General features: G+C 32.2%; 57 protein-coding genes and 1 pseudogene (2 of these 58 only partly in view). 36 read left to right on the forward strand and 22 right to left on the reverse strand.

The features are described from left to right. The 3 genes from CCORG_RS02170 to mqnF form a co-directional block, all read right to left on the reverse strand. A protein-coding gene (locus CCORG_RS02170; protein WP_025803069.1) for an NAD(P)/FAD-dependent oxidoreductase crosses the window boundary here: on the reverse strand, positions 1-1249 show its 5' portion. The gene continues 107 nt to the left of window position 1, outside the view; 1249 of the gene's 1356 nt are visible here — the first part of the coding sequence; the start codon lies at positions 1247-1249; the stop codon falls past the left edge of the window. Positions 1250-1371: 122 nt separating this feature from the next. After that, positions 1372-2238, reverse strand: coding sequence for a signal peptide peptidase SppA (sppA, locus tag CCORG_RS02175; RefSeq protein ID WP_025803068.1), 867 nt, complete (start codon positions 2236-2238; stop codon positions 1372-1374). Further along, positions 2226-3440: an aminofutalosine deaminase family hydrolase gene (gene mqnF / locus CCORG_RS02180; protein ID WP_025803067.1), complete on the reverse strand. Its 1215-nt coding sequence runs from the start codon at positions 3438-3440 to the stop codon at positions 2226-2228. Before mqnF ends, sppA begins: the two co-directional genes overlap by 13 nt. A gap of 84 nt (positions 3441-3524) precedes the next feature. On the opposite strand from mqnF, the gene aroQ reads away from it, so the two are divergent. From aroQ to CCORG_RS02215, 7 genes are read left to right on the forward strand one after another with little or no spacing between them, the layout of a single operon-like run. Then, positions 3525-3977 (forward strand): type II 3-dehydroquinate dehydratase, encoded by a 453-nt coding sequence (aroQ, locus tag CCORG_RS02185; RefSeq protein ID WP_034971457.1) that lies wholly within the window; start codon positions 3525-3527, stop codon positions 3975-3977. 7 nt (positions 3978-3984) lie between these two features. Further along, a complete protein-coding gene (locus CCORG_RS02190; RefSeq protein ID WP_025803066.1) occupies positions 3985-5007 on the forward strand; it encodes a M24 family metallopeptidase in 1023 nt (340 codons plus the stop codon). After that, entirely contained in the window at positions 4994-5476 is a 483-nt protein-coding gene (gene folK / locus CCORG_RS02195; RefSeq protein WP_025803065.1) for a 2-amino-4-hydroxy-6-hydroxymethyldihydropteridine diphosphokinase, read from the forward strand. The genes CCORG_RS02190 and folK overlap by 14 nt, the downstream gene beginning before the upstream one ends. A gap of 10 nt (positions 5477-5486) precedes the next feature. Next, entirely contained in the window at positions 5487-6281 is a 795-nt protein-coding gene (locus CCORG_RS02200) for an AAA family ATPase (RefSeq protein ID WP_025803064.1), read from the forward strand. Positions 6282-6289: 8 nt separating this feature from the next. Then, on the forward strand, positions 6290-6880 hold the full coding sequence (locus CCORG_RS02205) for an LOG family protein (RefSeq protein ID WP_025803063.1): 591 nt from the start codon (positions 6290-6292) through the stop codon (positions 6878-6880). Then, positions 6877-7911, forward strand: coding sequence for a tRNA 2-thiouridine(34) synthase MnmA (mnmA, locus tag CCORG_RS02210; protein ID WP_025803062.1), 1035 nt, complete (start codon positions 6877-6879; stop codon positions 7909-7911). The genes CCORG_RS02205 and mnmA overlap by 4 nt, the downstream gene beginning before the upstream one ends. A 50-nt stretch (positions 7912-7961) precedes the next feature. Continuing rightward, positions 7962-8897: a ribose-phosphate pyrophosphokinase gene (locus CCORG_RS02215; protein WP_025803061.1), complete on the forward strand. Its 936-nt coding sequence runs from the start codon at positions 7962-7964 to the stop codon at positions 8895-8897. Here CCORG_RS02215 and CCORG_RS02220 read toward each other — a convergent pair. From CCORG_RS02220 to CCORG_RS02240, 5 genes are all read right to left on the reverse strand, one after another. After that, complete coding sequence (locus CCORG_RS02220) at positions 8890-13647, reverse strand: RecQ family ATP-dependent DNA helicase (RefSeq protein ID WP_025803060.1); 4758 nt, start codon at positions 13645-13647, stop codon at positions 8890-8892. The genes CCORG_RS02215 and CCORG_RS02220 overlap by 8 nt on opposite strands. A 148-nt stretch (positions 13648-13795) precedes the next feature. After that, the gene (locus CCORG_RS02225; protein WP_025803059.1) at positions 13796-14854 is read right to left on the reverse strand and encodes an ABC transporter permease; all 1059 of its coding nucleotides are present in this window, start codon (positions 14852-14854) and stop codon (positions 13796-13798) included. Next, positions 14851-15918 (reverse strand): ABC transporter permease, encoded by a 1068-nt coding sequence (locus CCORG_RS02230; RefSeq protein ID WP_025803058.1) that lies wholly within the window; start codon positions 15916-15918, stop codon positions 14851-14853. The genes CCORG_RS02225 and CCORG_RS02230 overlap by 4 nt, the downstream gene beginning before the upstream one ends. Further along, a complete protein-coding gene (locus CCORG_RS02235) occupies positions 15911-17524 on the reverse strand; it encodes an ATP-binding cassette domain-containing protein (protein ID WP_025803057.1) in 1614 nt (537 codons plus the stop codon). The genes CCORG_RS02230 and CCORG_RS02235 overlap by 8 nt, the downstream gene beginning before the upstream one ends. After that, positions 17521-18480, reverse strand: coding sequence for an HlyD family secretion protein (locus CCORG_RS02240; RefSeq protein ID WP_025803056.1), 960 nt, complete (start codon positions 18478-18480; stop codon positions 17521-17523). Before CCORG_RS02240 ends, CCORG_RS02235 begins: the two co-directional genes overlap by 4 nt. Before the next feature lie 142 nt (positions 18481-18622). On the opposite strand from CCORG_RS02240, the gene lepA reads away from it, so the two are divergent. Then, entirely contained in the window at positions 18623-20413 is a 1791-nt protein-coding gene (gene lepA / locus CCORG_RS02245) for a translation elongation factor 4 (RefSeq protein ID WP_025803055.1), read from the forward strand. Between the two features lie 276 nt (positions 20414-20689). Here the strand turns inward: lepA and CCORG_RS02250 are convergent, their stop codons facing one another. Beyond that, positions 20690-20887, reverse strand: coding sequence for a hypothetical protein (locus CCORG_RS02250; protein ID WP_025803054.1), 198 nt, complete (start codon positions 20885-20887; stop codon positions 20690-20692). A 136-nt stretch (positions 20888-21023) separates the two neighbouring features. Here CCORG_RS02250 and CCORG_RS02255 point away from each other — a divergent pair, with 136 nt between their 5' ends. The 6 genes from CCORG_RS02255 (at position 21024) to CCORG_RS02280 (ending at position 24129) form a co-directional block, all read left to right on the forward strand. Then, a complete protein-coding gene (locus CCORG_RS02255) occupies positions 21024-21347 on the forward strand; it encodes a TM2 domain-containing protein (RefSeq protein ID WP_025803053.1) in 324 nt (107 codons plus the stop codon). A gap of 7 nt (positions 21348-21354) precedes the next feature. Then, positions 21355-21963 (forward strand): hypothetical protein, encoded by a 609-nt coding sequence (locus CCORG_RS02260; RefSeq protein WP_025803052.1) that lies wholly within the window; start codon positions 21355-21357, stop codon positions 21961-21963. Positions 21964-21971: 8 nt separating this feature from the next. Further along, the gene (locus CCORG_RS02265; RefSeq protein ID WP_025803051.1) at positions 21972-22655 is read left to right on the forward strand and encodes a hypothetical protein; all 684 of its coding nucleotides are present in this window, start codon (positions 21972-21974) and stop codon (positions 22653-22655) included. Positions 22656-22798: 143 nt separating this feature from the next. Continuing rightward, entirely contained in the window at positions 22799-22945 is a 147-nt protein-coding gene (locus CCORG_RS02270; RefSeq protein WP_172658539.1) for a hypothetical protein, read from the forward strand. A 22-nt stretch (positions 22946-22967) separates the two neighbouring features. After that, positions 22968-23525 carry a YajG family lipoprotein gene (locus CCORG_RS02275; RefSeq protein ID WP_025803050.1) on the forward strand — a complete coding sequence of 186 codons (558 nt, stop codon included), beginning with the start codon at positions 22968-22970 and terminating at the stop codon, positions 23523-23525. Between the two features lie 34 nt (positions 23526-23559). Continuing rightward, positions 23560-24129: a ComF family protein gene (locus CCORG_RS02280; protein ID WP_025803049.1), complete on the forward strand. Its 570-nt coding sequence runs from the start codon at positions 23560-23562 to the stop codon at positions 24127-24129. On the opposite strand, the pseudogene CCORG_RS09115 reads toward CCORG_RS02280, so the two are convergent. The 4 genes and pseudogenes from CCORG_RS09115 to CCORG_RS02305 all read right to left on the reverse strand — a co-directional run bounded on the left by CCORG_RS09115 (position 24072) and on the right by CCORG_RS02305 (position 26723). After that, a pseudogene (locus CCORG_RS09115) lies at positions 24072-24720 on the reverse strand (DUF3137 domain-containing protein). The gene CCORG_RS02280 and the pseudogene CCORG_RS09115 sit on opposite strands and share 58 nt — an antisense overlap. Next, positions 24632-25066 (reverse strand): hypothetical protein, encoded by a 435-nt coding sequence (locus tag CCORG_RS02295; RefSeq protein WP_025803047.1) that lies wholly within the window; start codon positions 25064-25066, stop codon positions 24632-24634. The pseudogene CCORG_RS09115 and the gene CCORG_RS02295 overlap by 89 nt, the downstream one beginning before the upstream one ends. Beyond that, positions 25066-25632 (reverse strand): hypothetical protein, encoded by a 567-nt coding sequence (locus tag CCORG_RS02300; RefSeq protein ID WP_025803046.1) that lies wholly within the window; start codon positions 25630-25632, stop codon positions 25066-25068. Before CCORG_RS02300 ends, CCORG_RS02295 begins: the two co-directional genes overlap by 1 nt. Continuing rightward, positions 25629-26723 (reverse strand): CinA family protein, encoded by a 1095-nt coding sequence (locus tag CCORG_RS02305; protein ID WP_025803045.1) that lies wholly within the window; start codon positions 26721-26723, stop codon positions 25629-25631. Before CCORG_RS02305 ends, CCORG_RS02300 begins: the two co-directional genes overlap by 4 nt. Positions 26724-26840: 117 nt before the next feature. Here CCORG_RS02305 and ileS point away from each other — a divergent pair, with 117 nt between their 5' ends. The 7 genes from ileS to CCORG_RS02340 all read left to right on the forward strand — a co-directional run bounded on the left by ileS (position 26841) and on the right by CCORG_RS02340 (position 35326). Beyond that, the gene (gene ileS / locus CCORG_RS02310; RefSeq protein ID WP_025803044.1) at positions 26841-29591 is read left to right on the forward strand and encodes an isoleucine--tRNA ligase; all 2751 of its coding nucleotides are present in this window, start codon (positions 26841-26843) and stop codon (positions 29589-29591) included. Positions 29592-29690: 99 nt separating this feature from the next. Then, positions 29691-31049 carry an Asp-tRNA(Asn)/Glu-tRNA(Gln) amidotransferase subunit GatA gene (gene gatA, locus CCORG_RS02315; protein ID WP_025803043.1) on the forward strand — a complete coding sequence of 453 codons (1359 nt, stop codon included), beginning with the start codon at positions 29691-29693 and terminating at the stop codon, positions 31047-31049. Further along, the gene (gene guaB / locus CCORG_RS02320) at positions 31050-32492 is read left to right on the forward strand and encodes an IMP dehydrogenase (protein WP_025803042.1); all 1443 of its coding nucleotides are present in this window, start codon (positions 31050-31052) and stop codon (positions 32490-32492) included. An 85-nt stretch (positions 32493-32577) separates the two neighbouring features. After that, positions 32578-33684 carry a homoserine O-acetyltransferase MetX gene (gene metX, locus CCORG_RS02325; protein WP_025803041.1) on the forward strand — a complete coding sequence of 369 codons (1107 nt, stop codon included), beginning with the start codon at positions 32578-32580 and terminating at the stop codon, positions 33682-33684. After that, on the forward strand, positions 33669-33875 hold the full coding sequence (xseB, locus tag CCORG_RS02330; protein WP_025803040.1) for an exodeoxyribonuclease VII small subunit: 207 nt from the start codon (positions 33669-33671) through the stop codon (positions 33873-33875). Before metX ends, xseB begins: the two co-directional genes overlap by 16 nt. Further along, positions 33868-34665, forward strand: a complete 798-nt coding sequence (locus CCORG_RS02335; protein WP_025803039.1) for a carbon-nitrogen hydrolase family protein — start codon at positions 33868-33870, stop codon at positions 34663-34665. Before xseB ends, CCORG_RS02335 begins: the two co-directional genes overlap by 8 nt. Then, on the forward strand, positions 34658-35326 hold the full coding sequence (locus CCORG_RS02340; RefSeq protein ID WP_025803038.1) for a HesA/MoeB/ThiF family protein: 669 nt from the start codon (positions 34658-34660) through the stop codon (positions 35324-35326). Before CCORG_RS02335 ends, CCORG_RS02340 begins: the two co-directional genes overlap by 8 nt. 18 nt (positions 35327-35344) lie before the next feature. Here CCORG_RS02340 and CCORG_RS02345 read toward each other — a convergent pair whose 3' ends face one another. After that, positions 35345-36538, reverse strand: coding sequence for a multiheme c-type cytochrome (locus CCORG_RS02345; RefSeq protein WP_025803037.1), 1194 nt, complete (start codon positions 36536-36538; stop codon positions 35345-35347). Between the two features lie 150 nt (positions 36539-36688). Between CCORG_RS02345 and murC the strand changes: the two genes are divergently transcribed. The 6 genes from murC to CCORG_RS02375 are packed head-to-tail and all read left to right on the forward strand — an operon-like array spanning position 36689 to position 42373. Continuing rightward, positions 36689-37996 carry a UDP-N-acetylmuramate--L-alanine ligase gene (murC, locus tag CCORG_RS02350; RefSeq protein WP_025803036.1) on the forward strand — a complete coding sequence of 436 codons (1308 nt, stop codon included), beginning with the start codon at positions 36689-36691 and terminating at the stop codon, positions 37994-37996. Then, positions 37993-38334, forward strand: a complete 342-nt coding sequence (locus CCORG_RS02355; RefSeq protein ID WP_025803035.1) for a hypothetical protein — start codon at positions 37993-37995, stop codon at positions 38332-38334. Before murC ends, CCORG_RS02355 begins: the two co-directional genes overlap by 4 nt. Then, positions 38331-40532, forward strand: a complete 2202-nt coding sequence (locus CCORG_RS02360; protein WP_025803034.1) for an endonuclease MutS2 — start codon at positions 38331-38333, stop codon at positions 40530-40532. Before CCORG_RS02355 ends, CCORG_RS02360 begins: the two co-directional genes overlap by 4 nt. Then, positions 40529-41134, forward strand: coding sequence for a LysE family translocator (locus tag CCORG_RS02365; protein ID WP_051487259.1), 606 nt, complete (start codon positions 40529-40531; stop codon positions 41132-41134). The genes CCORG_RS02360 and CCORG_RS02365 overlap by 4 nt, the downstream gene beginning before the upstream one ends. A 13-nt stretch (positions 41135-41147) precedes the next feature. After that, positions 41148-41519, forward strand: a complete 372-nt coding sequence (locus tag CCORG_RS02370; RefSeq protein ID WP_025803032.1) for a RidA family protein — start codon at positions 41148-41150, stop codon at positions 41517-41519. An 11-nt stretch (positions 41520-41530) separates the two neighbouring features. Next, the gene (locus CCORG_RS02375; RefSeq protein ID WP_025803031.1) at positions 41531-42373 is read left to right on the forward strand and encodes a DUF817 domain-containing protein; all 843 of its coding nucleotides are present in this window, start codon (positions 41531-41533) and stop codon (positions 42371-42373) included. On the opposite strand, the gene CCORG_RS02380 is transcribed toward CCORG_RS02375, so the two are convergent. Both CCORG_RS02380 and CCORG_RS02385 read right to left on the reverse strand, forming a co-directional pair. After that, complete coding sequence (locus CCORG_RS02380) at positions 42370-42753, reverse strand: diacylglycerol kinase (protein WP_025803030.1); 384 nt, start codon at positions 42751-42753, stop codon at positions 42370-42372. The two genes, CCORG_RS02375 and CCORG_RS02380, sit on opposite strands and share 4 nt — an antisense overlap. After that, positions 42754-43434 carry a TenA family protein gene (locus CCORG_RS02385; protein ID WP_025803029.1) on the reverse strand — a complete coding sequence of 227 codons (681 nt, stop codon included), beginning with the start codon at positions 43432-43434 and terminating at the stop codon, positions 42754-42756. A 110-nt stretch (positions 43435-43544) separates the two neighbouring features. On the opposite strand from CCORG_RS02385, the gene CCORG_RS02390 reads away from it, so the two are divergent. The 5 genes from CCORG_RS02390 to CCORG_RS02410 are packed head-to-tail and all read left to right on the forward strand — an operon-like array spanning position 43545 to position 47548. Further along, on the forward strand, positions 43545-44525 hold the full coding sequence (locus CCORG_RS02390; RefSeq protein ID WP_025803028.1) for a nitrous oxide reductase accessory protein NosL: 981 nt from the start codon (positions 43545-43547) through the stop codon (positions 44523-44525). After that, entirely contained in the window at positions 44512-44793 is a 282-nt protein-coding gene (locus tag CCORG_RS02395; protein ID WP_025803027.1) for a hypothetical protein, read from the forward strand. Before CCORG_RS02390 ends, CCORG_RS02395 begins: the two co-directional genes overlap by 14 nt. After that, positions 44794-45957 carry an ABC transporter permease gene (locus tag CCORG_RS02400; protein WP_025803026.1) on the forward strand — a complete coding sequence of 388 codons (1164 nt, stop codon included), beginning with the start codon at positions 44794-44796 and terminating at the stop codon, positions 45955-45957. Continuing rightward, positions 45954-46604, forward strand: coding sequence for an ABC transporter ATP-binding protein (locus CCORG_RS02405; RefSeq protein ID WP_025803025.1), 651 nt, complete (start codon positions 45954-45956; stop codon positions 46602-46604). The genes CCORG_RS02400 and CCORG_RS02405 overlap by 4 nt, the downstream gene beginning before the upstream one ends. Beyond that, positions 46601-47548, forward strand: a complete 948-nt coding sequence (locus CCORG_RS02410) for a hypothetical protein (protein WP_025803024.1) — start codon at positions 46601-46603, stop codon at positions 47546-47548. Before CCORG_RS02405 ends, CCORG_RS02410 begins: the two co-directional genes overlap by 4 nt. Positions 47549-47589: 41 nt before the next feature. Here CCORG_RS02410 and CCORG_RS02415 read toward each other — a convergent pair whose 3' ends face one another. After that, positions 47590-49362, reverse strand: coding sequence for a biotin/lipoyl-containing protein (locus CCORG_RS02415; protein WP_025803023.1), 1773 nt, complete (start codon positions 49360-49362; stop codon positions 47590-47592). A 143-nt stretch (positions 49363-49505) separates the two neighbouring features. Here CCORG_RS02415 and CCORG_RS02420 point away from each other — a divergent pair, with 143 nt between their 5' ends. From CCORG_RS02420 to pyk, 3 genes are read left to right on the forward strand one after another with little or no spacing between them, the layout of a single operon-like run. After that, complete coding sequence (locus CCORG_RS02420; RefSeq protein WP_025803022.1) at positions 49506-50849, forward strand: FAD-dependent oxidoreductase; 1344 nt, start codon at positions 49506-49508, stop codon at positions 50847-50849. Further along, positions 50849-51535: a class I SAM-dependent DNA methyltransferase gene (locus CCORG_RS02425; protein WP_025803021.1), complete on the forward strand. Its 687-nt coding sequence runs from the start codon at positions 50849-50851 to the stop codon at positions 51533-51535. The genes CCORG_RS02420 and CCORG_RS02425 overlap by 1 nt, the downstream gene beginning before the upstream one ends. A gap of 39 nt (positions 51536-51574) precedes the next feature. Next, positions 51575-53041: a pyruvate kinase gene (pyk, locus tag CCORG_RS02430; protein WP_025803020.1), complete on the forward strand. Its 1467-nt coding sequence runs from the start codon at positions 51575-51577 to the stop codon at positions 53039-53041. 110 nt (positions 53042-53151) lie between these two features. Here the strand turns inward: pyk and CCORG_RS02435 are convergent, their stop codons facing one another. From CCORG_RS02435 to CCORG_RS02450, 4 genes are all read right to left on the reverse strand, one after another. Beyond that, on the reverse strand, positions 53152-53430 hold the full coding sequence (locus tag CCORG_RS02435) for a hypothetical protein (protein WP_152534257.1): 279 nt from the start codon (positions 53428-53430) through the stop codon (positions 53152-53154). A 165-nt stretch (positions 53431-53595) separates the two neighbouring features. Then, positions 53596-54159 (reverse strand): recombination mediator RecR, encoded by a 564-nt coding sequence (gene recR, locus CCORG_RS02440; protein WP_025803018.1) that lies wholly within the window; start codon positions 54157-54159, stop codon positions 53596-53598. Further along, complete coding sequence (locus tag CCORG_RS02445) at positions 54159-55442, reverse strand: ArsS family sensor histidine kinase (protein WP_025803017.1); 1284 nt, start codon at positions 55440-55442, stop codon at positions 54159-54161. Before CCORG_RS02445 ends, recR begins: the two co-directional genes overlap by 1 nt. Then, positions 55439-56110 carry a response regulator transcription factor gene (locus CCORG_RS02450; RefSeq protein WP_172658540.1) on the reverse strand — a complete coding sequence of 224 codons (672 nt, stop codon included), beginning with the start codon at positions 56108-56110 and terminating at the stop codon, positions 55439-55441. The genes CCORG_RS02445 and CCORG_RS02450 overlap by 4 nt, the downstream gene beginning before the upstream one ends. A gap of 116 nt (positions 56111-56226) precedes the next feature. On the opposite strand from CCORG_RS02450, the gene dnaJ reads away from it, so the two are divergent. After that, complete coding sequence (gene dnaJ, locus CCORG_RS02455) at positions 56227-57336, forward strand: molecular chaperone DnaJ (protein ID WP_371827743.1); 1110 nt, start codon at positions 56227-56229, stop codon at positions 57334-57336. A gap of 32 nt (positions 57337-57368) precedes the next feature. Here dnaJ and CCORG_RS02460 read toward each other — a convergent pair whose 3' ends face one another. After that, a protein-coding gene (locus tag CCORG_RS02460) for a response regulator (protein ID WP_025803014.1) crosses the window boundary here: on the reverse strand, positions 57369-57671 show its 3' portion. It continues 60 nt past the right edge of the window; only the last 303 of its 363 coding nucleotides appear in the window; its start codon lies beyond the right edge, outside the window; it ends in the stop codon at positions 57369-57371.

Below are 57671 nucleotides of genomic sequence, written 5' to 3' on the forward strand. Positions count from 1 at the left end.
AAGGGGCTGGTTCGTTTTGGTAGTTAAACTCAGCCATCATAACTCTACCTATATCAGTGATTAGTGGGCAAGCTGTATAACCATCATACTTAGCTTTTAGCTCTTTTCCATCTATTCTAGAGATTAAATTTTCTCCAAGAACTTTATATTGCTCTCTAATAGCAGCTCCTGTTTTTGAAGTAGGCAGACTTGAGTTATCCCCTATGGCAAAAATATTATCATATTTTTTATGAATAGTGCTAAATTTATCCACATCTACCCAGCCTTTTTCATTTGCTAAATCGCTATTTTCTCTTACAGCTTTAACTGTTCTCATCGGCGGAACGATATGGATAAAATCATAGTTAATTTTGTTTAATCCTTCGTTTTCATCCTTAAATGTAGCTGTTTTAGAGCCCACATCAACTGATACCAGAGTTGATTTAAAATTAAAATAAATATTTCTATCGTTCATATATTTTATGGTAGAGTCGTTATAGACTTTGGTTCCAAAGAAATTTCCTTTATTTGTTCTAAAATTTAGAGTTGCTTGTTTTTTTGCTTCTCTTAGTCTAGCTGAGGTTAGAAATGCTATTTTTTTAGGAGCTCCACCGCACTTTATAGATCCTGCTGGTTCGCTAAATAGTGCTACTTTGTCAGGAGTGGCAGAATTTACGAACTTTGATATCTCACCCCAAGTTTTTTCAGCTCCACTAAAAAGATATATAGAACCAACGCCATTTGTGCCAATGATATCTTTACTAATGCCTTCAATGCCCTCAAAATTTAGTTCAAGTCCAGTTGCACAAATCAAGAAATCATAGCTGAGTTTACCACTATTTTTCGTTTTTACAAGGTTGTTATCAGGATTAAATTCCACAACTATATCTTTTATCCACTTTGCATCTTTTGGCAAGAAATCTTTTGTATCTTTTAAGATATCTTCACTCTTCCAAAGTCCGCCACCTATCATGGTTTGACCAGGTTGGTATTTGATGCTATTTTCATCTGGTTCTATGATGGTTATGGTAGCATTTGGTATGTTTTTAGATATAAAATTTGCTACTGTGCATCCAGCGGCTCCACCACCTACTATAAGGATATTTGCTGAAGCACTGCTTTGGCTTTTTGCACTAACAACGCTTGGTGTAGCACTTAGCATAAATGGCACTAAGCCCAAAAGCTTTAGAGCATCTCTTCTTGAAAGACCAGAATTTGTAAGTTCATTTACTAGATCTGTTTTTAAATCTAAAATTTGATCTTGATTCATTTTAAATCCTTTAAAAATAATGATTAAATTATAACTATTTTATTATTATTAAGCGATAAATTAAAATTTTAAGGATTTATTTTAAGCTTATTTTAATTAAAGGGCTAAATTTAGCCCTGTTTTTATCTAACTTTTAGACTAAATTCAGCCATTATAAGACTTGCTATTTTAGTTGACATAGAATCAACAAATTTATCATATTTGCTCTTTTGTTTCCAGATTTGTTCGCTAACTTTTGCCGCTTTTGCTACTTCATCTTTTACTTTTGAGTAAGTTGAAATTCCATCGATTAGCCCAACATTTACAGCATCACTTGCGATAAAAACTCTAGCATTTGCCCAGTTTTTGTGATTGTTTATATCCAACTTTCTAGCACTTGCTACTTCATTTGTAAAAAGAGCGTAACTTTGATCTGTTAAAAACTGAAGGCTTTGTTTTTCTTCAGGCGTCCACTCTCTTGTCATTGTTCCAGCTTCTTTATACTCACCAGCTTTTATTGTTTGAGTTGAAATTCCTATTTTTTTATTAAGTTCAGCAATGTTCATTCCTTGCATTATAACTCCGATTGATCCTATAAAAGCCCCCTTATTTGCGTAAATTTTAGTAGCCCAAACGCCACTTAGATAACTTCCACTTGCCATTGTCCCGCTTGCATAAGCAATGACAGGTTTTTTAAAATTTAGCTCTTTTATCGCTTCTGATATCTCAACACTTGGACTTAATGCCCCGCCTGGGCTATCTATATTTAAAAGCACGCCTTTTATGTTTTGGTTGTTAGCTATATTTTCTATCTCTTTTAAAATTTCAAGTTCATCCATTATCGCCCCCTCTAGCTTTATCTCAGCTAAATTTGGGCTTTTTGTGGTTGTAAGTTCACCAACACTAAAGGCTGATATAAAAATAGCTATCATAAAAAGAACTATAAATACCTTTATTGTAAAGCTTAAAATTTTTAGAAAAAACTCCCCAATGCCTTTTAGAAATTCCATCTTTTCCCCTTTATAAACATCTCTTTTACTTTGTTTGTTTGAAGTATTAATTGAAGTGCTACTTCATCTTTACTTTCAACTTCAAAACCTTCAAAAACAGCTATATCAGCTATTTTACCATTTTTTATTTCACCTAAATTTAACCCCAAAGCATCTCCATTTGTAGCTGCTAAGAGCAAAGTTTTAGCTAAATTTTGTAAATTTAAATCACTATGAACTAAAAGATTTGTTCTTAATTCATCAAAGAAATTTAGACTTATATTTGAACTAAGACCATCTGTTCCTAAGCTTAAATTTACGCCACTTTTTATAGCTTTTTTAAGGTTTAGCTTCTTTTTACTAAGAAGTCTATTTGAAAAAGCACAAGTTGTAATAGAGTGTAAATTTCTATCTAAAAGTTCAAACTCTTTTAGGTAAACACAGTGCGTAAAAAGCGTTTTTATGCCTTTGAAATTTGATATAAAGCTTTCTACGTTATACATCGGTTTTGGGTTTGGATTAAAGGCTTTTAGCCAGTTTTTAAACTCACCTTTACCATCTCTTATCCAGCGATTTTCATAATCGCTTTCTAAAAAGTGAGTAGAGACTGTTAAAGAGTTAAGCCTAGCAAATTCACAAGCTTTTTTAGTTAAATTTGGGTGAGTTGAGTAGGGTGAGTGGATAGAAACAGCTGGTATAAATTTATCACTTTTTAGCTCATCACTTCTTTTAAATCTATCTTTAAATTTCTCCCAGTTTTGAGTAACTACATCTTTACTAGCTCCAAGAATTTCATTAAAAAATACAACTCTTAAAGGCGAGTTTGCACACACTTCCATCTCGCCACCAAAGCTTGAAATTTCACCTATTGTAGAAATTCCACTTCTCATCATCTCATAAATTTTGTTTTTTATTAGACTTTCATTTGCCTCTTTGCTTAAGTTATCTCGGCTTTTTACGATACTATTTACCCATTTTATGAAGTCTCCATAAACAAGTGTGGTTTTGTTTGAGCTAAATTCAAGGTGAACATGAGGATTTATAAAACAAGGCATAGCTATATCGCTACCATAGTCTAAAATTTCAGCTTCTTGAAATTTTGCACTAAGTTTATCAAACTCGCCAACTTCTTTAATCTCTTCATCAAACGCAATAGCGCAATTTTCTAAAATAGTAAAATCTTTATCACAAAGTAAAATAAATTTAGCTTTTAAAATTTTCATTTTTGCTCCTAGTTTCGCAATTGTATCTAAATTTCAGTTACTTTTTGATATAATCAGGCTTTAAATTTTAACAAAAGGATAAAAATGAAAATCGTCGTAATACAAGGACCAAATATCAATATGCTAGGCACTAGAGAGAGAAATATCTATGGTGTGATGAGTATGGAAGATATTCACGCTCAAATGAAAGCAGTAGCTGAACAAAACAGCGTTGAGATTGAGTTTTTTCAAAGCAATCTAGAAGGCGAAATAGTTGATAGAATTCAAGAGTGCTTAGGCGATGCTGATGGAATTATCATAAACCCAGCAGCTTATAGTCATTCATCAATTGCCATAAGAGATGCTATAGCAGCTGTTAACCTGCCAGCAATTGAAGTTCATATATCAAATATCGCGCGCCGTGAAGAATTTCGCCAAAAAAGCGTGATATCAGCCGTAACAGCAGGACAAATCATAGGCTTTGGACCTGTTGGATATCATCTTGCGATGGTTGGAATGCTTCAAATTTTTAGCCAAATAGAAGCGTTTAAAAAATAAAGAGAAAATGACGAATAACTTTATTTTAAAAAATGAAAATGCCGTATTTTACGAGTGCGGATATAGTTGTGATAATTTAGTTTTTCTAAATTTAAAGGGCGAGAAATTTTTAATAACTGACTCAAGATATGCTATAGAGGCAAAACAGAGCGTAAAAGAGTGTGAAGTTATTGAAAGTAGTGAACTTTTTAAAGAAGCTAGAAAGCTTATTAGAAAATTTAGCGTAAAAGATATCATCTATGACCCTAATGATTTTAGCGTTTATGAGTTTGGAAATTTAGCTAAATTTGGTTATATAAACTATAAAAAAAGGCTAAATTTTTCTAAAAAAAAGCGAATGATAAAAAGTAGCGATGAGCTTGAAATTTTAAGAAGTGCTGCTAAATTTGGAGCTTTAGGGTTTGAAAAGTTTTCTAAATTTATAAGTGAAAATGGACTAGATTTAGATGAAAAAGAGCTCTTTTTTGAAGCTGAAAATATTCTAAAAGATAGAGGGAATTTGGGGCTATCTTTTGAGCCGATTGTAGCTATAAATGAAAATGGCGCAAAAGCACACGCTTTGCCTAGTGATAAAAAGCTTAAAAATGGCGATTTATTGCTCTTTGATGCTGGGGTTAAATTTAAAAGGCATTGTTCTGATAGGACAAGAACAGCTATTTTTGATAATGGACTAAATTTCACAAAAGATCAAAATTTCACGGGCAAAAAAGCTGAAATTTATGAAATCGTAAAAGAGGCACAAAATTTAGCCATAAAAGTAGTAAAACCTGGCGTTATGGCGTGTGAAATAGATGCTGTAGCAAGGGATTTTATAAAAAAAGCTGGGTATGAAAAGGAGTTTTTCCACTCAACTGGGCATGGCGTAGGTCTTGATATCCACGAACTGCCAAATATCAACCAAAGAGATAAAACCATACTTGAAAAAGGGATGGTTTTTAGCATAGAACCTGGCATTTATATAGAAGGTGAGTTTGGCGTTAGAATAGAAGATGTGGTAGCTGTAAGTGAAAACGGGTGTGAAATTTTATAGATTTGAGGATGCTTTATCTATAAAAAAGAGCAGGTTTTATCCATATAAAGCCAGCAAAAGAGTAGGCTTTAAGCATGAGTTTTATCTAGGTGTTGGGGGAAATTTAGGCGATACAAGGCTGATATTTGATAGGTTTTTTAAAAAATTTAGAAGTGATAAAAGATTTCATATCGTAAAATCATCGCCGCTTCTTTTAAATAAAGCTTTTGGCTTTAAAGACCAGCCTGATTTTTTAAACGCTGTGATTTTGGCTCAAACATCGCTTAGTCCTAAAGCAACGCTTAAAGTTACTGCGCATTTTGAGAGAATTTTTAAACGCAAAAGAAGTTTTAAAAATGCTCCAAGAACGCTTGATTTAGATATTTTGTGGCATAGTGCTAAAACCCTGCCAAGAGATAAAAGACTTATTTTGCCTCATCCTGGCGTGATGAGTAGAGTTAGTGTGATAGTGCCATTTGGGCTTATGTAAGGAGGTATTTGTGAGAGTTGTTTCAGTAGTTAGCGGTAAAGGTGGCGTTGGAAAAAGCATAATAGCCATAAATTTAGCTGAGATTTTATCACAAAATGGCTATAAAGTTTTGCTTGTAGATGCTGATTTGGGGCTTGGAAATTTAGATATTTTGCTGAATTTAAAGCCTAAATTTACTCTTTTTGACTTTTTTAAAGGCGGGGTGAGTTTAAATGAAGTTGTAGCAGATATTAAGCCAAATTTAAGCCTTTTGCCTGGTTTTAGCGGAGAGGAAATTTTAGAGTTTTATAGTAATGAAATGATGGCTAGGCTTAGCTTTGAGCTTAGAACGCTTAAAAGCTTTGATTTTGTCATCATTGATACCATGAGTTCGCTTCATAAGCCAACAAAAGATATTATAAATTTAAGTGATAAAACCATCATATTAGCAACTCCTGAGCCAACTTCTATCATAGATACTTATGCGATGATGAAGGTTGTTTTAAAATTTAAAAACGAGATTTTACTATCTATAAATTTAAGCCAAAACTCAAATATTGCTGAAAATCTAGAAAAAATATTGCGTGATAATATAAAAAGTGAGTTTAGTTTTAAGCTTTTAGGAGAGATTAGAAAAGATAGTGCTTTTATAAATTGCTCAAGGCTAAGAGCTTTTGTAAGTGATGAGTATCCATACTCTTTGGGGCTTTATGATGTTAGAGTGATTGCTTCAAATTTGCTTTTAAATTTTGGATTAGAGCCTTTAGAAATAGAGAATTTAAATGGAATAAACGGACTTATTAGAAGAGTTTTAAATTTAATATAGGGGAAATTTTGTACGAGAGTTTACTAAGTGATGCTTTAATAACAAAAAATTTGATGTTTCCAGAAAACTGCGTGACATTTTTTGGTTCTGCTAGGTTTGATGATGATAATTTTTACTCCAAACAAGCATATGAACTCGCTAAAATGTTAGCAAATGATGATTTTACTATCATCACAGGTGGTGGTGGTGGGATAATGAAAGCTGCTAATAAAGGCGCATATGACGCTAAAAAAGAGAGCTATGCTATAAATGTCGTCCTTCCAAATGAGCAAAAGGTTAATGAGTTTGCAACTTATAAAAGTGAGTTTTCAAATTTAGCCCTTAGAAAAATCGCTCTTATTAAAAATTCTCAAAATTTTGTGATTTTTCCTGGTGGATATGGGACTATGGATGAGCTTTTTGAAATTTTAGTGTTGGTGCAAAATGGAATAAAAGATGCTCATATTTATCTATATGGTGTTGAGTTTTGGACGCCGTTAATTGAGTTTTTACATAGTTCTTTAGTAAGAGAAAAAGCAATCTCTAAGGTTGATACAGCTATATTTTCGCTTCACGACCAAGTGAAAGAAATTTATAAAAGTATCAAGGAAAATAGATGAAAATAATGGTTGCGATGAGTGGCGGTGTGGATAGTTCATATGTAGCAAAAACCCTAAAAGAAGCTGGTCATGAAGTAATAGGTTGTTACATGGTACTTCACGATAAGGCTGGATATCACGAAAAAAACATACAAAATGTTAGATCAGTAGGTGAGTTTTTAGGTATAAAAACAGAAATTTTAGATCTAAGAGATGAGTTTAAAAAAGAGGTTTATGACCCTTTTGTTGAAATTTATAAAAGTGGCAAAACTCCAAATCCATGTGCGATGTGTAATCGTGAGATAAAGCTTGGAAAAATGCTTGAATTTGCTCTAAATTTAGGCTGTGATAAGCTTGCTACTGGGCATTATGTAAGAGTAGAAGATGGTCTGCTTAAAGTCTCTCTTGATGAGAGTAAAGACCAGAGTTATTTTTTAGCTAATATAAAGCCAGAGTCCTTAAAATACATGCTATTTTTGCTTGGAGATAGACTAAAAAGCGACATAAAAGCTGAAATTTCAAAATTTAGTGAAATTTCAAATATAGCAAAACAAAAAGAAAGCAGTGAAATTTGCTTTGTTGATAAAAGCTATATTGATATTTTAAATCAACACATTAACACTAAAATTCCAGGAAATGTAGTAGATAAAGATGGAAAAATTATCGGAAAACACGATGGATATATGCACTATACTATTGGCAAAAGACGGGGTTTTACTGTAGATGGTGCTCATGATCCACACTTTGTAACATCTATAAATCCAGAAAAAAACGAAATAACAGTTGGGTTAAAATATGATCTAAAAAGCACAAAATTTAGTACTGAAAATTTAAATGATTTTATAAATTTGGGTAGTGAGTTTGAAGCTAGTGTTAAGATAAGATATAGAAGTCCAAAAGTAGGGGCTAAGGCTAAGGTTTTGAAAAATGAAAATGGCGATAAATTTCTAGAAGTAAATTTAAAAGATAGTGTTTATGGCATTGCTTCAGGACAGCTAGCGGTATTTTATGATGAACAAAATAGAGTAATAGCAAGTGGTTTTATTAACTAAAAAGATAAATTTTGATAAAATAAGCCAAAATTAAATTTATAAGGTATATTATGCGTGGTTATAAGATCTTTTCAGGTACTGCAAATGTTGATTTTTCTAAAAAAATCTCTAAATATCTCTCTTTGCCATTAAGTGAAGCAAGTATTAAGCGTTTTAGCGATGGTGAAATTTCTGTTCAAATAGGCGAGAGTGTTCGTGGTAAAGATGTTTTTGTTATCCAGCCAACTTGTGCTCCAGCTAATACTAACTTAATGGAACTGCTCATACTAACTGACGCGCTCAAAAGAAGCTCAGCTAATTCTATAACGGCTATTGTTCCTTATTTTGGATATGCAAGGCAAGATAGAAAAGCTGCTCCAAGGGTGCCAATTACTGCAAAACTTGTGGCAAATATGATGCAAACTGCAGGCATAAACCGCGTTGTTACGATGGATCTTCACGCAGGACAAATTCAGGGATTTTTTGATGTGCCTGTGGATAATTTATATGGCTCTATTGTTTTTAATGATTATGTAAAAAGTAAAAATCTCAAAAGCCCAATTGTCGCAAGTCCTGATGTAGGCGGTGTGGCAAGAGCTAGAAGCTTAGCTAAAAAGCTAGGTCTTGATATGGTTATCGTCGATAAAAGAAGAGAAGAGGCAAATAAAAGTGAAGTTATGAATGTCATCGGTGATGTAAATGGTAAAGATGTGATATTAGTTGATGATATGATAGATACTGGTGGAACTCTTATAAAAGCTGCTGAAGCGTTTAAAGAAAGAGGTGCAACGAGCGTGATGGCGTTTTGTACCCATGCGGTTTTAAGTGGTAAAGCGTATGAAAATCTTGAAAATGGTGCATTAGACGAGCTTGTCGTAACTGATACGATACCACTAAATAGCGAAAAAAATCACGATAAAATCAAAGTCATAAGCGTAGCACCGCTTTTTGGCGAAGTTATAAGAAGAGTTTATCACGATGAGAGCGTGAATAGTTTGTTTAGTTAAGTTTACTCATTGATATTAAGCAGAGTGGATTTAGATAGTAAGAGTTATCTTCGCTATATCTTCTAACTATAAATTCCACTTGTGCTTCTTCATCTAAACTATATCCAAGGAGTTGAAATTTTTCTATTTTATCACTTACTCTGTTACCATTTTTGCTTGCTAGAAGTCCAACTAAATTTCGGTCTTTAAAAAGCAAGATTTTATTATTTTTTTTAACAACTTTTACATAATCGCCAGCTTTTAAATTTGATTTTATAATGTTTTTAGTAGCAGCACTATTTTCTATAAAAATATCACTTAAACCCATCATAAAAACCAATTTTTTGCTTTCATTGTCAAAGTTTGTAGTTTCATACTTAGCGGTATAAAATTCTTTATATTTATCAAAAATTTCTAAATTTGAAATTATATGAAGAGCTGATTTTGCTCTAGTTATACCAACATATAAAAGTCTTTTTTCATACTCATCTTTTGGTTTAAAATTTGCTACTATATATACAGAGTCAAATTCCTTGCCTTTTGATTTATGTATAGTTGTAACAACAACTTTTTGAGTTGTTTTTTCAAATTCTTCAAACTCAATACTGTGTAAATACTCCCCAAATTTAGCTCTTATATACTCTAGATTTTCCCAATACTCTTCATTATCATTTTTGAATTTATCTATAACTAAGGAGACAAGGGCGAGATTTTTAGAGTTTTTAAATTTTTGCCATAATTTTTGATATGCTTTTTCAAAGCTTAATACCAAAAATTCATCATAAAAAAATCTAAGTTCATCCAAATTACCAAGCCTAAATCCATCTTTTGAAGTTATATAATCAGCCTTTATGCCAGCTTCTTTAAGATTTGAGTAAATTGATATAACCTCATCGTTTGTTCTAGCTAAGATAGCTATGGATCTATTTTTATCTTGCTTTATAAGATTACTCAAATTTGGAATATTTTTACTAAATTTTGTTAGTGTTATATCTGCATTGCCATTTTGATGAGATATAAGATCTTTGGCTTTAAGTTTGTGTTTAAACTCATTTCTAAAAGAATTTGCAAATTTCACTAAATTTGCCATGCTTCTGTAGTTTGTAATAAGCGAGTAGGAGTTAAAAATTTCATTTTTATCATCTAACAACTCACTAAAATCATCCTTAAATTTTGCTATAAATTCTATATTTGCTGCATCATTACCAAAGTTTTTGATGCATTGATCATCATCTCCAACTGCTATTATTCGTCTATCTTTACTCATTTTTTTATAAATTTCTTTTATAAATTCATAGCTTTCTTTTCCTACATCTTGATACTCATCAATAACCATCATTTCAAGATATGGAAAATTTATTTTATTATCCTTTAAAAGCTTAGTAGCATCTTTTATGCAGTTTTTTAGTTCCTCGCTACTTTTAACGCCCTTATCTAAAAGATCAAGAGCAAAAGCGTGAAATGTAACTATTTTAATGCCACTCATTATCTCAGCTCCCACCAAATCTTTAAGTCTTTGTCTAAATTCATTAACTGCAACTCTTGAGTGGGCTAACATTAAAAAGTACTCTGGGTTTGCTCCTTCTGCTGTGATAAGAGATGCTATTTTATGAACTAAAGTTTTTGTTTTGCCACTTCCAGGACCTGCTAAAACCATGATTGCTGAACTATTTTTATCATCAAATACTGCTTTTTGTTCGCTATTTAAGTCAAATAAAATCTCTTCATATTTATCTTTTGTAAGTGGTAGTTTTATAAGTTTTTCATCAAACTTATACTTCTTCTTGAAAAAAGAGTAATCAAGACTGAAGTAGTCTTTTATAAAGTTATTAGCTAGTTCATTATCCTTGTTTTTTACAATGTCCAAAAATCTAAGCTGTATATGAAGGGCTTCTACTTTTCTTGCATAGTAGTTTTTAAGTGTTGTATAGTGCTCTTTATCTTTATAAATAACACCACTACCATTTAAAAGTGGTTCAAGCTTTTCTATGCAAAACGCTTTATAATAAATCAGCCTTCCACGCCTTAACTCAAAGCTATCAAGTATATCATTAAGATAAACTATAGTATGATGAATGCCATCTATAGTAAATTTAAACTCTCCTGTTATATCATTTAGTGCAACTTCTATCTCTGCTTCTTTTTGGTTTCCAAGCTCAACTCTAAGCATTTCTACTATATGCTCACATAAATTAATTCTACAATTAACTATTTTTTTTAAAGTTTTTTTATCTGAAATTTCAAAAGTGCAAATGTTTTCTTTAAAACTAGCATTAAAACAGTTTGTTTTAAGTTTTGAAAGGTGAGTCCAACTTTGAATTACTTCTTTTGCAACTTTTCCATAAATATCTTTAACATTAAAACTTTTTTGATACTCTGGCAAACTTAGAATAAAGTTTAAAATTTCTCTCTCTTTTAAGAAATGCTCATTTAACTCAGCTTTGATTTTGTTTTTGATATTTATAGAAATTTGATCATCAAAGGCTATTAAATTTTCACTTTGTAAAGCGTTTAAAGACTCAAAAACTTCACCTTTTTTAAAGCCTAAAATTTCAGCTAAATCATAAATTTCAATAGGCTCTTTTTTACTTCTTTGAATGATATTTTGCATTATAAGAATCATTTTTTCTTTAAGTTCTTTAAGGGTTTTATATTTTGCTTCTATTGTACTTGAAATTTCATCCATATTAGAGCTTACTGAAGTTGCAAAAATTTGCGTTTTATCTCTAAGACGCCTTATAATACCAGCTTTTTCAAGCTCTAAAATAGCTGTTTTTATAATTATTTCATGCTCATCTAGGTTAAGACCTATACCTTTTGCTATCTCCTTTGAAGATACTCTTACTATGGTTTGCTTTCTTTTTTTAAGGAAATTTACAACAGCTTGAATTTGTGCTCTTCTTACTTTATTTCTATTTAAGTGATTAAAAGAGCGGTTAAATTCATCTGATGTATAGATTATGATGCACATTGCTCTTATGTTCTTATCTCTTGCTCCTCGTCCACTTTCTTGAAGATAACTTTCAAGCGAATCAGATTGCTCATAGTGAATAACTGCTCCTATGTTTGGTTTATCTATGCCCATACCAAAGGCAGTTGTTGCTACAACAATATTAATCTCATCTTTAATAAAGCCATCTAAAATTTCATTTTTATTTCTTCCTGTTCTGCTACCATTTTCTATGTCATTATCGAGGTTAGAATAAAACGGCTCTATGACTAAATTTAGCTCACTTAGCCTTTCGTCATCATTTAGTTTTTGGCTTAGTGTTTTGCATCCAAGTGCATTTTGTGGTAGGTATATAATAGTTGGAATTTTACCAATTTTTAAAATTTCTTTAACTAATGTATCAAATTTTTCCTCTTTTTTGTCTAGTTTGATTGCTGTGTAATCAAGATTTGAGCGAATAGCTGAAGCGATAAACTCACAAAAGTTTAAGTTTAAAAAATCTTTAAAGTAATTTTTTATATCATCTATAACTTCAGGTTTTGCAGTTGCTGTAAAGCATGATACTGGAATTTTGTGTTGAAATTCATTGATGCTTTCTAGTTCTTTGATGGTTGGAGCTATGAAATAGTAATCATGTCTAAAATCATGCCCCCAAGCTGAAAAACAGTGAGCTTCATCTATTATAAATCTATCTATTATACGCCTTTTTATAGCATTAAATACACTATTTGATCTAAGGGCTTCTGGAGCGATGTATAAAACATCAACTGTGCCATTTGCAACTTCTGTAAGTATATTTGAACGCTCAACTGGGCTTAGATATCCACTTAGTGCTTTTACAGAGAAATTATTATTTTTTTCTTTAAAGCTATCGCAGTGATTTTTCATAAGTGCTTGCAGAGGAGATATAACTATAGTTAGTGCTTTATAGATACTAGCTTTAATAAGAGCTGGAAGCAAAAAGACAAAAGTTTTACCTCCACCAGTAGGTAAAACTGCTAACAAACTCTCATCTTTAAGTGCTGAGTTGATAATGTCAGCTTGTGAAATTTTAGCATTAAAAAGAGTTGGATCATTTGGTTCAAATTCCTTAAATGTATCAAACCCAAACTCATTTTTACTAAATTTATAAATATCTGGCTGTTTGTAGGTTAAAATTTTTAGCATTTTAGCTATAAGTGGATATTTTTGCAGTAGGGCGTATGAAAAAGATGCTTTTTTATCGGTATATAAAAAAGCTATACAAAAGGCTAGCTCTAAAGGATTTGTAAGCTCTAAAATTTCAAATTCATCACTTTTGCAATGAACTAAGTTTTTAATATTTTCAAAGATATTGATATTAGTAAAATTTATACTTTTATAAAGAAAATATCCACTAAAATACTCATTTTTGCTTAGAAGTTTAGCATAAATTTGTTTTAAATTTTCTGGTAAAGAGCTGAATTTATCATCTAAAAAGCTAAAAAGAGCATGTGTTTCTTTAACATCACCAAGTGGTTGATTTTCTATATTTATCTCTGTTTTGTATGGTTTAGAAAGTTTATGGGTTTTCTTGCAAGGAAAAAGCAGCATTGATAAATAAAGAGTATCAATGATCGGGATTTTAAGGTGCGGATTAAATTTGGTGTTTGATAAAAAAATCTTATCAAAATTTATAAAGTTATGTCCACAAATAAACTCAGGCTTAACTCTATCAAAAAAAGTACACAGCTCATCTATTGAGGTTGTAGTTATTTCATGAAAGTCAAATTTAGCACCAATTTTATAAATACGCTTTGAGATAACTCCAACTTCTAGATCTACAAATGCAATTGTTTCCAAATTTAGCCTTTTATTAGTTGTTTCGATTATATCATAATTTAGGCTATATTTAAGATTTTTAAGCTTATAAATTTATTAAAATTATATAAATCTAATATACTAAAAATTTAGTGCAGATAAATTAGCAAAATAAAAATTTACCTAAATCTTACGAAGTTTGCTTTTTAAAAAGTAGCCACGCCATAACAAATGAAAGCCCTCCAAGTCCAATCATCGGTAAAATATACTCTAAGCTTTGAAAAAATGATATATCTTTTAGAAAAATACCTTTAGTAAATGATAGATAAAATTTAAGTGATATAAAATCTGTAAATGGTATAAGCCAAGATGGCATATTATCCACCGCTGTGGCAAAACCTGAAAGTAAAAATGACGGAATTAAAAATATAAAAGCATAAAGCGTGGCTTGTTGCTGTGAAAATGATATCGTTGAGATAAAAAGTCCGATGCTACATATGCTAAATAAAAACGCCATCACACCAAGATATAAAAGCCAAAGAGGTCCAAGAAGTGGGACTTTAAATCCAAAAAATACAATTCCTAGCATAAGCGTTGATATTATCATGCTTATTAAAAATGGCGGAATTAGCTTTCCAATGAGAATTTCTAAAGATGAAAGTGGCGATACTAAAATCTGCTCAAAAGTGCCTATCTCACGCTCTCTTGCTATACTCATGGCTGTAAGCATTATAGATGATGTTAGCGTTATGGCACCAAAGATATTTGGAAGTATCCACCAGTAGTTATTTAAGTTTGGGTTGTATAAATTTCTAATTATCAGCTTTGAGTTTTCTTCTTTATTAAGCGTATTTTGTATGATGCTATTTAGGTAGTTTAGCGTGATCCCAGCGTTGTTTGAACGCCTTCCATCAAGAAAAATCCCAACCCCATCATTTTCTAAATTTTCTCCAAAAACAACTACTCCAATCACCTCTTTTTTATCTATTAAATGCTTTGCTTCGTCCATGCTTTTTACTGTTTTTATAGTTCTTACATAGTTTGAGCCTTTGAAATTTCTTAAAATTTCTAAACTAGTATCGCTTCCGCTGTGGTTTAAAACAGCAATATCAATGTTTTTAACATCCAAATTTATAGCAAAAGCAAAGATAAAAAGCTGTATAAAAGGTGTAACAAATATCAAAAAAAGGCTTTTTTTATCATTTTTAATAGCTAAAAATTCCTTTATAATAAGTGCAGCTAATCTCAATCCAAACTCCTTTTTAATCTCCTTGAAACAAGGAAAATAAACACCATTCCAATGCCTATCATCCCAGCTACTTCATAAAGTAAAATTTCATATAAATCCCCAACTAAAAATATAGTTTGAAGTGAGCTTACAAAGTATCTTGCATGTATTGCGTATGATAGATACTGAAGTGCCTTTGGCATAGCATCTATCTCAAAAACAGCCCCTGATATAAGAAACGCTGGTAAAAACCCAACTATAAGTGATGCCATTGAGGCGATGAATTGATTTTTAGCGATGGTGGAAATAAGTAATCCAATGCTTAAAGCTGGAAATAGATAAAAAACGCTTATTAAAATAAGCATCCCAATACTTCCGCGAAACGGCACTTCATACCAAAAATACGCCACTACAAAGCATATAAACATTGATATTAGTGATAAAAAAAAGTAAGGTATGGTTTTACCAATTAGTATCTCACTAAGTCTAACAGGCGTTGAAAGAAGTGCTTCCATAGTTCCTCTTTCCCACTCTCTAGCTATTACCAAAGCAGTTAGAAGAGTGCCTATTAAAGTCATAATAACAGCAATGGATCCTGGTATTAAAAAATAGCTACTATTTGCTGTTTCGTTAAACCAAATTCTTGATTTAATCTCCAAATTTGGCGTATTTTCAAAACTTTTGCTAAAAATATCAGCTGTGTATTTAGCTATATAACCTGCTGTGTTTGGCTCAGTTCCATCTACTAAAAGCAAGGCTTTGTAGTTTGTGCTAAATTTTGGATCTAATATAAGCACAGCTTGTAAGGATCCGCTATCAAGCTTTTTTAACATTTCGTTTTTATCTCTACCAGTTTCTAAGTCAAAGTATTTTGAGCCTAAAAAATTTGAAATAATGCTTTTTTCTATTTTTGAGTTTTCGTAGCTAACAACGGCGTAATTTATCTTTTTAGGATCAAGCGAGACAGCATAACCCATCAAAAAAAGTAAAATCATCGGCATTACAAATGCGATTAGTATAGAACTAACATCTCTAAAAACTCCAATAGTTTCTTTTATAGCAACTGCTTTTATTCTTCTAATCATAACTTTTAATAAGCTCTATAAAAGCTTCCTCCATTGTATCTTTAGCGCTGATTTCTTTAAGCTTTGCTGATGAGTTTGTGGCTATTGCTTTGCCTTTATAAATAATCATTATATTATCACAAAACTCAGCTTCGTCCATTAAATGAGTTGTTACCATTATGCTAACTCCAGCTTTTGCGTAACTTGTGATAAAGCCCCAAAACTCCCTTCTAGTAGCTGTATCAACTCCGCTTGTTGGCTCATCTAAAAAAAGCACTTTTGGATTATGAAGTGTAGCGCAAGCTAGACTTAAGCGTTGTTTTGTGCCTAGGGATAGATCATTGACTCTTTGATTTAGGTATTTTTCAAACTCAAAATTTTTAATGGCACTTTGGATTGCACCTTTTTTAGCTAGATAAACTCCTGCGAAAAATTTAAGATTTTCAATCACACTCAACTCACCATAAAGTGAAAATTTTTGTGCCATATATCCAATATTTTGCTTTACATTATAGATATTTTGCCCTAAAACTAAGGCTTTTCCATTAGTTGGGCGGATAAGCCCACAAAGCATCTTAAAAGTTGTTGATTTTCCAGCTCCATTTGGTCCTAAAAGTCCAAAAATTTCACCACTTTTTACTTCAAAGCTTATGTTATCAGCTGCTGTAAATGAGCCAAATTTTTTGGTTAAATTAATAGCTTGTATTCTTATTTCGTTACTATTTTGATCACTATTTTTTAAATTTAAATTTATCTTTTTACTAGGACCAGCAAGATCTAAAAAAACATCTTCAAAATTTGGATTTGCTAACTTATGATCTTTTGGCAGAGTAAAATTTGAGCCTTTTTTTAAAGTTAGTTTTATATCATCGCCGATCACACTGGCATTTAAAATTTCACTATCATTCATAAATTTTAAAAGATCAGCTTTTTTATCACTACTTTTTATTAAAAAAACCCTTCCTTTTAGTCTATTTATAGCATCTTGTGGCTTTGAGTGAAGTAAAATTTCTCCCTCATTTAGCATAATAACTTCATCACACAAACTAGCCTCGTCTTGATAAGATGTCGCCCAAATGATAGTAGTTCCCCCAGTTTGAAGTTTTTTAGCGATACCAAAAAGCTCTTTTCTAGCTATTGGATCAACTCCAACTCCTGGTTCATCAAGAAGTAAAAGCTTTGGTTTTTTAAGCAGCGTTGCGCTAATTGCAAGTTTTTGCTTCATTCCGCCACTTAAATTTCTAGCAAGTCTATCTTTAAACTGATATAAATTTACAAAATTTAAAAGTTCATCTATTCTCTCTTTTGGATTATTAATAAGCTTTAAATCCGCATAAAGACGCAAATTTTCATAACAACTCAGCTCCCCATAAAGTCCAAAAGTCTGAGGCATGTAGCCGATGTTTGATAAAAACTTTTCGCTATGATTTGGCATGGAAAATCCAAGAACTTCTAACTCTCCACTACTTTTACTCATAAGTCCTGCACAAAGCCTAAGAAGCGTGGTTTTACCAGCACCATCTGGTCCTACAAGACCTATGAATTTACCACTACTTACGCTAAAGCTTATATTTTTTAAAGCTTGTATATTTTTAAAAGATTTTGATAAATTTAAAGCTTTTATCATTTTATTTTTAAATGCACGGGAATGCCTTGCTTTAGCCTGTCATCGCCGTTTTTTATATCAACTTTAAAGCGGTATACTAAACTACTTCTTAGTTCAATCGTCTCTACATTTTTAGGTGTAAATTCAGCCACGCTTGCTATAAAACTAACCTCGCCCTCATAAGGCTCATTTCTTAAATCAGTATAAATTAGCATTTTTGTTCCAACTGAAATTTCGCTAAGATAGCTCTCATCTGCGTAAGCTCTAACCCAAAAATCCCCACTTTTAGCTATCTCATAAATTCTTTCATTTGGTGATGCTATCTCTCCAACCTCTTTTAGTTTTTTAAGAACTACTCCATCAAGTGGCGAAGTAAGAGTGCTGTTTTTGATGTCTAAATTTATCTTTTCAAGTGAAACTTTAAGCGAGTTGATAAGTTCTTTTTGAGCTTTTATATCAGCATCTTCGTAGCCATTTTTTACCATTTCATAGTTTGCGTTTGCGTATTCTAGGTTTGATTTAGCACTTTCAAAGGCCGCTTTTGCTCTATCGTAAATCTCTTTTGATGTGGATTTTGATGGTAAAAGTTTTGCTTGCCTATCAAAACTTTGCTTTGCATCTACTAAATTTGCCTCGGCTACTTTTACATTAGCTTGAGCTTTTAAAATTTCTTCGTTTCTATATCCGCCTACAAGTTTTTCTAGCTTTATTTCGTTTATTTTTATCTCTGAATTTAGGCGTTTTAGTTCGTTTTGTAAATACTCATCGTTTAGTTTGGCTACGACTTCGCCTTTTTTAACACTTTCACCTTCTTCTTTTAAAAGCGAGTCAATCTCTCCTAAAAAACGAAACGAAAGCATAGTGGTATCTGTGTCGATATTTCCATAAAATATCAGCTCGTTTTCTTTCGGCTTTGTTTTGTAAAAAGCAAACACAGCTATGGCTACTATAACGGCTACAAATATGAGTTTTTTCAAAATAATTCCTTTGGTTTTTGTAATTATAGCATTAAATGTTAATAGTTAAGCAGTTAGCAACCTTGCTTAAATTTAGCAGCTATTAAATTTAAGAATTTTTTGCTAGAATAAAAGATTATTTTAGAAATTTTATAGGGATTATATGAAAAATATACGAAATTTTAGCATCATCGCTCACATTGACCATGGAAAAAGCACTTTGGCTGATCGCATAATTCAGGAGTGTCAGGGCGTAAGTGATAGACAGATGAGTGCTCAAGTTATGGATAATATGGACATTGAAAAAGAGCGTGGAATTACCATAAAGGCTCAAAGTGTCCGTCTTAACTACGAACTTGACGATCAAAAATACATTATAAATTTAATCGACACCCCAGGACATGTGGATTTTAGCTATGAAGTTAGTAGGAGTTTGGCTAGTTGTGAAGGGGCTTTACTAGTAGTTGATGCTGCTCAAGGAGTTCAAGCTCAAACCATCGCAAATGTCTATATCGCACTTGAAAATAACCTTGAAATAATTCCAGTTTTAAACAAAATTGACCTTCCAGCAGCAGAACCAGAGCGAGTTAAAGATGAGATTGAGCATATTATAGGTCTTGATTGCAGTGATGCAATAGAAGTTAGTGCAAAAACTGGAATAGGCATAAAAGAGCTAATGAAAGCTATCATTACTAGAATTCCAGCACCTAAAACTGATGATGAAAAGCCTTTAAAGGCGTTAATTTACGATAGTTGGTTTGATAATTATTTAGGGGCTTTAGCGTTAGTTAGAGTTTATGATGGGGTTATAAAAAAAAGCGATGAGGTTTTAGTAATGGGAACAAATGGCAGACATGAAGTTCTTGATTTATTATATCCAAATCCAGTTGCACCGATTAAGACAAAAGAGATAGCAAGTGGTGAGGTTGGAATCGTGGTTTTAGGGCTTAAAACAGTTAGCGATGTGCAAGTTGGAGATACTATAACTAACTACCGAAAAAAAGCAAATGAGCCAATAGGTGGGTTTGAGCCAGCAAAATCATTTGTTTTTGCAGGAATTTATCCAATAGAAACGGATAAATTTGAAGATTTAAGAGATGCACTTGATAAGCTAAAATTAAATGATAGCTCACTAAGTTATGAGCCTGAAACATCGGCAGCTTTGGGTTTTGGCTTTAGAGTTGGGTTTTTAGGACTACTTCATATGGAAGTTATCAAAGAAAGGCTTGAGAGAGAATTTGGGCTTGATCTAATAGCAACAGCACCAACGGTAACATATGAGGTTTATAAAACAGATGGCGAAAAACTAGAAATTCAAAATCCAAGCGAACTACCGCCTGTAAATGAGATAGAAATGGTAAAAGAACCATATGTAAAATCAACCATAATAACTCCAAGTGAGTATTTAGGTAACATTATGACTCTTGTAAATAACCGCCGTGCAATTCAAACAAAAATGGACTATATCACGCCTGAGAGGGTGCTTTTGGAGTATGATATACCGATGAATGAGATAATTATGGATTTTTATGATAGATTAAAATCTTGCTCAAAAGGTTACGCTAGTTTTGACTATGAGCCATGTGGATATAGACAGGGCGATCTTATAAAGCTTGATATAAAAGTCGCTGGAGAAAATGTGGACGCTTTATCTATCATAGTACCAAGAGAAAAGGCGTTATCAAAGGGTAGGGCGTTAGTTGAAGCTATGAAAGAGATCGTTCCAAGACAGCTTTTTGAAGTGGCTATCCAAGCAAGTATAGGAAATAAAATAATAGCGCGTGAAACGGTTAAATCAATGGGTAAAAATGTAACAGCAAAATGTTATGGTGGTGATATTTCTAGAAAAAGAAAGCTTTTAGAAAAGCAAAAAGAGGGTAAAAAAAGAATGAAATCAATCGGCAAGGTAAATTTACCAAGTGAGGCGTTTTTGAGTGTGTTAAAGATTGATTAAGAAGGAGTGATTATATCATTTGTTAAAATTTGCGTTACAAAAGAGCAATAGGTTTTAATCTATCAAAATTTAGCAAAATTAAACTTAAAAATTTTGCTAAATTTTTAAGTTTAATTAAAAATTACAGCAATTTATAGTATAAATTTAAACACTTTTATATTGATTTTAAAAATAACTAAATTTGTTAGTTTGTTTTCTAAAATCAAATACTTATAAAGAATACCCGATTAAGCTCTATTTAATTTTTAAAAGCTTTTGTAACGATATTATTTTGAACTAACTATTTGGTGGAATTGCCTCTTTTATGATCTCTTTTATCTTTTTATTTGCCTCTTCATCTTCTTGTATGGCTTCTCTAAGCATAAAACTAGCCTCGATAATAGCCGATAACTCCGGTTTTGTTATTTTCCATCTTTGCAAAGTTCTAGTTGTAACTCTTAAAATTCTTGCTTTATCTCTTTGAGTGTATTTCATAAATTTACCCTTTTTTACGGTAAATTTATCTTTTAGGTCATAAAATATTAACAGCGATAATAAGTCGTAAATTTATTTTAAATTTAGACTTTATTTCGTATAATACAAAAATATATTTTAAATAAAAGGATAAAAAATGGAAAGTTCTCTTTTTTTACAACTTAAAGATAAAGTTCCTACTGGTTTACAACTTGCTCTTAAAAAGAAACTTGAAAATACAAGTAACGATAAAATAGAAGCGATATCTATGCTTCAATTAAAAGATCCTATAATTGGTCTTATTTTATCTATTCTGCTTGGTGGACTTGGTATAGATAGATTTTATCAAGGTAAAATTTTACTTGGAATTTTAAAGTTAATTACGTTTGGTGGACTTGGAATTTGGGCGATAATCGATTGGTTTTTGATAATGCCTAGCATCAAAAAAGATAATTTTGAGAAAATAGAGCATTTTTTATAGGAAAAATATGAAAAATTTATCAAAAATTATACTTTTAATTATAGTTTTATTTTTTAGTGGTTGTGGTGGAAATATAGACCTTGTTAAAAATGGAGTTTTGATGCTAAATGACAGTATCACAGTTGGAAACGCCATAGAAAAATGGAAAGTTTGCGATAGTGTAAAATGGAGTGAATTTGTAAGTGATAATGGAAGAGATATCGTAGAGGCAAATTGTAAAATTAAAAAACAATATCAAAACGATATCATAAAATACTACTCAAAAAATGCAAGACATATAACAAAACAAAAGATTGATGTAAATAAAATTGGCTCTATTTTTATGGATTTTCAGTTTTCAATTAGCGTAAATTCTAGTGATTTTAACCTTGAATATGTTGGCTTAAATTTAGATAATCTAGATAGTTTAAATCTTGATATGCTAGGAACTTTTGAATACATCTATCAAAATAGTGGAAATCTTAATGAAATACTAAATAATACCTTTGAGGGCGATGTATTTGTTGGCAAGATGGATGATGAACTAGATGCATTAGATAAAGAATTTGAAAAAGATATGAAAGATTTTGATAGAGAAATGCAAGAACTTGACAATATGTTTAACGATTTATTTTAGGGATAAAGATGAAATTTGAAAAGAAAGTTATAATTGGGTCAATTACTAGTTTTATAATCACAGCAGTTGGAATTGTGGCTGTGTTTTTTCCTGATTTGTTTAATTTGCAAAAAGAAAAAGTCATTAGCTTAACAATGGATATAAACACGCAAGAAGATGTTAGTAAATTTCAAGATTTTTTACTACAAAGAGCAAAGGATGGAAAAATATTTAAACTTGATGTTTGTATGCCAGATTTTTTATGGACTGGTAATGGATGGTCTAAAACCTATGTTGGAGATAAAAAACCAGCAAAAAATCAACCAAAAAATATATCGCATGACTTCTTAAAGTGGTATTCTTTAGAATATTCGTTAGAAAATCAAGGTCTAGAAAATGATGATTACAGAATTTGTATAGGTTTACCAAATACTCCAGAAGATCATTATGGTCAAGGTTGGTGTGGTGAATTGCCGGGATACTATAAAGATGATAAAGGAAATATAGTTGGACATGCTGCTTTTAATTTTGCTGGAGAAGATTTTTTAATAGGTCCTGATGCTAATGGGGTTATTAGAAGCAAATTAAATAGTGACGAAAGCTGTTTAGTGCAAATGTATGGATTTTTTTATAAAGTACCATCAAATATAGATGAAAACTGGTATGACTTTGAAGCAATAGATAAAAAAGAATTTTTAATGAAAAACTACTAAGCTTAGGATTTCTCCTAAGCTGTTAGAATACCACTTATACTTTAAATAAAATCGTCATCTATAAATTATCATCTTTTAAGACTGATAACCAAAATATAACATTTTTCAGTTATAATTAAACCATATCATTAAAAGGAGAAAAGATGAAAGGTTTAGGAATTGGCGGTTTTTCTTTAGGAACTGTTGTAGCAGTAGCTCTTTCTTGGTCAGCAAATAAAAGCATTTTATGGGCTATAATTCACGGATTTTTGAGCTGGTTTTATGTTATATATTACTTTTTATTCAGATAAGGCAAAAAGGATAGGGCAGAATATGAAAAGATCTCTTTTACCACTTATTTTAGTTCTATTTTTTGTAGGATGTCAGTCAAAAAATAATGTAATAAATTTATATAGTTACAACGCTATGCCAAAAGTTTCAACTAGCTTAAAAAGCGTCTATATTGAAGGCGTTAAAGATAGCAGAACTAATGATAATTTAGTAGGAGTTATTAAGGCAAATGATGGCAGCATAAAGGAGTATGTAGTTCTTGAAAACGATCTTTCCTTATGGCTAAAAGATGCTATTACTAAAGAGCTAAACTCAATTGGTATAAGCGTTAAAGCAGACCCGTCAGTTGATGCTAGTGTTTTGCTTGATATCAAAGAATTTAGTGCAGTGCTTGAAGGTTTTGATAAAGACAATCTAAAAGCTAGTGCAAATGTTGAGGTTATTGTTACTAAAGGTAACACAATTATCAAAAATCAAGTATCTCAAAAGCAAAGTGAGTTTGTAGTTATGAAAAAAGGTAGCGCGTTTAGCCCATTTATGCAAAATTTGCTTAATGATATAGTTAAAAAATCAGCCCAGCAGATAAAAAATTCTATATAAATTTAAAAGAATTTGAACCAAATTTAGGCTAGTTATGAGATGCCAAAGTTGTGGATGCTTTGCTTTAAGGACATTTTGTTCAGACTGTACGCGAATTTTAAGCCAGCATAGTCTTGGCTTTAGAGATGATGCTGGGTTTAAGGTTTATTACTTTTATAAATACTCAGATATCAAGCATATCATCCACACTAAACACCATCTGCATGGGCTTTTCACACTAAAAGCTTTGGCAAATCTTAGTTTTTCTAAATTTGCTAAGGAGTTTAAATTTGGCGAAAAAATCCTAGCCATACCGCTTGATGATAGCATAAATAGTGGATATTCTCACACGGCAATACTTGCAAATTCTCTTAAATCCAAAGAGATAAAACCAAGCTTTAACACGATAAAAGCTATGTCAAATATTAAATACAGCGGACAAAGCCTTAGTTACAGAAAGAAACACAAACGAAATTTCAAGCTTTTTAAAAAGGTGGATAAACCAGTCATCTTAGTTGATGATCTAATCACAACAGGACTAACGATGAAAGAAGCTTTTGAAGTGTGTCAAAAAGCAGGAATTAGCGTACTTTTTGGACTAACTTTGGCTGATGCTAAGCCATAAATTCTAGGACTGTTGAGTTTAAGTTCATCTATTAAACTCAAAATTTCTAAAATTTCATCACGGAAATTTTTAGCATCATCTAAATTTGGCTCTACACTGTATATTGGTAAAAATTTATTCTTAAATCCATTTAAGAAAATGTAACATTTGTTATCCATAAAAGATATGCTTATATTTCTAGAGTGTTTGAAATTTAAGATTTTTTCCATAAAATTTGGACTTAAAATATACCTTGTCTGCATCATCGCTATAAACTCTGAAATTTTTATTGAATAAAGTGTTATCTAAAACATCATAGTTTGACCTAAATTTCACACTTTTATCATTTTTATTGGCTATAATTGTGTGAGAATTGAAATTTTTATAAAATTGACAAATAAAGGCATAACCGCTAAATTTAACATCTTCTTCGTGTGCAAAAACCAGTAAAAATAGTACAAAATTTAGGATTGTGCTTTGAGAATTTGCATCATCTTCTTTTTTGGTTGTTACAAATGATAGCTTAAAATGAGTGCCATCTTTTACGCCAGTTATCAAATTTCCCACTAGAAAGAAATTCTCTTTTAAGCTGGGTGTTTTTGTTAAATTCATCTTGACTTATCCCTTCAAATGGGTCATATTTAAACGAGTTATCAATGTATAAAATTATCGCTTTTATAAAATTTTCTTTGAAAAAAAGCGAGTATTCTTCGTATTTGTCTCCCCAGATAAACATAGCTGGCATGAAAATGATTATTAAAAATATAACAAATGTAGCTATGCTGATATAAAACAGCTCTAAGCTTCCTTTTAAAAAGGCTATTAGTGGAAAATAAACAAAGATAAAAATCAAAAAATACCCCGAATAAATAAAAAATTTATAAAATTTAATATATTTTTTAAATTTTTGCTTTGTTAATTTTAGTGGTTCATCTATAGCTTTTTCAAATTCACTCATTAGTATAGTCCGCTAAATTTCACAAAATCATTAAAAACATAAACTCTTACTTTTTCTTTAGAAGCGTGAGTAGAGCGGATGATATCAGCTGTTTTTTTAGCTAAATCATTAAAACTCTCTTTTGAGATCGGCTCATTTGTATAGATATCAACCTCAAAAATATCGCCATTTTTACTAATTTCAGCAAAATTTATCAAATTTGGAGCCAAATTTATGATGGCTTTTATATCATCTTTTTTAGGGCTAAATTTGCTCATACCGTTTGTATTTAAGGTGTTTAAATTTGAACTATTAATTTGCGAGTTCATGGCACTTATAAGCCCAAAAGCTAAAATTCCAAGCTCATCACCTATAGCATTAAAGCTTGAGTTTAAATCGCTCAAGCTTTTTGTTAAATTTGCCTCAAGTTCTTTCATTTTTGGCTCGTTATTTTTCAAAAAACTATCCACAACTCCAATCATAACTTTGCTTTTATAAGATAGCTCATCTACGCTTTGGTTTGCATCTTTAAAATTTAAACCAAAAGCAAAAACAGCACTTGCTAAAAATAGTATAAACCTTTTCACTCTATCTCCTTAAAAAATTCTCCTACCTCAAAAAGCAGGCTAAAAGCTACATTTGTGCTTTCTTCTCTTATATAATTTCTATCTCCACTAAATAAAAATCTTTTTACTATTACATTTTTATCTCTTCTCATAGCTCCTATAAAGACCGTTCCTACAGGCTTTTCATCACTTCCGCCAGTTGGACCAGCTACCCCGCTAACTGCTAAAGCATAATCAGCCCCGCTCATTTTCAAAGCCCCTTCTAGCATCTTTAAAACGCACTCTTTGCTAACTGCACCGTTTTCTTGTAAAATTTCATCACTAACTCCAAGCCATGAGTTTTTGATATGGTTTGCATAAGTGACAACTGAGCCATCAAATACATCACTTGCCCCTGAAATTTCACCTATTTTAGATGCTATCAGCCCAGCAGTACAACTCTCAGCAAAACTTATCTTTTGAGCTTTTTGTTTTAGTATGGTTACTACAAATTCTGCTAAATTTTTATTAAAGATGATTTTGTTTTTAAAAAGAGTTTTACACTCATCTAAAAAGCTACTCATATCGCCAAATTTACGCTCTTTAACCTTAACAAAAGCTATAAATTTTGAGTAATTTGTAATATCTATATCCATATCAAATTTGCTGCTTAACTCTTCAAAGGTCTCTTTTATGCTCTCATACTCAAAACCATATATATAAAATTTTGTATAATCATCAGATTTATCTAAAAGTAGCTTTGGAAGTTTATCAAGCGGGTTTGCTTCTACTAAATTTATAAGAGCTTTATTTAGAGTTATGACAAAACTTTTTTGGGATGTTTTTTTAGCTAAAGTTGGAGTTAGAAAACCATCTTTTATCTCAAGCATATCGTTTGTTAAACTTGCGATAATCTTAGCTATCAAAGGAAAATTCTCACTACTTGCATAAGCGGTGATTTTATCATACTCAAGGCTTAAATTCTCTAAAATTTTAAAAATTTCAGCCCCTGTTTCTATAAATTTTATATCAGCTAAAGAGCCAAAATTTTCCACATAATCTTTTAAAATATAGTTAAAAAAAGGTCCATTTATCTTGATATCTGAGCCAATTATCAATATAAGTTCTTGCATGCCTTACTCCATAAATTTTAAAGATTATACAAGTTTTATGTAAATTTATCTAAAGTTTTACCCAAATTTCAGAACTATTTAGGTAAAATCAACGAATTTTTATTACAAGAGGCACATATGGATTATAAAGATACACTTTTTTTACCAAAAACAGAATTTGCGATGCGTGGAAATTTGCCAGAAAATGAGCCAAAAAGGTTTAATAGCTGGTATAATGAGCGTAAAATTTATGAGAAAATGAAGCGTGAAAATGTTGATTTTACACTTCATGATGGACCACCTTATGCAAACGGACACCTTCACATCGGACATGCACTAAATAAAATTTTAAAAGATATTATTCTAAAAACCCACTACTTTTTTGGAGAAGGCATAAGATACACTCCAGGCTGGGATTGTCATGGTTTGCCTATAGAGCAACAAGTTGAAGTAAGTCTTGGCGGAAAAAAAGATAGCGTATCAAAAGGTAAACTCAGAGAACTTTGTAGAGATCACGCTACTAAATTTATAGATATACAAAGAGATGAGTTTAAAACTCTTGGAGTTATTGCGGATTGGGATAATCCTTATATGACTATGAAATTTAAATTTGAGGCTGAAATTTATAGAACGCTTTGTAAGATAGCTAAAAAGGGGCTTTTGGTTGAAAGAAGTAAGCCTGTGTTTTGGAGCTGGGCGGCAAAGTCAGCTTTGGCTGAAGCTGAAGTTGAGTATAAAGATAAGGAAGATTACTCACTTTATGTGGCATTTGATTTAAGTAAAGAGGCAAATGAAAAACTTGGCGTAAATGACGCAAAAGCAGTTATCTGGACCACAACTCCATGGACACTTTTAGCTAATCAAGCCATAGCTTTAAATCCAAATGAAAAATATGTCGTTGTGGCTGAAAAATTTATCTTTGCTAAGCCACTTTTGGAAGTTATGGTAGAAAAAGGCTTTACAAATGGTGAAATTTTAAAGGAATTTAGCTCTTGTGAATTAGAAAATTTAAACGCGATAAACCCACTAAATGGCAGAAATTCAACTTTTATCTTAGGCGAACATGTTTTGATGGATGGAGGAACTGGTCTTGTTCATACCGCACCAGGACATGGTGAGGATGATTATTTTGCAGCTCTTAAATACGGCATAGAAGTTATCATGCCAGTATCAGAAGATGGCACATATGATGAGACTTTAAGAACTAAAGCTCTTATAAAAGAGGAATTTTTAGATGAGTTTATAGGGCTTCATATCTTTAAAGCTAATGAGAAGATCATTGAAATTTTAGGTGATAGCGTGGTAGGAGTTAGTAAATTTACCCACTCATATCCATTTTGTTGGAGAACTAAAAAACCAGTGATTTATAGAGCTACAAAGCAGTGGTTTATCGCTATGGATGAGCCAAAACTTAGTGATGGTAAGACTTTAAGGCAGTTGGCACTAAGCGAGATAAAAAATATAAAATTCTATCCTGAAAGCGGAGTAAACCGCCTAACTACAATGATAGAAAATAGACCTGATTGGTGTATATCAAGGCAAAGAGATTGGGGCGTTCCGATTGCGTTTTTTAGAGATAAGGCTACCAAAGAGCCGATTTTTGATACAGAAATTTTAGATCATATTGGTAATATCTTTGAAGAAAAAGGTTGTGATGCTTGGTGGGAGTATGAGATAAAAGATCTTCTGCCACAAGGCTCAAACTATGATCCAGAAAATTTAGAAAAAGTTATGGATATTTTAGATGTTTGGTTTGATAGCGGTTCTACTTGGAGTGCGGTTTTAGCAAGTGGGGATTATGATGCTGGAAATTATCCAGCTGATATGTATCTAGAAGGAAGCGATCAGCACCGTGGCTGGTTTCAAAGCTCACTTTTAGTAAGTTGTGCAGCAAATGAAAAAGCTCCATATAAAACAATCCTAACTCATGGTTTTACCGTTGATGATAAGGGTCAAAAGATGAGTAAATCCATAGGAAATGTCATCTCTCCTGATGAAGTTGCTAAAAAATATGGCGTTGAAATTTTAAGGCTTTGGGTTGGACTTAGTGATTATTCAAGCGATCTTAAAATAAGTGATTCTATCTTAAAACAAGTAAGTGAGCAATACCGCAAAATACGAAATACAATAAGATTTTTACTAGCAAATGTTAGCGATTTAAAAGAGGTAGAAAGCCAAAATTTCACCATGCTTGATAAGTGGATACTTACTAGAGCAACTAAGGCTTTTAAAGAGACAAGTTTGGCATTTAGAAATTATGATTTTTCAAAAGGCTTTAATACGCTTTTAAATTTCTTAAGTGCCGATTTAAGTGGCGTGTATCTTGATATATGTAAGGATAGGTTGTATTGTGATGACTTAAATGAAGCTCGCAGAATTTCAGCTCAAAGCACGATGGTAATCATTGCTAGAGAGCTTTTAGCACTTATCGCTCCAACGCTAACTTATACAGTTGATGAGGTTATGGAGTACGCGCCTGATGTTATAAAAGATGGTAAAAAAGATGCTTTTGATTTGGTATATAAAGGTTTGGAATTTGAATTTGACAGTGAGCTGAATGATGAAATTTTTATAGATGCTAGAGAGAAATTTTTTGAAGTTATTGATTCTTTAAAGAAAGATAAAACTATCAAATCAACTCTAGAGTTGGTTTTGCAAACAAGCTCAACTGAGATAATGTCTGCTGATATGAGTGAGATAGTAGATTGGTTTATGGTAAGTAAGGTAGAAGGTATAAGTGATGGCGATAGTTTGGCTGAGTTTAGGGTAGATGGAGAGCTATTTAGACTAGTAATTTCACCTAAATTTAAATGCCCAAGATGCTGGAAATTTGATGCAGATGCAGAAGGTAGCGTCTGTCCAAGATGTGCGAAGGTTTTAAATGTTTAATGAGCCTTTGCCGTTTATTGTAGTTTTTATAACAGTTTTTGTTCTAGCTATTTTTATAGCTTTAGGAGTATTTTTTGTAAATAAATTTAAGGAGAGAGTGTGATAAGCTTAAAAGAGGCACTAAATTTAAGCAGTAGCGATATAGCTGAGCTTAGAAAAGAACTTAAAGAGCGTATTATAAAACAAAAAGTTTTAGGTGCTTATGTGGAGCAGTTAACGGGTGAAGAGATAAATGAAAGCGGTGATGGAATTCCACTAGCTATAAAAGACAATATCCAAGTAAAAAACTGGAGCGTTACTTCAGCTTCTAAAATTTTACAAGGATACATCGCTCCTTATGATGCAACAGTTATAACAAAGCTAAGAGCAGCTGGAATTTCACCATTTGGTAGAACGAATATGGATGAATTTGCTATGGGATCAACAACTGAAACATCATTTTATGGCAAAACTCTAAACCCTACAAACCACAACCATGTACCAGGTGGAAGTAGCGGTGGAAGTGCAGCGGCTGTGGCTGGTGGGATCGCTATAGCAGCTTTAGGAAGTGATACTGGTGGAAGTATTAGGCAACCAGCGGCATTTTGTGGATGTGTGGGATTTAAACCAACATATGGAAATGTAAGCAGATACGGTCTTGGAGCTTACTCAAGTAGCTTAGATCAAATCGGACCTATTACTCAAACAGTAGAAGATGCTGCTATTATTTATGAGATAATAAAAGGTCATGATGATATAGATAGCACAAGTTTTAACGGCGAACTTCAAAGCGTTTCAAATTTAGATAAAAATAGAAAATTTACAATCGCAGTTATACAAAACTATATAAATGATGCAAGTTCTGAAGTAAAAGAAGCGCTTTTAAAAGGTGTAGAAAAGCTAAAAGCTGATGGTCATAAGGTAGTTTTTAAAACTCTTTCAAACGCTAAAATAGATATAGCAACTTATTATATCATCGCAAATGCTGAAGCAAGTGCGAATTTAAGTAGATTTGATGGCGTAAGATATGGCAGAAGAGCAAGTACTAAAGATTTAAATGAGATGTATGTTAAAACTCGCTCAGAAGGCTTTGGTACTGAAGTAAAAAGACGCTTGCTTTTAGGGACTTTTGTGCTAAGTAGTGGGTATTATGATGCTTACTATGTAAAGGCTCAAAAGGCTAGAAATTTTATAAAACAAGAGTATGAAGAGATTTTTAAAGATGCTGATGTTATATATAGCCCAGTTGCACCAACAACGGCTTACAAATTTGGTGAGATTAAAGACCCACTAAGTGTGTATTTGGGTGATCTTTACTCTGTAGGAGTAAATTTAGCAGGACTTCCAGCTATAACAGTTCCGATTGCAAAAGATAGTAATGGATTAAATATATCAGCTCAGATAATTGGTAAAGCAAGAGATGATAAAAGTGTCCTAGAAGCAGGACTGGTGTTAGAAAAAATTGCAAAGGAAAAATAGATGAAAATAGTAAAAAGAGCTTTAACTTTTGAAGATGTACTTTTAGTTCCTCAATACTCAGAAATAGTGCCAAAAGATGTAAATTTAAAGACAAAATTTACCAAAAATTTAAGCCTTAATATACCAATAGTAAGTGCAGCTATGGATACGGTTACTGAGTATAGAGCTGCTATTATGATGGCAAGGCTTGGTGGAATTGGTGTAATTCACAAAAATATGGACATACAAACTCAAGTTAGAATGGTAAAAAGAGTTAAAAAAAGTGAAAGTGGCGTTATAATAGATCCTATTTATGTTCACCCTGATGCTACTGTGCAAGATGCGTTAAATTTAATGGCTGAGTATAGAATTTCAGGCGTTCCTGTGGTTGATGAAAACAGAAAACTCCTAGGAATTTTAACTAACCGAGATCTTAGATTTGAGACTGAATTTAATGCAAAAGTCAGTGATAAGATGACAAAAATGCCACTTATTACAGCTCCAAAAGGCTGCACACTTGATGATGCGGAGAAGATTTTTAGAAACAGCAAAGTTGAAAAACTTCCAATCGTTGATGAAAATGACCGTTTAGAAGGTCTTATTACTATAAAAGATCTTAAAAAAAGAGTAGAGTATCCAGACTCAAATAAGGATAAATATGGAAGACTTGTTGTAGCAGCAGCCATTGGTGTAGGGCACTTTGATAGAGCTGAAGCTTTGGTAAAAGCTGGAGTTGATGCACTAGTTATGGACTCAGCCCATGGACACTCTAAAAATATAATATCAACTTTAAAAGAGCTAAAAAAAGCTTTTGATGTTGATATTGTGGTTGGAAATGTGGCAAATCCAGCAAGTATTAAAGATTTAGTGGATGCAGATGCTATAAAAGTAGGAATTGGACCAGGAAGTATATGTACTACTAGAATAGTAGCAGGAGTTGGTGTGCCACAAATCACTGCTATAAGTGATTGTGCGACTGAAGCTAAAAAATATGGTATTCCAGTTATTGCTGATGGTGGTATAAAATACTCAGGTGATATCGCAAAAGCTTTGGCAGCTGGAGCTAGTTCTATAATGGCAGGAAGTATTTTAGCAGGGTGTGATGAGAGTCCTGGAGATATGGTAACTTATCAAGGAAGACAGTATAAGGTTTACCGCGGCATGGGTTCACTTGGAGCTATGACAAGAGGAAGTGCTGATAGGTATTTTCAAGAAGGAACAGCAGCTGAAAAGCTAGTACCTGAAGGAATTGAAGGACGCGTTCCATACGCAGGAACACTTAAAAATGTGGTATTCCAGCTAGTTGGCGGCTTAAGAAGCTCTATGGGGTATTGTGGAAGTAAAGATATACCTACTTTTCAAGAAAAAGCTCAGTTTGTTGAGATTACTTCAGCTGGTCTTAAAGAGAGCCATGTTCACGATGTTATCATCACAAAAGAAGCACCAAACTATAGAGTTCACTAGGTTTTATAAAAACATTTGCTTTTATGCTTGAGTCAAAATAGCAAATGCTTTAAATAGCTTTAGCAAAGAAAATATATAGGAATTTATGGTTACTAAAACTGAGTATTTTAACGAACCACTTCATTTAGAGAGTGGACGAATTTTAAATAGCTTTAAGCTTAAGTACGAAAGCTATGGCAAACTAAACGCGGATAAAAGTAACGCTGTAGTGGTTTGCCATGCTTTAACAGGAAGTCATCACGCAGCTGGAAGATATGAAAATGAGACTAAAAGTGGCTGGTGGGACGCTATGATAGGAAGTGGCAAGGCTATTGATACAGATGAGTTTTTTGTAATATGCGTAAATATTTTATCTTCTCCATTTGGTTCAACTTGTCCGCTTGATATAGATGAGAGTAGTGGAAGTGAATATAGACTGAATTTTCCAGTTATTACAATCACTGATGTAGTAAATGCTCAAATGAAACTTTTTTCTAGAATCGGTATAAAAAAAGCTCACGCTATAGTGGGTGGAAGCTTAGGCGGTATGCAGGCACTTTGTTTTGCTATAGAACACCCTGAATTTAGCGATAGAGTAATAATGTTAGCATCAACTTATCAAACCAAAGCCTGGGCGATAGCGTTTAATCGTATAGTCATACATGGTATATTAAATGATGTTCACTTTGATGGTGGTAACTACGATAAAAATTTAGTTAAAATTCACGGCTTGGTTGGTATGGAATTAGGGCGTATGGCGGGGCATATTAGCTTTTTAAGTCCTTATTCTACTGAAGTAAAATTTGGTAGAAACTATGTTGAAACAGATGGTCTTTATGAGTTAAAAGGTAGGTTTCAAGTAGATAGATATATGGAGTATAACGCTTCAAATTTTGCTAAAAGATTTGATCCACTTTGTTATTTGTATATCGCTAAAATGATGAATATCTTTGATGCAACTCGCCACTATGATGACTTAAAAGATGCTTTGTCTAACATAAAAGCAAGACTTACTCTTATATCTTTTCGTGGTGATATGCTTTTTATGCCTAGTGAAATGGAAGAAATTTACTCTACCATGCTTGATCTTGGTAGAAAAAATATGGTAGAGTATTTCAATATAGACAGCAGTTACGGGCATGATGCATTTTTAGTGGAGATAGATAAATTTGATTTTTATGTAAAAAGGGCGATAAAATGGAAGAGAAATTAGAAAAAAGCTTTGAAGAAAATGTTGAAATTTTAAACTCTTATCTTGAAAAGCTAAAAGATGAGAATTTAAACCTAAATGATAGCGTTGAAATTTATAAGCAAGCTTTGAAAATCTTAGTTGAAGCAAAAAATCAACTTCAAGATGCTAAGCTAGAGATCATTGAGATAGATAAGGAGTTAGGCGTTGAGTAAAGTAGCTATCCTTCAGCTTCCTACGCTATCAATGAGCGAGGGTAGGATTGATTATTATATAAGGGCTGTTGTTGATAGTGGGGCAAGTTTAGCTTTAATTGGTGAGTATGTGCTAAATAGCTTTTTTAGTGAGCTTATTAAGATGCCAAAAGCGATGATAAATGAGCAAATCTCACATAAATTAGAGCTTTTTAAAGATATTGCCAAAAGATATGAGATTGATATAGTTGCTCCTTTTATTATAGAAAAAGCAGGTGGATACTATAAAGTTATAGCCAAATTTAGTCCAAAAAGCGTAAGATTTGTTGAACAAAATTTCCTTATGAACTATAGTCATTGGGATGAGAAGAGTTTTTTTAAGAACAAATTTGAAAAAGCAAAATTTTTATGTTTTAATCACAACGGCTTTAAAATAGGAGTTATGGCTGGGTTTGAGACACATTTTGATATAAGCTGGAAGTATATGAGAGATGCTAAAGTGGACGCTGTTTTGGTTCCAACAGCATCTACATTTGAGTCAAATTTAAGATGGGAAAAACTTTTGTCAATGAGAGCTTTTACAAATTTAGTCTATGTTTTAAGGGCAAACCGTGTTGGAAAAGTTAAAATTTCAAACAATCAAAGCTGGGAGTTTTACGGTGATAGTTTTGCAGTTTCACCAAATGGCAAGATTAGTAGTAGGCTTAGTTTTGAAGAGGGGGTTTTACTTTTTGAGTTGTCTAAAAAAGAGATAAAAGATGAGAGAAAACTGTGGAAATTTACAGAAATTTTAAAGGGTATTGATGAGTAACTATTTTCATAGACAAATTCAGCTTTGGGGTGAGCAAACTCAAAATTCTTTAAAGCATAAAAAAATTCTTATCATCGGTAGTGGCGGGCTTGGAAGTTCATTTGCATATGCTTTGGGTGCTAGTGGGATAGGAGAAATTCAAGTTGTTGATTTTGACACTGTATCGCTTCATAATATCCATAGGCAGATTCTTTTTACTTTAAATGATGAGGGTAAATTTAAGGCTGATATCTTTAAAAGTGTGGTTCAAAGCAGATATGATGGCGTAGAAGTTATAACTCACAAGATGAAATTTAGTGAATTTGTATCTAAAAACAGTACTAAATTTGATCTTATTTTTGATGCAACTGATAATTTAGAAACAAGGTCTTGTATAGATAAATTCGCAAAAAACACAAATACACCTTGGATTTATGCATCTACTCAAGCTTTTCACTCTCAGGTTTGCTTTTTTGATAAAGCAAGCTTTAAACCGCTTTTAAAAGATGGTATAAATCCTGAGGGTTTGGCAGCACCGATTGTAATGTTTGCAGCTAGTTTTAGTGCAAATTTAGGGCTTAGGTATTTAGCAAATTTAGATGTTAAAAAAGATACTCTTTACTATCTAGACATAAGTTCAGGCGAATTAAAAGTCAGTAAATTTAGTTTACAAAAGCCCTAAATTTAGGGCTTTTAATAATTAAAATTCCAAATTTTTTATAATGTATGGTTTTGTAAATTTATCATCATCTACTATTATTCTGTTTTGAAGAGCTGGGTCTAGTACATAATATATAAATGATACGCTTATGTTTTTAGTATTATCTGGAAGCAGCAGTTTAAACTCTCTACTCTCATAAGGCTTAAGCGTTGTATCGCTTTGGAGATTTTGGGCTGAGTATGAAAGTGTATTTACTCCCATTTTATTTAGATATACTTTTTTAAACTCAATATTTTCTTTTTTTATCTCTTTTTTATCACTATCTAGATAGCTAATCTGTGCTATTAAACTTCGCCCACTAAAACCAGTTGGAAAGTTGTGAGAGATTAGGTTTGATACGGTTAGTGTTGCTTCATTTGAATTTATAGAAATTTCAGCATCAATTGCATCTGTAAGTAGCTGTTTATTGTTTCTTGCGCCAGCAAAAAGGTGATCTCTTATGTCTCTTTTTACTGCATCGTTTGGTTTTATAAGAGGTGATATAATGCCTTGTTTAGGCTCTCCCATATGGCAGTCTACACATCTTTGTGTATCTTTGCTTGATAGATACTCATTTCCTGTATTATAAGTTGATAATTCATTTGCTAAGCCTTTTCCTTGATGGCAAGATAGACATAGATCATTTCCACTTTTAAAATGCTCTCTTGATACACTTGTGTGAAAACCAGCTCTATTTTTAGGGTCATCATATGGTCCTGCTATCTCATCACCTTTTGTCCAGCTAAAATTTTGATATCCAACTCCGATATTTGATATATTATCTACATTATGACATATATAACAGCTTATTCCGTTTTGAATATGTGTTGCTTCAAGGGCATTTTGTGCCTTTTTTGTCGACTCAGTTTCTATACCAAAAGCTTGAGCTATGATAAAAGTTTCATCAACATTTTTAATTTCAAGTCTTGGGTTGTGGCAGTTTGCACAACTTATCAAAACCTCATCATATGGTTTGTGGGTTTCGCTTGATACGAGTCTAACGGCTGCTCTAAAAAGTGGATTGTTATTTTCATGGCTTATAGCATGAAGTGATGTTTTCCACATACCAAACTGCTCTTCATGACAGGTTTTGCAATTATTTGGGTCTATAAATCTATGCGTTATAGCACTGCTTGCGTTAATGTAAGATACTAAAGCTAAAATTAGCAAAGAGCTTTTTAAAAAGAATTTCACAATAATCCTTATTTTTAATATTTTAATATAAGTTTAAATTATATATAACTTAAACTTAGAATTTGATTAAATGGTTATATTTTTAAACATTCCATAAATTTAAGTAGTTTTTGGTAAAATATCACTTAAAAAGTAATTTTAAGGAAAATTTTGAAAAAAGTTCATTTCATAGGTATCGGGGGCATTGGGATTTCAGCATTAGCTAGGTTTTTAAAAGAGCAAAATTTTATCATAACTGGTTCAGATATAAAGCAAAGTGATACTATAAAAGATCTAAGAGATGAGGGTATGAGTGTTAGTGTACCTCACTCTAAAGATGTAATAAAAGACCAAGATATTGTGATCTACTCAGCAGCTATTAAAGATGATAATGTAGAGCTTATAGAGGCTAGAAAAAAAGGCATTACTTGTCTTTCTCGAAAAGAGGCTTTGCCAATTGTTTTAAAAGATAAAAAAGTCTTTTCGGTTGCAGGAGCTCATGGAAAAAGCACAACTTCAGCAATGCTAGCAAGTTTGGTTGAAGGAAGCGTTATAATAGGAGCTATCTCAAAAGCTTTTGGGTCAAATATGAAGTATTTTGAGAGTGAAAATATCATCTTTGAAGCCGATGAGAGCGATAGCAGCTTTTTAAACTCAAACCCTTATTTAGCTGTAGTTACAAACGCAGAACCAGAACATATGGAGCATTATGATTTTGATACAGACAAGTTTTATGCGGCATATCGTGGTTTTTTAGAAAGAGCTAAAATTTGCGTAATAAATGCTGAAGATGAGTTTTTGGGAAGCTTGAAAAAAGAGTGCATTAAACTCTATCCAAGTAAGGATATTACCGATATAAAGCTTGTTTTAAGGGATTATGAACCATATATGAGTTTTAATCTTAAAAATTTAGGTAGATTTGAAGTTTTTGGCATTGGAGAACATATCGCAATTGATGCAAGTTTGGCTATTTTAGCAGCAGCTTGCGAAGTTGGGCTTGAAAGTGTTAGAGAGAATTTGCTTGAGTATAAAGGGATAAAAAGACGATTTGATATTTTAGAAGCTAGTAAGGATTTTGTCTTAATTGATGATTATGGACACCATCCAACAGAGATTAAAGCAACTTTAAAAAGCGTTAAAGAGTATGCGAATTTATTAGGAATTTCAAAGATTACAGCGATATTTCAGCCACACCGCTATACTCGTTTAAAAGCAAACTTAAAAGGATTTAAAGAGTGTTTTAAGGAGGCTGATGAGCTTGTGATTTTACCTGTTTATAGTGCAGGAGAAGCTGATAATGGCATAGATTTAAAAAAGGAATTTAAAGAGTTAAATCCACTTTTTACAGACAGAATAAAAGGGCTTGATAAAAAAGTGGAATTTATAGATATTTATGGTGTAAAGCATCTTTTGGATAAAGGCATAGTTATTGGTTTTGGAGCAGGCGATATAAGCCTTCAAATAAGGGGAATGCTGTGAGAGTTATACTTTTTTTGATATTTATACTTGCTATTTTGGTGTTTTTATCCATAAGTGAAGATAAGCTCAACAAAAAGATGAAGCTAGGAGTTGTTGGAATTTTAGTGCTGTTTTTGGCTATTTTTTATATCTATGAAAGTAGCGCTAAAAAAGATATAGAAAATGCAAAAGATCTATCTATGAGCTTTTTACAAGGTGAAAATTTAAAATGTAACGGCGTGGATGTAAATTCTACAAATTTTATATATCTTGAAAAGATGGATAGTTTTTTAGCCAGACAAGGAGCTAGTGAGAAATTTATTGGCTTACAATTTAGTATAGATGAGTGTAAGAAGTGAGAGAGCTTTTTAAAAGAGTCGATTTAGATGAGTATTTAGCTAAATTTGAAAGCTTTTTAGCGCGTCCTAAGGAGCTGTTTTTAGAAGGCGATAGCAAGGTAAACTACGAACAAATTTTAGAACTAGCTAAATTTGATATCACTCCACCACCAAATATAACAAATTTAGATGATGCTTTGATGAGAATTTCTAAATTTGGAGTTTTGCATATCAGTGAAATTTATGAGTTTACTAAGATTATAAACTATTTTTCTTATATCAAAAAATTTAAATTTGAAGGTTCTTTAAATTCATGGCTTTTAAAGATAGAAATTCCTACTATACTGCTCAAAATTTCAAACTACTTTGATGATGAAGGCAAATTTAAAGATGAAGTTGATAGTAGATTTTACTCCTTAAAAGAGTCATACCGCGTAAAAAAAGAGCAAATTAATTCTGAACTTAAAAAGCTACTTTATACCAAAAGTTTAGCTCCATATCTTGTTGATACTCAAATTCACTACGTAAATGAAGCAGAAACTATTCTAGTTCGTGGCGGTTTTAATCACGCATTAAAAGGGCAAGTTATCGGTAGAAGTAGTGGCGGGTATTTTTATGTATCGCCAAATTCTATATCTAATCTTAAAAGCCAGCAAGCTGAAATTTTAGATAGTATTCAAGAAGTTATTTATGAACATTGTAAAGAGATAAGTTCTGTTTTTAATAAAAATTTGCTTTTTTTACGCTTTATAAACAGAGCTTTTGATAAGCTTGATAGCCTTTTGGCTAGGGCATTTTTAGCAAAAAGCCAGGATTTAGAATTTTTACTAAGCGATAACTCAAAAGATATTGTTATTAAGGATTTTGCTCATCCAGCCCTTAAAAATCCAAAAAAAATTAGCTTAAATTTTAGTAAAAAAGTCCTACTTATCACAGGTGTAAATGCTGGTGGAAAATCAATGCTTTTAAAAAGCATCTTAAGTGTAGCACTTTTATCAAAATACCTTCTTCCTATGAGAATAAAAGCAGATGCTTCAAAGGTGGGCAATTTTAAGGATTTTGAACTTATTATGGAAGACCCACAAGATTCTAAAAACGACATTTCAACATTTGCTGGAAGAATGCTTAGTTTTAGTAAGCTTTTTGGGCGTAAAAATTTGCTACTTGGAGTTGATGAGATAGAACTTGGTACTGACTTTGAAGAGGCAGCTTCGCTTTACTCTGTGATGATAGAACAGCTAATGAAAAGTGATGTTAAAATGGTCATCACAACTCACCATAAACGCCTTGCTATGCTTCTTTCAAAAGATAGTGAAGTTGAGTTGATAGCGGCTTTATATGATGAAAAGCAAGGAGTTCCAAAGTTTGAGTTTTTAGAGGGCATAATAGGCAAAAGTTACGCTTTTGAAACCGCACTTCGCTACAATATACCACCAAATTTAGTGGCAAAAGCTAAAGAAATTTATGGCGTTGATAAAGAAAATTTAAATGAAGCTATCACGAAGGCTATAAATTTAGAACTTGAGTTAAAAGAAAAAATCGTATCTACAGATGAAAAAGAGAAAAAGCTTGACAAACTACTTGAGAGCTTAAAAGATCAAAAAACAAAAGCAGATGAAAAGATCCAAAGCGAGATAAAACGCCTTGAGATGGAGTATTATAAGGCTATAAATGAAGCAAAAAGAGGTATAAATTTAAAAGATATAAAAGACAAGCAGCGAAGCATCAATAAAGCAAATGATCTAATAAATGCCGTAAAAAAACCGCCTAAAATTTCAAAACCATATGAATTTAAGGTGGGCGATTTTGTAAAATATGGAAGTGTTAAAGGCGAAATCATAGCGATCAATAAAAAAGAAGCGACAGTTTTAAGTGATGGATTAAAGCTTAGAGTTGGACTAAATTTGCTAAATCCTAGCAGTAAGCCACTACAACCTAAAAAGCAAAGCGTAAAAATAAGTGTAAATAAACCTACAAATCCAGAACTTATACTAGACCTTCACGGGCTTAGGGTTGATGAAGCGATGAATCGTTTAGATAAATTTATATCTGATAGTTTGGTTTTGGGTTTTGATGAGATTGTGGTAAAGCATGGAATTGGCACAGGAAAGCTAAGTGCTGCTGTGAAGGAGTTTTTAAAAGCTCACCCTAGCGTGGTTAGTTTTAGAGATGGAGCGCCTAGTGAAGGTGGATATGGTTCAAAGGTTATAAAGCTGTGATAGAGTCATTTTTAGCTGGAATTCTTCTTGGTTGGGGAGTTGCAATTCCTGTTGGCCCAATAACAGTTCTTATGATGTCATATGCTCTTCAAAGCTACACAAAGTCTCTTTGTATCGGTCTTGGGGCTAGTTTTGTGGATATGGTTTATCTTGGGCTGATTTTGTTTGGAATGACTCAAATTTTTAATAATGAGATATTTATCAAGGTTTTTTCAGTTTTTGGGGCGTGTTATTTGACATATATGGCATGGGGAATTTATAAAGGCATGAATAGCAACATAAAAGCTGTTAAAACTCAACAAAATTCACATATAAAAATGTTTATAAAAGGTATGCTTTTAAATATAACAAATCCATATGTTATGATGTTTTGGTTTAGTATGGCAACTACGCTAGTTTCAGGTGATAATAGCTTTATTTCGATGCTTAGTGGGCTTTGGATTGGCATAGTTAGCTGGATAGCATTTTTTCCATATGTGGTTTATAAAAGTAGAGATTTTTTAAGCAAAAAGATAATTAATGCTTTAAATTGGGGCTCAATTGCTATTATAATGGGTTTTGTATTTTATATATTGTATAATACTTTTTTGAAAATTCATTGATAAAGGGGATAAAGTGAAAGTTATTTCGACAAACAAAGCAGCTCAGGCCATAGGTCCTTACTCTCAAGCTATAAAAACTTCGGGGTTGATCTTTACTTCAGGACAAATTCCATACACAAAAGATGGAAAGTTAGCTGGAGAGAGCATTGAAGAGCAAACAAAGCAGGTTTTAGAAAATTTAAAAGCCATCTTAGATGAAGCTGGTGCTAAATTTGAAGATGTTATAAAGACAACGATTTTTTTAGCTGATATTAATGATTTTGATAAGGTTAATGAAATTTATGCACAAACTTTTAGTTCTCATAAACCAGCAAGAAGTTGTGTTGAGGTTTCAAGACTGCCAAAAGATGTAAAAATAGAGATAGAACTAATCGCAAAAGCTTAAAATATCGGCAAATGATTTTAAATAGAGTTGATCAGATTTTACTTGATTTTTCTTTTAGAGAGATATCAGGTTTTAAAAGATTTTTGATTGAGTTTTGGTTTTTTGGTATAAAGCAAGCTAGAGCTTGTCTTTTTGCAGGGCTGTTTTTTATAGCCTTGTTCTTGGTTCCTAGAGATGGATTTTTGGGAATTTATAGATATGATTTGCTTCTTATCATAGCTCTTTTAATTCAAATTTTTATGTTTGTTTTTAGGCTCGAGAGTAAGGATGAAGTAAAAGCTATATGCGTTTTTCATCTACTAGGATTTATCTTAGAGGTTTTTAAAGTTAGTATTGGTTCTTGGAGCTATACTGACTTTGCTTATACTAAGATTTTAGGGGTTCCTCTTTTTTCTGGCTTTATGTATGCAGCAGTTGGGTCATATATAGTTCAGTGCTATAGACTTTTTGATCTTAAAGTTTATCACTATCCGCCTCAAATTTTAGCTGTTTTTACATCTGCTCTTATTTATATAAATTTCTTTACCCATCACTATGTTGGGGATTTTAGATACTATATTATGGCATTTATTTTAGGACTTTATGCTAGAACTTTTGTATGTTTTACACCGCTTGATATAGTTCGTAAAATGCCACTTATTTTAGCTTTTATTTTGATCGGGTTTTTTATATGGTTTGCGGAAAATATATGTACATTTTTTGAAATTTATAGCTACCCAAACCAGCTTGGAGCTTGGGATAAAGTAAGCTTTGGTAAGTGGAATTCATGGAGTTTGCTTGTGGTTTTAACCTTTACTATAACGGTATTTTTAAAAGATATTAAAAAAAGAGTCTTTGTAGCTGTAGTAAGCTAAAACACTAAATTCCAAAGTATAGATATCCACGTTATCATAGCCATTGATATGCTTAAAAACACAGCCCCACTTCCAGCATCTTTTGCTTGTTTAGCAAGTATGTGGTATTCGTTTGTAACTATATCAATACACCTTTCAATGGCTGAGTTGATACACTCAACTATTAGTATGATAACCATAGAACCAGCTAGCAGCAAATGTTCGCTTAAGCTTACATCTAAAAATAGCGAAATTATTATAAAAGGAGCTATAATGAAAAACTCTAACTTAAATGAGCTTTCATCTCTAAATACCATTCTAAGCCCACTAAGGGCGTAGCTTGTGTTTTTAAAAAGGCTGTATTTTGGTTGATTTCTAGATTTGTTATCTAAATTTTGCATCTATTTTCCAAAAATTCTACTAAAAAGGCTTTTTGGTTGAAATCTCTCCATACTTTGTGTAAACATTCCAGCTTCAGCTATACAAGCGTTTCTAAAGACTTTGTTTAGTACTTTTCCATCTTCACTTTCATAGCTTATATCAGCTATTTTTTCGTTTAAGAACTGCTCGATTTTTCTTGCTGTATTTATAAAGCTTTCGTTTTTGTGCATATCTATCCATGATTTGTAAGCACTACTAGTTTTGCTAAGTTCTTGAGCGATATCGTAAAGTCCTATAGAATAAGGTGCAGTTGCTACTAAAATTTCAGGTATTGAGTAGGTATTTGCTACATCTATTAAGTATCTTGAGTAGGCTATTGTTCCAACTCCTTCGTCTGTTTTATCCATATCATCTATAGAAACTCCAGCTTCATCACAGTAGTTAATATGGTGAAAAATTTCTAAATTTACTAAATTTTCAAGGAGATTAAAAAAGAAATTCATATCTTCAAAATCTCTACTTTTATACATAGCTAAAGCAAAAAATCTACTAAAATGCCTTAAAAAAAGATAGTCTTGAATGAGATAATCTTTAAAAGCATCTTGGCTTAGTTTTGAGGTTTTAATCAAATTTATAAACTCGTGATGTATAAATTTATCCCAAACATCAATATTTTTATCTATAAGTCCTTGAAGTGTCATGAGCATCCTTTTTGTTTAAGTAATAAATACTACTATATAATAGTAACAAATTCATAAATAATATACTAAATTTAAGCAGAATTTACAGCCATTTAAGTATAATGATTTTTATGAGAATTTTGGTTTTTTTATCGGTTTTTTTTCTAAATTTTATATTTTGCGTGGAGTTTAGTGATTTTAGTGGCAAGAAACTAAGCCAGTGTCAAAATGTCCATATTGCAGAAAATATGGCTAATAAAGAGCTATATTATTGTGATTTAAAAGAACTAGCTTATCATATGCAAAGTGAAGATATTAAATTTAGCTCAATCAAAGCTTTAGTTGATGGTAAATTTATAAAAAATCCACTCTACACCATTGAAAATGGAAATTTAAAAGTTTTAAAAGATGAAAAAAAAGAGCTTAAAATTTTGGATTTAGACTCTGCTTTTAGTGTGGCTTATGAGCTTAAATCAAAAGAGATTGAGGCTAAAAGATCTAAAAATTTAAAGAAATTTTATCCAATGGGAAAAAGAATTTATGAAAAGCTTTGTCCTGAAATTTCACTAGTTAATTTTGCTTATATAAGCCAGTTAAAAGCTGAAATTATAAAAAAATGTAAAGATTTAGATGATAGAAAAGCTCAACTTGTGGCTGAATTTTTGTGGGCAAATTTAAGTGGTGATGCTATTAAATTTGAAGCTTTTGAACATGAAAAATGCCCAGTTTGTGGGATGTTTGTCTATAAATATCCAAGATGGGCTGCTGTTTTTGGAGAGCTTGACAGCAAAGACAGACTTGTATTTGATGGAGTAAAAGATGCTATGAAATTTTACTTTGATTATGAAAAATACGGGCGTAGGGATTTTAAATTTAATGGTGGTTTTGTGAGTGATTATTACACTGGAAATATGATTGATATAACTAAGGCTTATTTTGTGGCAGGAAGCGATGTTTTAGGTCCGATGGGAGATGAATTAATAGCATTTTTAAATCAAAGCGATGCAAGGGCTTTTAGGCTTGAACACCGAGGCAGAGAAATCTTGAAATTTGATGATATTACTAAGTGTGTAGTTTTAGATTTGGATGGAAAAAGCTGTGAAAAAGAGTAGATTTTACATATTATGCGTAGTTTTATTTGGTTTTTTAGTTTTTGAAATTTTATATTTTAGCACTAAAGATTATAAAGTAGAAAGTAAACTAAATTTTATCAAAACTACAGGAATGACAAGCTTTGCTTTTAACACGCAAACTCCATATCAACGCCATCCAAATTTACATGGAATAAATCAAATTTACACCACCCATCCAGCATTTAAAAAAAGCGATATGGCTAGCTTTGTAAACTCAGTTAATAGTAGTAAAAATTTAGGAGAGTAAATGAAAACGATTTTTGACTACACGCTTTCAAGTATAACTCGTTATGGATATAAAAATTTAGCATTGATGGTGATATTTGCATTTTTAGTTTTTTTAATGAGTTGTGCTATGATGATAACAAATTCGCTAAATAAAGAGTATAAGCTAATAAGTAAGGATTTTCCAGAACTACTTGTCCAAAAAAATATCGGCGGCAGAAACGTTCCTATAAATGCAAGTGATATGGATACATTTTGGGATTATCCAAGCATATCAAGCATAGAAGGTAGGGTTTGGGGGCAGTATTACTTTGAGAGAAATCAAATTTATCTAACTATTTTTGGGATTAAAACTTTTACTGATTACTATATGGATGATATCAAAAAAGTAGCTGAGAATTTTCCAGAAGGTGAGAATTTGATGGTTGCAAGTCCTGAAGTTTTAAAATTTTTTAAAGACGATATCTATGTTTATGGTGGGATACCGTTTTTTACTCCTGATAATAGTTTGATTAAAGTATCAGTTGGCGGAGAGTTTAAATTTAAAAATGCTCTTGAAAATGCCGATATTATAATGCTTGATGAAAATGTTACTCGTAAAATTTTAGGGCTTAGCGATGACTTTTATACAGATTTTGTTATTAGAGTTTTAAATCATGAAGAAGTAGACCTAACTGCTGATAAAATTCGTATATCAAATCCTACTTTAAAAGTGATAACAAAAGATGAAATGTTAAGGCAGTATCAGCTTTTATATGATTATAAAAGTGGCTGGTTTTTGATGCTTTTGATGATTTCATTTGTTACATACGCAATAATTTTATATGATAAAGCTAGTGGATTAAGAAGTGAAGAAAGGCGTGAAATAGGCATTTTAAAGGCTTTAGGGTGGGAAATTTCTCATATTATTAGATATAAGCTTTTAGAAGCTAGCATTATGTCTGTTTTGGCTTTTTTAGTTGGGCTTATTGCTGCTATATTTTTTGTATATGGCTTAAATGCACCTTTTTTGATAAGAATTTTTAGCGGTTACGATGAGTTAAAACCTAGCTTTGAACTCATGTTTAGTGTTGATTTTAGACTTATAGCTTTACTATTTTTTACAACCGTGCCACTATATATAGCTGTTTGTATCATACCTGCTTGGAAAGTTGCAAGCTGGGATGCTGGGGAGGTGCTAAGATGATTAGTTTAAATGGAGTTTCTAAAATTTTTAATGAGGGAAAAAGTACTGAATTTAGCGCGGTTAGTGATATAAATTTTAGTGTAAAAGAGGGTGAGACTTTTTTCTTAAAAGGTATAAGCGGAAGTGGTAAAAGTACACTTTTAGCCTTGATTGCTGGGCTTTATAAACCAACAAGTGGAACCATTTTTATAGATAAAACTGATATAACAAAGCTTTCTATTAAATTTGCATCTAAATTTAGACGCGAAAATTTAGGCATTATTTTTCAAAATTTTAATCTTATTCCAACTCTAAATGTCCTTGATAATGTGCTTTTGCCAACTCTTCCTGATGGAAGTGGCAGTATAAAAAAAGCCAAAGAGTTACTAGATAAATTTCACTTAATAGATAAAGAAAAAGTCTTAGTAAAAAGCTTAAGCGGTGGCGAACAGCAACGCGTTGCTATAATTAGAGCTTTGATTAATGACCCTAAAATCATCCTAGCGGATGAGCCAACTGCAAATTTGGATGCAAAACTTAGTCAAAATCTTTTAGAGTATTTTAAGGATATGAGTGATAAGACGATAATTATCTCAACGCATGATCCGTTTTTATTAAATAGCGGCATAGCAGATGCCTCATATGAGCTTAATAAGGAGCATAAATGAACTATATTTTAACGCTTTTTATAGTGCAGTTTGTGCTTATTTTGCTTGGTTTTGTGGGATTTATTTTTGCTATAAATATCGTAAAAAACTATAATCCTGAAATTTCATCTACAAAGCAGTTTAATCTAGCAAAAAATGGCTATTTAATCTCAACTATCATCGCTTTTATTTTGATAGTAAAGCTTCCTTTGTTTTTGTATTTTATCTGGACCATGGATGAGATAAGTGGTTTTGTGCCAGGAGCGATGTGTGCAGCAGGAATTGTTAGTGCTACAAACTACGGCGTACCGATGTTTTTTATAAAAATTATAAATCTTTTTTTACTTTCAGCTTGGCTATTAGTTCATTTTGAAGATTCAAAGACGATTGATTCTAAATTTTTAAAGCTTAAATTTAAGCTTTTTTTACCACTTTTTGCTCTTTTGGTTGTGGAATTTGTATTAGAAATTCTGCATTTTAAAGGAATTTCTTTAGAGCGTCCGGTTTTGTGCTGTAGTGATCTTTTTTCTACTCTTCCAGATAGTAAGCTTAAATTTTGGTATTCAAGTGGGTTTTTACTATCTTCGTTTTATATATTTTTTATAGCTTTATTTGTTTCAGCATATTTTAAAATAGATATTTTTGTAGGATTTTTCTCGCCAGTTTTTATGATTATCTCTTGGCAAGCACTTATTAGATTTTTCTCGCCTTATATTTATGAGTTGCCAACTCATAAATGCCCTTATTGCCTGCTTCAAGGGGATTATGGCTATGTTGGGTATTTTGTTTATATTTTGATATTTATAGGGACCTTGCCAGGACTTTTTGTATTTATTTTAGAAATTTTAAATAGAGAACAAAATCCATATCTTTATAAAATTTCAATGGTTGCAAACTCTATTTTAGTGCTACTTTTAAGCTACTATCCGCTAGCTTATTATATAAAAAATGGGGTTTGGTTGTGAGATAAATTTATAAAATTTAGAGTGGTTTTAGCCACTCTAAATTAATAACTAGCTAATGGCTCTCCACTTTCTACAACTCCACCAACTTTTACAAAGACCTCTTTTATCTCTCCATCTTTTGGGGCAACTACTTCTATTTCCATTTTCATAGCTTCTAGAACCACAATAGGTTGACCAGCTTTTACCTTTTCTCCTGGTTTTACTAAGACCTTGTAAACATTAGCTGCTATCTCAGATAAGATGTCATTTTCAGAGATAGTTCTTGTTTTTGGAGCATTTTCTCCTTCTTTAAATACACTTACAACTTCAATATTTGCATCATGACCATAAGCTATAGAAGTGTTGTATTTAACGCCATTTACCACGATAGTATAATCACCTTGTTTTATAGGGGTTTGATTTGAATTTCCACCTTTTCTTACCTTTATGTCACCGTGACCTTTTAAGAAATTTAGCCCCTTATCTTTACAAGCTAGATAGATAAATATGTTTTCATCTGTAGCTTCAATGCCCTCTTTTTCAAGAACACTTCTAGCAAATTCACTGCTTTTACTATAATCTTCATCAGCTATATCAATAGCACTTCTTGTAGTTGGTTCAAGTTTGAGCTCATTTTTAGCTAGTTCTATAATTTTTGAATCAGCCGGCACAGGGGTTTTACCAAAGTATCCTAGAACCATTTTGCCATAACCTTCAGCTATTTTTTTCCAAGGTCCAAACATTACATTATTAAATGCTTGTTGGAAGTAAAACTGACTAACTGGCGTTACGCTTGTTCCAAATCCACCTTTTTCTACCACTTCACGCATAGCTTTTATAACTTCTGGAAATTTATCTAAGATATTGTTATCTCTCATCATTTGGGTATTTGCAGTAAGTGCTCCACCTGGCATCGGTGAAAATGGTATTATAGGATTTACTTTAGTTGCTTCAGGTGGCATAAAGTAATCTTTCAAGCACTCATAAAGAACCTCTTCATATTTTAGAATTTTTTCAGGATCAAGACCGCCAAGATCGTAATCTTTGCCTTTTGTGGCATGAATTAGAGTTAATATGTCAGGTTGGCTTGTTCCACCACTTACTGGATGAGCTGCTAAGTCTATACCATCTACGCCAGCTTCAAGCGCAGCTAAATAGCACCCAACGCTAACTCCAGCTGTTTCATGTGTATGAAGTCTGATATGTGTATCTTGTGGAAGTAGTTTTCTAGCTATTTTTATTGTTTCATAAACTTTTTGTGGGCTTGAAGTTCCACTTGCATCTTTAAAACACAAACTATCAAAAGGAATTTCACTTTTTAAAATTTCTCTTAAAACTTTTTCGTAAAATGCCGCGTCGTGTGCGCCTTTGCATCCAAGTGGAAGATCCATCATGGTTATAACTATCTCATGTTTTAGCCCATGATGAGTGATTCTTTCGCCACTATATTTTAAATTTTCTACATCATTTAACGCATCAAAATTTCTAATAGTAGTCGTGCCATGTTTTTTAAACAGTTTTGCGTGTAAATCTATCATTTCACGGCTTCCAGTATCAAGTGTTACGGTGTTTATTCCACGACTTAAGGTTTGAAGATTTACATCTTTTCCTACAATTTCGCGGAATTTATCCATCATATCAAAAGCATTTTCATTTAGATAGAAAAACAGACTTTGAAACCTAGCTCCACCACCAAATTCAAAGTGAGTAATACCAGCTTCTTTTGCTGCACTTACTGCTGGTAGAAAATCATCCATCAAAACTCTTGCTCCAAAGACAGATTGAAATCCATCTCTAAAAGTCGTATCCATAATATCAATAAATTTCTTTGCCATTTTTGTCCTTTATAGTCACAATGATTGATAATTTTATCAAATTTTAACATTAACTATCCTTAACATTTCAAATTTATACCAAATTTTAGGTGGTTTGAGATATACTATGTGTAATTAAATTTTACTTTGTTTAGGAGTTTGAAATGCAAGAAAAGCACTATGAAGTTGTAGTTATTGGTGGGGGGATAAGTGGTACGGCACTAGCTTATACTTTAGCTAGATATACAAATATTAAAAGCTTAGCTTTAGTTGAGAAATACTACGGCTTTTCAACACTTAACTCAAAACGCACCTCAAACTCTCAGACTATTCACTGCGGAGATATAGAGACAAATTACGATTATAAAAAAGCTGCCAAAGTTAAAGAAAATGCTGATATGGTGGTAAATTACTGTACTAGAAATGGCTATGAGAACAAATTTATATTTCAAACGCAAAAAATAGCCCTTGGTGTAGGGGAAAAAGAAGTAGATGAGATAAGAAAGAGATTTGCTGAGTTTAGAACTCTTTATCCATATCTTGAACTTTATGAAAAGAGTGATTTAAAAGAGATTGAACCACGAGTTGTATTTGATGAAAATGCTAACGAACGCCCTGAAAATATCGTAGCTATGGGCGTAAGAAGTGGTGTTTATACGACTGTAGATTATGGTGCTATGAGTGTTAGCTTTATAGAAAATGCCAAAAAAGAGAATAAAATTTTTGATACTTACTTAAATTCAGAAGTGATAAATATAGACCAAATCGGCTCTAAATTTTACATACAGACAAAAAATCATCTCTCTATTAGTGCTGATTATGTTGTTGTAAACTCAGGTGCTCACTCACTTTTCTTAGCACATAAAATGGGCGAAGGCAAGGAGTATGGCACGGTTTCAATAGCAGGTAGCTTTTATATGTCAAAAATGAAACTTTTAAATGGCAAGGTTTATATGGTTCAAAACCCAAAGCTTCCATTTGCTGCACTTCATGGTGATCCTGATTTAACTTCTAAAAATGGTGCTACTCGTTTTGGACCAACTGCTCTAATTCTTCCAAAGCTAGAGCGTTATCACGGGCTAAAAAGTGTGCCAGAGTTTTTTAATGCTTTATCTTTTGACAGGGATATTTTAGCAGTAGCAAAAGAGCTTTTTAGCGATAAAGAGATAAGAAGCTACATTCTTAGAAATCTTCTTTTTGAAGTTCCTATTTATAATAAAAAACTTTTTGTAAAAGATGCTAGAAAAATAGTGCCATCTTTAAAAGCTAGTGATATCTACTACGCTAAGGGTTTTGGCGGAGTTAGACCTCAAGCTATTGATAAGAAAAACAAAAAGCTTTTACTAGGCGAGGCAAGTATAAATACTGATTATGGCATTGTTTTTAATATGACTCCAAGTCCAGGTGCTACAAGCTGTTTAGGAAATGCTAGAAAAGATGCCATCTTAGCGTGTGATTTTCTAGGCAAAAGCTTTGATGATGCTAAATTCACACTTGAGATTTGCTAATGAGTGAACTTGATTTTTATGCTAAGGTAGAAGAAATTTTAGGCTTTGATGAGGCAAAATATGAGCTTTATAAGGTTTTTTTAAATAAAATTTCAAGCTTAAATTTTAAAAGCTTTAAAGCGCTTGATTTTGGTTGTGGAAGTGGTGAGTTTGCTAAGCTTTTAGCTCAGCATTTTGATGTAACTTGCGTTGATAAAAGCGAGCAAATGGTTAAAATTTGCTTATCAAAAGGTTTAAATGCAAAGTGCGTGGACTTATCAAATTTTAACTGTGATTTTGATTTGATAACTGCTAGTTTTGATGTGGTAAATTATATTAAAAATTTAGATGAGTTTTTAAAAGATGCATCAAATGCCCTTAAAAATGGTGGGTATTTACTTTTTGATGTAAATTCCTACTTTGGTTTTAACGATGTCGCTCAAGGCGTTTTACATCAAAAAGATGGTGAAAATCACCTTATAGTAGATGCTATTTTTGATGATAATATTTTAGAGAGTGAGTTTATCTATTTTAAAAAAGATAGCTCTAAATATAGTAAATTTTCTAAAGTTATAAAGCAGTATTATCACCCAAAAACAAATTTTAAAAGCAGAGAAAATTTAGAGCTTTTAAGTTGTGAAGATCTGAATTTGTATGGTTATGAAAAGAGTGATAAGTGGCTTTTGTGTTTCCAAAAAGCAGTTTAGTTTGGATAAATTTATATATAAATTTTAAAAGGATAAAAGATGAATAAAAAGACCAAAATTTTAGCGACAATAGGTCCAGCAAGTGATAATTTAGATACCATAATAGAACTTGCAAAATCAGGAGTAAACGCCTTTAGAATGAACTTTAGCCATGGCGATCACGCTTATCATAAGTCAAATTTAGATAAGATAAAAGAGGCTGAAAAAATCACAGGAAAAAGGCTTGGAATTTTTCAAGATATAAGCGGCCCAAAGGTTAGAGTTGGTAAGCTTGAAGAGATGTTTAGCCTTCATGCTGGAGATACTTTGACTTTTATAAAAGATGAAATAGTTGGAAAAAAAATAGATGAAAAAAGCTACAAACTATCTATAAATCACCCTGAAATTTTATCTCTTATGAAAGAAGGCGAGTTTATATATCTTTGTGATGGAGCTATAAGAGCAAAAGTTATAAAAGCTAGTGATGATGAGATTGTGGCAACTTTGGAAAACAGTGGAATTCTTACTTCAAATAAAGGTGTAAATTTTCCAAATACCAGAATAGATATCGATGTAATTACCCAAAAAGATATGAAAGATTTAGAGTGGGGCGCTAAAAATGGCGTACATTTTGTGGCTGTATCTTTTGTCCAAAAAGCTAGTGATGTTTTAAGGGTTAGAAGAATTTTAGATGAGCTTGGAAGTAAGGCTAGGATTTTTGCAAAGATTGAGAAATTTGACGCTGTTGAAAACATCGATGATATCATTGAGGCAAGTGATGGGATAATGGTAGCTCGTGGCGATCTTGGAATAGAAGTGCCTTACTATGAAGTACCAAACATTCAAAAAATGATCATCAAAAAAGCAAACGCAAAAGCTCGTCCAGTCATCACAGCAACTCAGATGATGCTAAGTATGACAGAAAATGAAAGAGCAACTAGAGCTGAGATAAGCGATGTGGCAAATGCTGTTTTAGACGGAACTGATGCTGTTATGTTAAGCGAAGAGAGTGCTGTTGGAAAGCATCCTGCTCAGGTTGTTAAAGCAATGACAAACACCATAAAAGAGATAGAAAAAATTTATCCTTACAATAGAAATATGGAGTGCTTTGATGAGACTGATATGGTGGCAAACAGCACCGTTAGCCTTGCGACAAACATAAAAGCTACAGCGATTTTATCTATCACAGGTTCTGGTCGTTCTGCTATAAAAATGGCAAGAAATCGCCCTTGTATGCCGATATATGGTGTAAGTCACGATGAAGAGACTGCTCACTTTTTAACTCTAGCTTGGGGCGTAAAACCGATAATGGTAAAAGAGAAAAAAGATGTTGATTTTCTTATAGCTGATACTATAGTGGAAGCTTATAATAAGGGCTTTATAGATGAAAATCAAACCTATATCATGACAGCAGGTTTTCCAACAGGCATAGCAGGAAGCACAAACTATATCCGTATAATCAAAAAAGATCAGATTGATTACTATAAAGATGTAGTTAGGATAAAAGAGAGCATTAAGGTTCGCTAAATTTTAAGGGGCTAAATTTGCCCCTTTTATGTAGCTAATAATTAGTAAATTTAAAGATTATATTTGATTTAATCTTCTTTACCAGCTTTAATAGCTTCTAGTCTATTTTGTCATTTATTTAAAGAATCTTTTGATTTTTCCATAGACTTTTTACTACTCTCGCTTAAATATGTCTCATAGCTATTTTTATCGGTATTGTAAGATAATTCGGCTGTTTTTAGCATAGACAAAAAAGCACTAATCTCCATTGCATTATCACACTCTTTTTGTTCTTTTTTACTAAGTTTTTCTTTGTTGCAATCAAGAGAATTAATCTCATCTGGATTATTAGCAAAATAAGCTTTTGTTCTTACTTCACCACCATTACAACCACTAAAGATAAACCCCAACAAAACACAAACTGAAAAAACTTTTTCATCTCAACCATCCTTATAATTAAAATTTTATTCTTATACTGTGACAAAACTGAAATTTAGGTATAAATTTAAAAAGTAATAATATAGTTATTTATTTTAAGAATTTAAACGCAATAAACACTCTAAAATAGATACTTTTTAAATTTCTCGTCTATCGTTTATTGCTTTGGTTAGTGAAAGAGTATCGATATTATCAAGAGTTACGCCTGTTGGAATTCCTTGAGCGATTTTGCTAAAGAGTATGTTTGAGCCTTTAAATTTATCTTCTATATATAGCATTATGCCATCGCTGTTTATACCAGGAGTCATGGCAAAAAGTATCTCATTTGTAGAGTTTTTTTGCGTGAAATTTATGAGCTTTTCAACTATATCGCTATTTATATCATCAAGGACAAAATAGAGTCCCTTATAAGCACCACTTTTTTCTAAGATAAGTATATCTTTTGGGTTTTCAACTATACAAAGAGTGGAGCTATCTCTTGAGCTGTCAGCACAAATTTCACAAATTTCATCTTCACTTATTGCTCCACAGTTTTCACATCTTCTTAACGCCTTTACAGCATCTTCTATACAATGCGCTAAATTTAGCCCTGCAAATGAGTTATCTATACTTACATGATAAGCGTATTTAAGGGCTGATTTTTTACCAACACCTGGAAGCTTACTAAAAGCTTCTACAAGTTCATCAAATTTAGAACTCATCACTTTTTAAAAAGCCCCTTTTTTGGAGTAGGAAGTTCGCAAGCCAACATAGCATCTCTATCAAATATCACGCAGAAATTATGCCTACCATTACTGTAATAATAGTCAAGATAGAATTTATGCATATCGCAAATTCTGTCTATTATGTATAGCCCAAGCCCCATACCCGTTGTTTTTTCATCTTTATTTCTAACAAAAGCTTGTTTATAGTGTTCAATACCCATCGGAAGTGGGTTTCCTAAATTTGATATAAGAATTTGCTCTTTTGAACACACTATATCAACTTTTTTATCGCTTGAGTATTTTAAGGCGTTATCGATTAGGTTTTTAATGGCTAAAGTAAACATCTGAAAATCAACATTTAAAATAATATCATCTTTGTACTCTACATTTATATGCTTTTCCCAATCATCAAGCATAAGCATGTCTCTTGCTTGTTCGATGATAAGACTAAAGTGATACTCTTCAAAATTTATGGTGTAGGATTTTGAAAGGAGTTGTTCAATTTTAGCAAATTCGTTAATTAAAATTTCTAAACGCTCAAAGATATTTATGAGGCGTTTTTTTTGAAGCTCATCATCAAGCATCTCTGATACTATTCTGCCTTTTCCAATCGGGGTTTTAAGCTCATGCATTATGGTTCTTAAAAAAAGCTGCCTAGAGCGGACTAGCTCTTTGATTTTAACTACAGCTTTATCAAATTCAGCCGCAACTTGTGCTATTTCATCATTTCCTTCTACATTTAGGCTAGCTGTTTCTAGATTTCCAGTTGCAAATTTCTTTATGTTGTTGTTAAGCCTTTTTAGTGGTTCAAGACTTTTCACAACTGAAAAATATAGCGAAGATAGTAAAATAATCGTGATAAAAAACCCTATCCAAAGTGGATCGTTTATATTTTTAGTGCCAGTTCCACCAAGAAGTAAGGTGGTATTTTGGTTGTTTATATGTAAGTATATGTTGTTTTGATACTGAAGTGAAGTTAACTCACCAAGTGGACTTGCGTTATTAAATAAAATTTTGCCACTTGTTAGAACATTTGATGCTAAATTTTTATCTTCAACTATGTACATATTAAAGTTACTAAAATACTGTTTTGTATCGTTAGGTGGCATGCCTCTTTGGTATAGCCCAAGTAGATAATTTATAGAGTTGGATTGAGAAATTTTCATCCTATCTATGGCGTCGTTTATCTGAATTTTGCCAAATGTTGCAAAAAGCATACAAACAAGTGCAAAAACGATAACAAAAACGACGCTAATCTTCGTACTAAGTGAGTATCTCATCCTAAAAGCTTATATCCAATTCCACGAACTGAGAATATATGTGTTGGGGCTTTTGAGTTATCGCCAATCTTAGCTCTTAAGCGACCAATGATTACATCAAGACTTTTTGAGTCTTTGTCTTTTAGGCTCTTGCAGTGATATACGAGTTGCTCTCTTGACACAGAAAAGCTATGCTGTTTTATAAGATACTCTAAAATTTCATACTCAGCTGGAGTTAGGGTTAAAGGCTCGTTGTGAAAGTAAATCTCATGTCTTCTCTCATCAACTCTAAATGCGCTATCAACTACTTCTTCTTGAGCTTCTGCTGTTTTTTTGTAGCGTCTAATAAGGCTCATTATCCTAGCGTGCATCTCTTTTGGATCGTATGGTTTTGGCATATAATCATCAGCACCTATTTGTAAACCCACAACTCTATCTGCTACATCGCTTCTTGCTGAGCTTATTATGATAGGAATATCATATTTTTCTCTTATCTCTTTACAAACTTCTAGTCCATTCATTCCAGGAAGAGTCAGATCTAAAATAAGCAAATCATAGTTTTTAACCCCGGCACTTAGTCCAAGATATGGATCTTCATAATTTGTAATCTTTATGTTGTATTTGATTAGATATTCAGATAAAATTTGTGCAAACTCACCATCATCTTCGATCATTAAAACATTTATCATATTAAAGTCCTTTCATTTTTTTGCTACCATTATATCTAAAATTTAGTAAAGTTTTAGCGTCATTTTAATATTTTTAGGTAGAATTCAGGTTTAATATAAAAAATGGAGATATAGATTTGAGTGATTACTATGAAATTTTGGGTGTAGCTAGAGATGCAAGTAGTGATGAGATAAAAAAGGCTTTTAGAAGACTTGCTTTACAGTACCACCCAGATAGAAATCAAGGCGATAAAGAAGCAGAGCGTAAATTTAAAGAGATAAATGAGGCATATCAGTGCTTATGTGATGAACAAAAGCGAGCAATGTATGATAGATATGGCAAAGACGGTCTAAATATGGGCGGCTTTGGCGGCGGATTTAGTGGCTTTGAAGATATTGATTTAGGAGATATATTTAGTTCATTTTTTGGAGATGGATTTGGCTCAAGAAGTGGCTCAAGAAGCAAAAGTGTTGATAACTATCCATTAGACATTGAAATAGCTATAGTTGTTGATTTTAAAGATGCTGTATTTGGTGTAGAAAAAGAGCTAAACTATAAAAGAAAAGTTCCTTGCCAAAGCTGTAATGGTACTGGGGGAGAAAAGCAAACTTGCCAAACTTGTGGCGGAAGAGGTCAAATAAGCCAAAAAAGAGGCTTTATGAGTTTTGTTCAAACCTGCCCACATTGCCATGGACAAGGTGAAATCTTAAAGACAAAATGCTCATCTTGTAATGGTAAAAGCTACAAAGAAGAAGAAGTTAACTTTAAATTTGATATACCAAAAGGTGTTGATAATGGTATAAAAATAAGACTTGCTGATAAAGGAAATTTATCTAAAAGTGGCGATTATGGAGATTTATATATCGCTATAAGAGTCAAAGATAGTGATAAATTTGTAAGAGATGGTGATAATGTGTATGTTGAGGTTCCAATTTTTATAACTCAAGCTATGCTTGGTGAGACTGTATCTATCCCAACACTTTATGGAACAAAAGAGTTAAAACTTAAAGTTGGTACGGCTGATAAAGAGCAGTTTATTATAGAAGGTGAGGGCATAGAAAATATTAGAACTAAGAAAAAGGGAAATCTAATAGCACAAGTTACAATTAAGATGCCTAAAAAACTAGATGCTAATCAAGAAAAACTTATAAAAGAGCTACAATCAAGCTTTGGTATAAAAAGCGATGAGACTATAAAACAAGAGGACGGTTTTTTTGATAGAGTAAAAGCTAAATTTAAAAAGTAGCTAGCCTTTTAAATTTAGGCTAGCTTATCTGTCTATTTAAAAAATTTACCTATTTTTTCAAATAGTAATTTTTCAGATATAGGTTTAGTAAGAAAATCAGTTGCCCCTTTGCTAAATGCTTCTTTTTTAGTCGTCTCATCTGTAGTAAGAACAATTACTGGGATATTAACGATTTTTTCTTTTACTTGAACATTATCTAAAAATTCAAGCCCATTCATAACAGGCATAACTATATCTAGAAGTATAAGACCAATGTCGCTTCTTTCTGTTAGAGTATTTAAAGCTTCAAGTCCATTTGAAGCTTTAATAATCTCACTAACGCCACCATGCTTTTT

The sequence above is a fragment of the Campylobacter corcagiensis genome (genome assembly GCF_013201645.1).
GTDB lineage: Bacteria > Campylobacterota > Campylobacteria > Campylobacterales > Campylobacteraceae > Campylobacter_B > Campylobacter_B corcagiensis.

Bases quoted from the DNA above. Each gene is read 5' to 3' on its own strand.
- recR (WP_025803018.1), bottom strand. From the start codon at position 54,159: ATGAGTTCTAAATTTGATGAACTTGTAGAAGCTTTTAGTAAGCTTCCA.
- CCORG_RS02385 (WP_025803029.1), bottom strand. From the start codon at position 43,434: ATGACACTTCAAGGACTTATAGATAAAAATATTGATGTTTGGGATAAA.
- CCORG_RS02255 (WP_025803053.1), top strand. From the start codon at position 21,024: ATGGAAAGTTCTCTTTTTTTACAACTTAAAGATAAAGTTCCTACTGGT.
- CCORG_RS02215 (WP_025803061.1), top strand. From the start codon at position 7,962: ATGCGTGGTTATAAGATCTTTTCAGGTACTGCAAATGTTGATTTTTCT.
- ileS (WP_025803044.1), top strand. From the start codon at position 26,841: ATGGATTATAAAGATACACTTTTTTTACCAAAAACAGAATTTGCGATG.
- CCORG_RS02400 (WP_025803026.1), top strand. From the start codon at position 44,794: ATGAAAACGATTTTTGACTACACGCTTTCAAGTATAACTCGTTATGGA.
- CCORG_RS02295 (WP_025803047.1), bottom strand. From the start codon at position 25,066: ATGAGTGAATTTGAAAAAGCTATAGATGAACCACTAAAATTAACAAAG.
- mqnF (WP_025803067.1), bottom strand. From the start codon at position 3,440: ATGAAAATTTTAAAAGCTAAATTTATTTTACTTTGTGATAAAGATTTT.
- CCORG_RS02450 (WP_172658540.1), bottom strand. From the start codon at position 56,110: ATGATAAATGTTTTAATGATCGAAGATGATGGTGAGTTTGCACAAATT.
- CCORG_RS02380 (WP_025803030.1), bottom strand. From the start codon at position 42,753: ATGCAAAATTTAGATAACAAATCTAGAAATCAACCAAAATACAGCCTT.
- metX (WP_025803041.1), top strand. From the start codon at position 32,578: ATGGTTACTAAAACTGAGTATTTTAACGAACCACTTCATTTAGAGAGT.
- CCORG_RS02190 (WP_025803066.1), top strand. From the start codon at position 3,985: ATGACGAATAACTTTATTTTAAAAAATGAAAATGCCGTATTTTACGAG.
- CCORG_RS02265 (WP_025803051.1), top strand. From the start codon at position 21,972: ATGAAATTTGAAAAGAAAGTTATAATTGGGTCAATTACTAGTTTTATA.
- CCORG_RS02390 (WP_025803028.1), top strand. From the start codon at position 43,545: ATGAGAATTTTGGTTTTTTTATCGGTTTTTTTTCTAAATTTTATATTT.
- xseB (WP_025803040.1), top strand. From the start codon at position 33,669: ATGGAAGAGAAATTAGAAAAAAGCTTTGAAGAAAATGTTGAAATTTTA.
- CCORG_RS02280 (WP_025803049.1), top strand. From the start codon at position 23,560: ATGAGATGCCAAAGTTGTGGATGCTTTGCTTTAAGGACATTTTGTTCA.
- aroQ (WP_034971457.1), top strand. From the start codon at position 3,525: ATGAAAATCGTCGTAATACAAGGACCAAATATCAATATGCTAGGCACT.
- CCORG_RS02375 (WP_025803031.1), top strand. From the start codon at position 41,531: ATGATTTTAAATAGAGTTGATCAGATTTTACTTGATTTTTCTTTTAGA.
- CCORG_RS02445 (WP_025803017.1), bottom strand. From the start codon at position 55,442: ATGAGATACTCACTTAGTACGAAGATTAGCGTCGTTTTTGTTATCGTT.
- CCORG_RS02340 (WP_025803038.1), top strand. From the start codon at position 34,658: ATGAGTAACTATTTTCATAGACAAATTCAGCTTTGGGGTGAGCAAACT.
- CCORG_RS02305 (WP_025803045.1), bottom strand. From the start codon at position 26,723: ATGCAAGAACTTATATTGATAATTGGCTCAGATATCAAGATAAATGGA.
- mnmA (WP_025803062.1), top strand. From the start codon at position 6,877: ATGAAAATAATGGTTGCGATGAGTGGCGGTGTGGATAGTTCATATGTA.
- CCORG_RS02420 (WP_025803022.1), top strand. From the start codon at position 49,506: ATGCAAGAAAAGCACTATGAAGTTGTAGTTATTGGTGGGGGGATAAGT.
- lepA (WP_025803055.1), top strand. From the start codon at position 18,623: ATGAAAAATATACGAAATTTTAGCATCATCGCTCACATTGACCATGGA.
- CCORG_RS02410 (WP_025803024.1), top strand. From the start codon at position 46,601: ATGAACTATATTTTAACGCTTTTTATAGTGCAGTTTGTGCTTATTTTG.
- CCORG_RS02260 (WP_025803052.1), top strand. From the start codon at position 21,355: ATGAAAAATTTATCAAAAATTATACTTTTAATTATAGTTTTATTTTTT.
- CCORG_RS02250 (WP_025803054.1), bottom strand. From the start codon at position 20,887: ATGAAATACACTCAAAGAGATAAAGCAAGAATTTTAAGAGTTACAACT.
- CCORG_RS02275 (WP_025803050.1), top strand. From the start codon at position 22,968: ATGAAAAGATCTCTTTTACCACTTATTTTAGTTCTATTTTTTGTAGGA.
- CCORG_RS02235 (WP_025803057.1), bottom strand. From the start codon at position 17,524: ATGATAAAAGCTTTAAATTTATCAAAATCTTTTAAAAATATACAAGCT.
- CCORG_RS02405 (WP_025803025.1), top strand. From the start codon at position 45,954: ATGATTAGTTTAAATGGAGTTTCTAAAATTTTTAATGAGGGAAAAAGT.
- guaB (WP_025803042.1), top strand. From the start codon at position 31,050: ATGAAAATAGTAAAAAGAGCTTTAACTTTTGAAGATGTACTTTTAGTT.
- CCORG_RS02425 (WP_025803021.1), top strand. From the start codon at position 50,849: ATGAGTGAACTTGATTTTTATGCTAAGGTAGAAGAAATTTTAGGCTTT.
- pyk (WP_025803020.1), top strand. From the start codon at position 51,575: ATGAATAAAAAGACCAAAATTTTAGCGACAATAGGTCCAGCAAGTGAT.
- sppA (WP_025803068.1), bottom strand. From the start codon at position 2,238: ATGGAATTTCTAAAAGGCATTGGGGAGTTTTTTCTAAAAATTTTAAGC.
- CCORG_RS02415 (WP_025803023.1), bottom strand. From the start codon at position 49,362: ATGGCAAAGAAATTTATTGATATTATGGATACGACTTTTAGAGATGGA.
- CCORG_RS02230 (WP_025803058.1), bottom strand. From the start codon at position 15,918: ATGATTAGAAGAATAAAAGCAGTTGCTATAAAAGAAACTATTGGAGTT.
- CCORG_RS02270 (WP_172658539.1), top strand. From the start codon at position 22,799: ATGAAAGGTTTAGGAATTGGCGGTTTTTCTTTAGGAACTGTTGTAGCA.